At 62.9% G+C, this 57135-nt stretch carries 48 protein-coding genes and 1 pseudogene (2 of these 49 only partly in view); 14 read left to right on the top strand and 35 right to left on the bottom strand.

The window, feature by feature from the left end; translation table 11 throughout:
* Positions 1-615, bottom strand: the 5' portion of a protein-coding gene (locus NTD80_RS21885; protein ID WP_065905660.1) for a LysR family transcriptional regulator. Its footprint begins 324 nt before the window's first position; only the first 615 of its 939 coding nucleotides appear in the window; it begins with the start codon at positions 613-615; its stop codon lies beyond the left edge, outside the window.
* Between the two features lie 109 nt (positions 616-724).
* Between NTD80_RS21885 and NTD80_RS21890 the strand changes: the two genes are divergently transcribed.
* On the top strand, positions 725-2224 hold the full coding sequence (locus NTD80_RS21890; RefSeq protein ID WP_262134993.1) for a CoA-acylating methylmalonate-semialdehyde dehydrogenase: 1500 nt from the start codon (positions 725-727) through the stop codon (positions 2222-2224).
* A gap of 129 nt (positions 2225-2353) precedes the next feature.
* On the opposite strand, the gene NTD80_RS21895 is transcribed toward NTD80_RS21890, so the two are convergent.
* From NTD80_RS21895 to xylA, 4 genes are all read right to left on the bottom strand, one after another.
* The gene (locus NTD80_RS21895) at positions 2354-3490 is read right to left on the bottom strand and encodes a sugar ABC transporter permease (protein ID WP_262134994.1); all 1137 of its coding nucleotides are present in this window, start codon (positions 3488-3490) and stop codon (positions 2354-2356) included.
* Positions 3491-5038, bottom strand: a complete 1548-nt coding sequence (gene xylG / locus NTD80_RS21900) for a D-xylose ABC transporter ATP-binding protein (protein ID WP_262134995.1) — start codon at positions 5036-5038, stop codon at positions 3491-3493.
* 5 nt (positions 5039-5043) lie between these two features.
* Positions 5044-6045, bottom strand: coding sequence for a D-xylose ABC transporter substrate-binding protein (xylF, locus tag NTD80_RS21905; RefSeq protein WP_065905667.1), 1002 nt, complete (start codon positions 6043-6045; stop codon positions 5044-5046).
* A 433-nt stretch (positions 6046-6478) separates the two neighbouring features.
* Positions 6479-7795 (bottom strand): xylose isomerase, encoded by a 1317-nt coding sequence (gene xylA / locus NTD80_RS21910; RefSeq protein WP_120448154.1) that lies wholly within the window; start codon positions 7793-7795, stop codon positions 6479-6481.
* Between the two features lie 139 nt (positions 7796-7934).
* Here xylA and NTD80_RS21915 point away from each other — a divergent pair, with 139 nt between their 5' ends.
* A complete protein-coding gene (locus tag NTD80_RS21915; protein WP_262134996.1) occupies positions 7935-9110 on the top strand; it encodes a XylR family transcriptional regulator in 1176 nt (391 codons plus the stop codon).
* 112 nt (positions 9111-9222) lie between these two features.
* Here the strand turns inward: NTD80_RS21915 and NTD80_RS21920 are convergent, their stop codons facing one another.
* The 7 genes from NTD80_RS21920 to NTD80_RS21950 form a co-directional block, all read right to left on the bottom strand.
* Positions 9223-10500 carry a carbohydrate porin gene (locus tag NTD80_RS21920; RefSeq protein ID WP_213552329.1) on the bottom strand — a complete coding sequence of 426 codons (1278 nt, stop codon included), beginning with the start codon at positions 10498-10500 and terminating at the stop codon, positions 9223-9225.
* 58 nt (positions 10501-10558) lie between these two features.
* Positions 10559-12967, bottom strand: coding sequence for a glucose/quinate/shikimate family membrane-bound PQQ-dependent dehydrogenase (locus NTD80_RS21925; protein ID WP_262134997.1), 2409 nt, complete (start codon positions 12965-12967; stop codon positions 10559-10561).
* A gap of 180 nt (positions 12968-13147) precedes the next feature.
* Positions 13148-13909 (bottom strand): SIR2 family NAD-dependent protein deacylase, encoded by a 762-nt coding sequence (locus NTD80_RS21930; protein ID WP_262134998.1) that lies wholly within the window; start codon positions 13907-13909, stop codon positions 13148-13150.
* Positions 13910-13932: 23 nt separating this feature from the next.
* Positions 13933-14412: a hypothetical protein gene (locus NTD80_RS21935; protein WP_262134999.1), complete on the bottom strand. Its 480-nt coding sequence runs from the start codon at positions 14410-14412 to the stop codon at positions 13933-13935.
* On the bottom strand, positions 14405-14833 hold the full coding sequence (locus NTD80_RS21940; RefSeq protein ID WP_262135000.1) for a DUF1810 domain-containing protein: 429 nt from the start codon (positions 14831-14833) through the stop codon (positions 14405-14407). Before NTD80_RS21940 ends, NTD80_RS21935 begins: the two co-directional genes overlap by 8 nt.
* A gap of 24 nt (positions 14834-14857) precedes the next feature.
* Entirely contained in the window at positions 14858-16312 is a 1455-nt protein-coding gene (locus NTD80_RS21945) for a toxin-antitoxin system YwqK family antitoxin (RefSeq protein WP_262135001.1), read from the bottom strand.
* A gap of 158 nt (positions 16313-16470) precedes the next feature.
* Complete coding sequence (locus tag NTD80_RS21950) at positions 16471-17514, bottom strand: LLM class flavin-dependent oxidoreductase (RefSeq protein WP_262135002.1); 1044 nt, start codon at positions 17512-17514, stop codon at positions 16471-16473.
* A gap of 344 nt (positions 17515-17858) precedes the next feature.
* Between NTD80_RS21950 and NTD80_RS31420 the strand changes: the two are divergent.
* Positions 17859-18791: pseudogene (locus NTD80_RS31420) on the top strand (cache domain-containing protein); the annotation flags it as partial.
* A gap of 129 nt (positions 18792-18920) precedes the next feature.
* A complete protein-coding gene (locus NTD80_RS31425; RefSeq protein ID WP_410017426.1) occupies positions 18921-19649 on the top strand; it encodes a methyl-accepting chemotaxis protein in 729 nt (242 codons plus the stop codon).
* 86 nt (positions 19650-19735) lie between these two features.
* Here NTD80_RS31425 and NTD80_RS21960 read toward each other — a convergent pair whose 3' ends face one another.
* Complete coding sequence (locus NTD80_RS21960; RefSeq protein WP_065905687.1) at positions 19736-20221, bottom strand: flavin reductase family protein; 486 nt, start codon at positions 20219-20221, stop codon at positions 19736-19738.
* Positions 20222-20544: 323 nt separating this feature from the next.
* Between NTD80_RS21960 and NTD80_RS21965 the strand changes: the two genes are divergently transcribed.
* Positions 20545-21951 (top strand): purine-cytosine permease family protein, encoded by a 1407-nt coding sequence (locus NTD80_RS21965; protein WP_262135004.1) that lies wholly within the window; start codon positions 20545-20547, stop codon positions 21949-21951.
* 57 nt (positions 21952-22008) lie between these two features.
* Here NTD80_RS21965 and NTD80_RS21970 read toward each other — a convergent pair whose 3' ends face one another.
* The 7 genes from NTD80_RS21970 to NTD80_RS22000 all read right to left on the bottom strand — a co-directional run bounded on the left by NTD80_RS21970 (position 22009) and on the right by NTD80_RS22000 (position 29704).
* Positions 22009-22578, bottom strand: a complete 570-nt coding sequence (locus tag NTD80_RS21970; protein WP_262135005.1) for a sarcosine oxidase — start codon at positions 22576-22578, stop codon at positions 22009-22011.
* A gap of 3 nt (positions 22579-22581) precedes the next feature.
* A complete protein-coding gene (locus NTD80_RS21975) occupies positions 22582-25479 on the bottom strand; it encodes a 2Fe-2S iron-sulfur cluster-binding protein (RefSeq protein WP_262135006.1) in 2898 nt (965 codons plus the stop codon).
* Entirely contained in the window at positions 25476-25775 is a 300-nt protein-coding gene (locus NTD80_RS21980) for a sarcosine oxidase subunit delta (protein WP_065905694.1), read from the bottom strand. Before NTD80_RS21980 ends, NTD80_RS21975 begins: the two co-directional genes overlap by 4 nt.
* Before the next feature lie 13 nt (positions 25776-25788).
* On the bottom strand, positions 25789-27030 hold the full coding sequence (locus tag NTD80_RS21985) for an FAD-dependent oxidoreductase (protein ID WP_201143988.1): 1242 nt from the start codon (positions 27028-27030) through the stop codon (positions 25789-25791).
* Complete coding sequence (folD, locus tag NTD80_RS21990; RefSeq protein ID WP_120448162.1) at positions 27012-27917, bottom strand: bifunctional methylenetetrahydrofolate dehydrogenase/methenyltetrahydrofolate cyclohydrolase FolD; 906 nt, start codon at positions 27915-27917, stop codon at positions 27012-27014. Before folD (NTD80_RS21990) ends, NTD80_RS21985 begins: the two co-directional genes overlap by 19 nt.
* A complete protein-coding gene (gene purU, locus NTD80_RS21995) occupies positions 27914-28780 on the bottom strand; it encodes a formyltetrahydrofolate deformylase (protein ID WP_106804441.1) in 867 nt (288 codons plus the stop codon). The genes folD (NTD80_RS21990) and purU (NTD80_RS21995) overlap by 4 nt, the downstream gene beginning before the upstream one ends.
* Positions 28781-29104: 324 nt before the next feature.
* The gene (locus NTD80_RS22000) at positions 29105-29704 is read right to left on the bottom strand and encodes a helix-turn-helix domain-containing protein (RefSeq protein WP_053139883.1); all 600 of its coding nucleotides are present in this window, start codon (positions 29702-29704) and stop codon (positions 29105-29107) included.
* 282 nt (positions 29705-29986) lie between these two features.
* On the opposite strand from NTD80_RS22000, the gene glnT reads away from it, so the two are divergent.
* From glnT to NTD80_RS22025, 5 genes are all read left to right on the top strand, one after another.
* Complete coding sequence (glnT, locus tag NTD80_RS22005; protein WP_065905705.1) at positions 29987-31321, top strand: type III glutamate--ammonia ligase; 1335 nt, start codon at positions 29987-29989, stop codon at positions 31319-31321.
* Positions 31322-31456: 135 nt separating this feature from the next.
* Entirely contained in the window at positions 31457-32362 is a 906-nt protein-coding gene (locus NTD80_RS22010; protein WP_106804440.1) for a class II glutamine amidotransferase, read from the top strand.
* An 11-nt stretch (positions 32363-32373) separates the two neighbouring features.
* A complete protein-coding gene (locus tag NTD80_RS22015) occupies positions 32374-33048 on the top strand; it encodes a protein glxC (protein ID WP_262135007.1) in 675 nt (224 codons plus the stop codon).
* 15 nt (positions 33049-33063) lie between these two features.
* Complete coding sequence (locus NTD80_RS22020; RefSeq protein WP_065905711.1) at positions 33064-34386, top strand: FMN-binding glutamate synthase family protein; 1323 nt, start codon at positions 33064-33066, stop codon at positions 34384-34386.
* A 185-nt stretch (positions 34387-34571) separates the two neighbouring features.
* Positions 34572-35897, top strand: a complete 1326-nt coding sequence (locus tag NTD80_RS22025) for an ammonium transporter (RefSeq protein ID WP_106804438.1) — start codon at positions 34572-34574, stop codon at positions 35895-35897.
* An 899-nt stretch (positions 35898-36796) separates the two neighbouring features.
* On the opposite strand, the gene folD (NTD80_RS22030) is transcribed toward NTD80_RS22025, so the two are convergent.
* From folD (NTD80_RS22030) to NTD80_RS22070, 9 genes are all read right to left on the bottom strand, one after another.
* Positions 36797-37711 carry a bifunctional methylenetetrahydrofolate dehydrogenase/methenyltetrahydrofolate cyclohydrolase FolD gene (folD, locus tag NTD80_RS22030; RefSeq protein ID WP_120448164.1) on the bottom strand — a complete coding sequence of 305 codons (915 nt, stop codon included), beginning with the start codon at positions 37709-37711 and terminating at the stop codon, positions 36797-36799.
* Positions 37712-37777: 66 nt separating this feature from the next.
* Complete coding sequence (locus NTD80_RS22035; RefSeq protein WP_262135008.1) at positions 37778-39457, bottom strand: APC family permease; 1680 nt, start codon at positions 39455-39457, stop codon at positions 37778-37780.
* 73 nt (positions 39458-39530) lie between these two features.
* Positions 39531-41840 carry a DUF1989 domain-containing protein gene (locus NTD80_RS22040; RefSeq protein WP_262135072.1) on the bottom strand — a complete coding sequence of 770 codons (2310 nt, stop codon included), beginning with the start codon at positions 41838-41840 and terminating at the stop codon, positions 39531-39533.
* Between the two features lie 14 nt (positions 41841-41854).
* Complete coding sequence (locus NTD80_RS22045) at positions 41855-43222, bottom strand: NAD(P)-binding domain-containing protein (protein WP_065905720.1); 1368 nt, start codon at positions 43220-43222, stop codon at positions 41855-41857.
* A 20-nt stretch (positions 43223-43242) separates the two neighbouring features.
* A complete protein-coding gene (gene purU, locus NTD80_RS22050; RefSeq protein ID WP_065905722.1) occupies positions 43243-44109 on the bottom strand; it encodes a formyltetrahydrofolate deformylase in 867 nt (288 codons plus the stop codon).
* 30 nt (positions 44110-44139) lie between these two features.
* Positions 44140-45270, bottom strand: coding sequence for an aminomethyltransferase family protein (locus NTD80_RS22055; protein ID WP_262135009.1), 1131 nt, complete (start codon positions 45268-45270; stop codon positions 44140-44142).
* 28 nt (positions 45271-45298) lie between these two features.
* The gene (locus NTD80_RS22060) at positions 45299-46315 is read right to left on the bottom strand and encodes a heme-dependent oxidative N-demethylase family protein (protein WP_262135010.1); all 1017 of its coding nucleotides are present in this window, start codon (positions 46313-46315) and stop codon (positions 45299-45301) included.
* Between the two features lie 11 nt (positions 46316-46326).
* Complete coding sequence (locus tag NTD80_RS22065; protein ID WP_262135011.1) at positions 46327-47256, bottom strand: PDR/VanB family oxidoreductase; 930 nt, start codon at positions 47254-47256, stop codon at positions 46327-46329.
* Positions 47253-47699, bottom strand: coding sequence for a dimethylamine monooxygenase subunit DmmA family protein (locus NTD80_RS22070; protein WP_262135012.1), 447 nt, complete (start codon positions 47697-47699; stop codon positions 47253-47255). Before NTD80_RS22070 ends, NTD80_RS22065 begins: the two co-directional genes overlap by 4 nt.
* A 183-nt stretch (positions 47700-47882) precedes the next feature.
* Here NTD80_RS22070 and NTD80_RS22075 point away from each other — a divergent pair, with 183 nt between their 5' ends.
* Genes NTD80_RS22075 through NTD80_RS22085 form a run of 3 tightly spaced genes read left to right on the top strand, consistent with a single transcriptional unit; the run spans position 47883 to position 50364 of the window.
* Positions 47883-48995, top strand: a complete 1113-nt coding sequence (locus NTD80_RS22075) for an ATP-binding protein (protein ID WP_262135013.1) — start codon at positions 47883-47885, stop codon at positions 48993-48995.
* On the top strand, positions 48964-49623 hold the full coding sequence (locus NTD80_RS22080) for a response regulator (protein ID WP_065905732.1): 660 nt from the start codon (positions 48964-48966) through the stop codon (positions 49621-49623). Before NTD80_RS22075 ends, NTD80_RS22080 begins: the two co-directional genes overlap by 32 nt.
* A complete protein-coding gene (locus NTD80_RS22085) occupies positions 49624-50364 on the top strand; it encodes a PAS domain-containing protein (protein ID WP_262135014.1) in 741 nt (246 codons plus the stop codon).
* 125 nt (positions 50365-50489) lie between these two features.
* Here NTD80_RS22085 and NTD80_RS22090 read toward each other — a convergent pair whose 3' ends face one another.
* From NTD80_RS22090 to ribBA, 5 genes are all read right to left on the bottom strand, one after another.
* Entirely contained in the window at positions 50490-51650 is a 1161-nt protein-coding gene (locus tag NTD80_RS22090; protein WP_201143996.1) for an ABC transporter ATP-binding protein, read from the bottom strand.
* 17 nt (positions 51651-51667) lie between these two features.
* A complete protein-coding gene (locus tag NTD80_RS22095; RefSeq protein WP_065905737.1) occupies positions 51668-52477 on the bottom strand; it encodes an ABC transporter permease in 810 nt (269 codons plus the stop codon).
* Positions 52478-52483: 6 nt separating this feature from the next.
* A complete protein-coding gene (locus tag NTD80_RS22100; protein ID WP_262135015.1) occupies positions 52484-53401 on the bottom strand; it encodes an ABC transporter permease in 918 nt (305 codons plus the stop codon).
* The gene (locus NTD80_RS22105) at positions 53398-54423 is read right to left on the bottom strand and encodes an ABC transporter substrate-binding protein (RefSeq protein WP_065905739.1); all 1026 of its coding nucleotides are present in this window, start codon (positions 54421-54423) and stop codon (positions 53398-53400) included. The genes NTD80_RS22100 and NTD80_RS22105 overlap by 4 nt, the downstream gene beginning before the upstream one ends.
* Positions 54424-54650: 227 nt before the next feature.
* The gene (ribBA, locus tag NTD80_RS22110; protein ID WP_262135016.1) at positions 54651-55760 is read right to left on the bottom strand and encodes a bifunctional 3,4-dihydroxy-2-butanone-4-phosphate synthase/GTP cyclohydrolase II; all 1110 of its coding nucleotides are present in this window, start codon (positions 55758-55760) and stop codon (positions 54651-54653) included.
* A gap of 69 nt (positions 55761-55829) precedes the next feature.
* Between ribBA and NTD80_RS22115 the strand changes: the two genes are divergently transcribed.
* Positions 55830-56123, top strand: a complete 294-nt coding sequence (locus NTD80_RS22115; RefSeq protein WP_262135017.1) for a DUF1330 domain-containing protein — start codon at positions 55830-55832, stop codon at positions 56121-56123.
* A gap of 455 nt (positions 56124-56578) precedes the next feature.
* Here NTD80_RS22115 and NTD80_RS22120 read toward each other — a convergent pair whose 3' ends face one another.
* Positions 56579-57135, bottom strand: partial view of an NUDIX hydrolase gene (locus tag NTD80_RS22120; RefSeq protein WP_065905743.1) — the 3' portion only. It continues 7 nt past the right edge of the window; 557 of the gene's 564 nt are visible here — the last part of the coding sequence; the start codon falls outside the window, past its right edge — the gene reads right to left on this strand; the stop codon is at positions 56579-56581.

A 57135-nucleotide genomic window follows, 5' to 3' on the forward strand; every position in this document is an offset into this window, starting at 1 on the left:
GGGCTGGTCGCTGCCGCGTGGGTAGAACAGGCAGTTGTGCGCGCTGAGGTCGCCGGGTTCGCGCGGCTCGCCATGGCGTTGCAGGTAATCGCGACTGGCGACCAGCACCGAGCCGGTGTCGCAGAGCTTCCAGGCCACGTGGGTTTCGGGCACCTGGAAACCGTGGCGCACCGCCAGGTCGTAGCCTTCGGCGGCCAGCGAGCTCAAGGCGTCCGACACATCCAGCTGGAGGCGCACCTGCGGATACCGCTGGAGGAATTCGGACAAGTGCGGCACCAGTTGCTGGCGCGCGAACGCCACCGGGGCGGTGAGGCGCACCAGCCCGCGAATCTCCCCGGCCGAGTCGCGTACCGAGGAAAAACTGCGCGCGATCTGTTCGTAGGCACCGCGCACCTCGCGGGTCAGCGACAACCCGGCATCGGTGAGGCGCACACTGCGCGTGGTGCGCGTCACCAGCCGGGTACCGGTGGCTTTTTCCAGGTCGCTGATGCGCTGGCTGACTGCAGATTTGCTCACCCCCAACCGTGCCGCTGCAGCGGTGTAGGTGCCGTGTTCTTCCAGCACTGACAGCCAGTGGATGTGGGTCCACAGGCCTTCGATCTCGGATTTTTCCATGCGCTTATTGTTCGCTTATAAGGACAATCAGTTCTGGATTCTGCTCTGGTTTGGAACAAACCGAAAGCCTATCGTGTGTCCCAACGCCACCCACCTGGGATCTATTGCCATGACTACAACAATCGAGCACTACATCAACGACCAGCGCGTGAGCCGCGATGACCGGTATCAGGACGTCTACAACCCGGCCACCGGCGAAGTCACCGCTCGCGTCGCCCTGGCCAGCCGCCAGACCGTGTCCGAAGCCGTCGCCGCTGCCCAGGCCGCCTTCGCCGGTTGGGCCGACACCCCGCCAATCCGCCGCGCCCGCGTACTGTTCGAATACCTGCACCTGCTGCGTGAGCGCAAGGACGACCTGGCGCGCATCATCGTCGCCGAACACGGCAAGGTCTTCACCGACGCCCAGGGCGAAGTCGACCGGGGCATCGATATTCTTGAATTCGCCTGCGGCATCCCGAACCTGCTCAAGGGCGAACATTCCGACCAGGTCTCGCGGGGCATGGACAACTGGACCCTGCGCCAGCCGCTGGGCGTGGTGGCCGGCATCACGCCATTCAACTTCCCGGTGATGGTACCGATGTGGATGTACCCGATCGCCATCGCGGCGGGCAACACGTTCATCCTCAAGCCGAGCCCGACCGACCCGAGCGCTTCGTTGTTCATGGCCGAGCTGCTGCATGAAGCCGGCTTGCCGAAGGGCGTATTCAACGTGGTGCAGGGCGACAAGGAATCGGTGGACGCGCTGATCGAACACCCGGACGTCAAGGCTGTGAGCTTTGTCGGATCGACACCGATTGCGCAGTACATCTATGAAACCGGCGCGCGCAACGGCAAGCGCGTGCAAGGCCTGGGCGGTGCGAAAAACCACATGGTGGTGATGCCCGACGCGGACATCGAGAAAACCGTCGACGCGCTGATGGGCGCCGCCTACGGCAGTGCTGGCGAGCGCTGCATGGCGATTTCGGTGGCGGTGCTGGTCGGCGATGTCGGTGACAAAGTCATCGCTGCCCTGACCGAACGCGCCAAGCAACTGCGCATCACCGATGGCCGCGACCTCAAGGCCGAAATGGGCCCGATCGTGTCGCGTGCCGCCCTTGAGCGCATCAGCGGCTACATCGAACAAGGTGTGAAGGCTGGCGCGCAACTGCTGCTCGACGGCCGTGACTATGTACCGACCGAAGCGGGGTTGGAAAACGGCTTCTGGCTCGGCGCGACCCTGTTCGATCACGTGACCAAAGAGATGAGCATCTACCGCGAAGAAATCTTCGGCCCGGTGCTGGCCTGCGTGCGCGTGAGTGACTTCGGCGAGGCGATCAAGCTGGTCAACGACCACGAGTTCGGCAACGGCGTGAGCTGCTTCACCCGCGACGGCAACATAGCCCGCGAGTTCGCGCGGCGCATCGAAGTGGGCATGGTCGGCATCAACGTACCGATCCCGGTGCCGATGGCCTGGCACGGCTTTGGTGGCTGGAAGAAGAGCTTGTTTGGCGACATGCATGCCTATGGCACTGAAGGTGTGCGCTTCTACACCAAGCAGAAGTCGATCATGCAGCGCTGGTCGGAAAGCATCGAGCAGGGCGCGGAGTTTGCGATGCCCGTCTCCAAGTAACGACGGTTAGAACATCGCAGGGCCCCTTGTGGGAGCGGGCTTGCCCGCGATAGCGCAGGGTCAGTCAGGACATTTGTCACTGATAGACCGCTATCGCAGGCAAGCCCGCTCGCACATGTTTGCTTGCGTTCAGCGCCGCCCCGCCCGTGTACTCACATCCACCCACACCGCCAGCACCAGAATGCTGCCTTTCACAATCATCTGCCAGTAACTGTCCACGTCCAGCATCGACATGCCGTTATCCAGGCTGGTAATCACCAACGCCCCGAGCAACGCGCCATACACCGTGCCCGAGCCGCCGCGCATGGAGGTGCCGCCGATAAAGCACGCAGCAATGGCATCCAGTTCGCCCATGCTGCCTGCCGAGGGTGAGCCGGCGGCGAGGCGGGCCGTGTTGACCAGGCCGGCGAAGGCGCACATCACGCCCATGATGCCGAAGATCCACAGTTTGACCGCCTGCACGTTGATGCCCGACAGGCGCGTGGCTTCCATATTGCTGCCCACTGCATACACGCGGCGGCCGAACACGGTCTGGCTGGTGACATAGCTGAACACGCCGAGCAGCACCAGCAGCAACAGCACCGGCACCGGGATGCCGTCGTAGCTGTTGAGGGTGGTGACGAACCCGGCGAGCACCGCGCCGATCAGCACTACCCGCAGCACGTCGCGCACCCGCGAGTGCGCCGCCAGGCCATGCAGTGCGCGGTTGCGCCGTTGTTTCCAGGTGAGGAACAGCGTCAGCGCAAACAGCAACACGCCGAGCCCCACGCCCACCGCGTGCGGCAGGTAACCCTGGCCGATATACACCAGCGACGGCGACACCGGCGCGATGGTGGTGCCGCCGGTGATTCCCAGCAGAATCCCGCGAAACGCCAGCATGCCCCCCAGGCCGACGATAAACGAGGGGATGCGCAGGTAAGCGGTCATGTAGCCGTTGGCCAATCCGATCATCAACCCGCACAGCGCCACCAGGCTGAGGTTGGCCAGCAACGGCACGTGATAGACCACGTCCAGGATCGCCGCGAGCCCGCCCAGTAATCCCAGCAGCGAACCCACCGACAAGTCGATCTCGCCGCTGATGATCACCAGCACCATGCCGCAGGCCAGGATCCCGGTGATCGCCATCTGGCGCAGCAGGTTGGAGAGGTTGCGCGGGGTGAGGAAACCGCCCTCGGTCTGCCAGGTGAAAAACAGCCAGATGAATGCCACGGCGATCACCAGTGCGAGCATTTTGTAGCGGGTAAACAGCTGTTTGACCTGATTCATCTACGCGGTTTTCCGATCGTTATTATTGTGTTGGCTGAGCGCCGCGGCGAGCACCTGTTCCTGGGTGAGCCCCTGGTTGATGAAATCGCCGCGCAACTGGCCGTCGCCGATCACCAGCACGCGGTTGGACACGCCGAGCACTTCGGCCAGCTCCGAGGAGACCATGATGATCGACACTCCTTCGGCCGCCAGCGCGCCCATCAGCTTGTAGATCTCGTACTTGGCGCCCACATCCACACCGCGCGTGGGCTCGTCGAGGATCAGCACCTTGGGCTGGGTCATCAGCATTTTCGCCAGCACGGCTTTTTGCTGATTGCCGCCGGACAGGCTGGTGATCGGCAAAAACGGGCTGGACGTCTTCAGGTGCATGCGTGTGATTTGCTGATCGATGCTGCCCAGTTCGGCCTCGGCGTCGATGCGGGTCATGTGCGCGTAGGTGTCGAGTACGGCCAGGGTGATGTTCTGGCCGACGCCCAGGTCCGGAATGATGCCTTGGCGCTTGCGGTCCTCGGGCACCATGCACAGCCCGGCGCGGATGGATTTGAGCGGCGTGCGGGTGTCGATCAACTGGCCGTCCAGCCACACCTCGCCGCTGTAGCGGCCGGGGTAGGCACCGAACAGTGCCGACACTAGTTCCGTGCGCCCGGCACCGACCAGCCCGGCAATGCCGAGGATTTCCCCGCGCCTGAGGCTGAATGAAATATCGTCGACGCGTTTGCGCCTGGGGTTGTCGACGTCGTAACAGGTGACATTGCGCGCCTCGAAAACCACCTCGCCGATGTCGTGGGGTTGGGTGGGGTAGAGGTTGCTCATTTCCCGCCCGACCATCTGCGTGATGATCTGAGGGATATCCATGTCGGCCATGGCCGTGGTCGCGATGTGCTTGCCGTCGCGGATCACCGAGACGGTGTCGCACACCGCCGCCACTTCATCGAGCTTGTGCGAGATGTACACGCAGGCCACGCCCTTGGCCTTGAGGTCACGGATGATGTCGAGCAGCACCTCGATTTCCGAGCGGGTCAGGGCCGAGGAGGGCTCGTCGAGAATCAGCAGGCGCGCCTGCTTGTTCAGGGCCTTGGCGATTTCCACCAGTTGCTGGTAACCGCCGCCGTACTGCGACACCGGCAGCGCCACGTTCATGTCCGGGACCTTGAGCTCGCGCATCAACTGTTCGGCGCGATGGATCATCGCCGGATAGTTCATGCGCCCGCCAGGCAGCGTCAGTTCGTGGCCCATGAAGATGTTCTCGGCCACCGACAGGTCGGGCACCAGCGTCAGCTCCTGGTGAATGATGACGATGCCGGCGGCCTCGGTTTCACTGATGGACTGGGCCTTGAGCGGCTGTCCGTCCCAGAGAATTTCGCCCTCCCAGGTGCCATACGGATAGACCGCCGACAGCACCTTCATCAAGGTGGATTTGCCGGCGCCGTTCTCACCGCACAGGCCGACACATTCCCCCGGCCGCACCTTGATATCGATGCCGTTGAGCGCGTTGACACCGCCAAAGCTTTTGACGATGCCGTTCATTTGCAGCAGGTAGTCAGCCATGGCGGTCACAGCCCGCCAATCTGCTCTTTGGTATAGAAACCGTCCTTCTCCAGCAGGTCGATATTGGCCTTGGTCAGCGGTGTCGGGGTCAGCAGGATGGTGTCGACCTGCTTGCTGCCGTTGTCGTACTGCGAGCTATAGGACGGCTTCTCATTGCGCGCCAGTTGCACCGACAGCTTGGCGGCTTCGGTGGCGATCAACTTGAGTGGTTTGTACACGGTCATGGTCTGGGTGCCGTCGATCACACGCTTGACGGCGGCGAGGTCGGCGTCCTGGCCGGAGATCGGCACCTTGCCTGCGAGCTTCTGCGCTGCCAGCGCCTGGATCGCACCGCCGGCGGTGGCGTCGTTGGAGGCGACGATGGCGTCGATCTTGTTGTTGTTCCGGGTCAGGGCGTTTTCGACGATGCCCAGGGCTTCGGTAGGGTTCCACTCCTTGACCCACTGCTGGCCGACAATCTTGATATCGCCCTTGTCGATGGCCGGCTGCAGCACTTTCATCTGGCCTTCGCGCAGCACTTTGGCGTTGTTGTCGGTGGGCGCGCCGCCGAGCAGGAAGTAGTTGCCCTTGGGCGCCGCTTGCAGCACACCGTTGGCCTGCATCTCGCCGACTTTTTCGTTATCGAAGGAGATGTAGGCGTCGATATCGGCGTTGAGGATCAGGCGGTCATACGACACCACCTTGATCCCGGCCTTCTTGGCTTCGGCGACGGCGTTGGTGAGCACGGTGGCGTTGAACGGCACGATCACGATCACGTCGACGCCGCGCGAGATCAGGTTTTCGATCTGGGAAATCTGCTTCTGCTCGTTGGCATCGGCGGACTGCACGAAGACCTTGGCATCGAGTTTTTCTGCCGCCGCGACGAAGTAATCTCGATCTCGCGACCAGCGTTCCAGGCGCAGGTCGTCGATGGAGAAACCGATCTTCGGGTGCGCAGGGTCAGCCATCACCGGCAGGGCGAGCAAGGCCAGGGCAGTGGCGAGCAGCGTGCGTTTGAATGCTTTCATGGTGGTGCGTCCTTTTATTGTTGTTGGAAAGACACTGTGCGAAGACTCTAGGCGAACACTGTATTTGTGGCGAGCAGCCTCTTTGTGGCAAGTGGGTTCTTTGGGTTGAGCAGCCTCATTGTGGCTAGCAGGCTTATTGAGGCTAGCAAGCTTATTGTGGCTAGCAGGCTTGTTGTGGCGAGCGGGCTTGCCCCGCGTTGGGCTGCGAAGCAGCCCCTATTGCAAGCGATCGGGTTCAACCTGGCACACCGAGGTGCCGGGTCTTGGGGCCGCTTCGCAGCCCAACGCGGGGCAAGCCCGCTCACCACAAAGAGCCCACTTGCCACAAAGAGGCTGCTCATCACAAAAAGCCCACTTGCCACAAAGACCCCACTTTCCACAATGAGGCTGCTCACCACAAAGAGTCCGCCAGCCAAAGGAAATCCGCTCGCCATCAGGGATAGATAAACCGGTTGACCACCCCCTCCAGCATCTCCTGCCGGCCGCTCACTGCCTGGGGGTTCAGTTCGTGCTCAAAGGCATGCTCGGCCAGCGACGCCAGGCTGAATTCGCCCGCCAGTACGGCTTTGCCCAGCGGCTGCTGCCAACCGGCATAGCGCTGGTCCTTGAACTGCTGCAAGCGGTCGTTCTGCACCATCGCCGCTGCACGCTCCAGTGCCAGGGCGAGCACATCCATCGCCGCGACGTGGCCGTGGAACAGGTCGACGTCGTCCAGGCTCTGCCGGCGCACCTTGGAGTCGAAGTTGTAGCCGCCATTCTTGAAGCCCCCGGCCTTGAGGATTTCATAAGTGGCGAGTGTCATCTCCTCGACGCTGTTGGGGAACTGGTCGGTGTCCCAGCCGTTCTGCGGATCGCCGCGATTGGCGTCGATGCTACCGAAGATGCCCAGCGACACTGCGGTGGCAATCTCATGATGAAAGCTGTGCCCGGCCAGGGTCGCGTGGTTGGCCTCGATGTTGACCTTGATCTCGTGTTCCAGGCCGTATTCATGCAGGAAGCCGAACACTGTGGCGCTGTCGTAATCGTACTGGTGCTTGGTCGGCTCCTGAGGCTTGGGCTCGATCAGCAGGTCGCCCTTGAAGCCGATCTTGTGCTTGTGCTCCACCACCATGCGCATAAAGCGCCCGAGTTGCTCGCGCTCGCGTTTGAGGTCGGTGTTGAGCAGGGTTTCATAGCCCTCGCGGCCACCCCACAGCACATAGTTGGAGCCCTTGAGCCGCAGCGTGGCGTTCATCGCACTGAACACCTGCGCGGCGGCGTAGGCAAACACTTGCGGGTCGGGGTTGCTGGCGGCGCCGGCGGCAAACCGTGGGTTGCTGAAGCAGTTGGCGGTGCCCCACAGCAGGCGGATGCCAGTCTCTTCCTGATGGCGCTCGAGCTGATCGACCATCTGCGCGAAGTGGTTGCGGTACTCCTTCAGCGAGCTGCCTTCCGGCGCCACGTCGGTGTCGTGAAAGCTGTAGTAGTCGATGCCCAGCTTGGAGAAAAACTCAAACGCCGCCTGCGCCTTGCCGATGGCCAGTTCCATCGGGTCTGCGCTGCGCTGCCACGGGCGCTTGAAGGTGCCCACGCCAAACATGTCGGCCCCCGGCCACACGAAGGTGTGCCAATAACAGGCCGCCATGCGCAGGTGCTCGCGCATGGGCTTGCCGAGAATCAGCTTGTTGGCGTCGTAATGGCGAAAGGCGAGGGGAGCATCGCTGTCGGGGCCTTCGAAGCGAACCTTCTCGACACCGGGGAAGTACGTCATGGCGTTTTCCTTATTGTTCTTGGCGGTGTCTGGATACTAGCAACGGCACCTGGCCTGCCGAGTATGAAAATCATCAAGGTGTGGTGCGATTTTGAGTGGCGGGGGCTAGTCTGTAGCGACTGGCCTTCGGACAAAAACAATGAAAACCCTACCGCCCGTGCACCGCATTGCCTTGCTGTTCAACGGCAGCAAGATCTACGACCGGGGCATCATCACCGGCATCGGCAATTACCTGAGCAGCACCCGCGCGTCCTGGGATCTGTTCCTTGAAGAAGACTTCCTGTGCCGCCTCAAGGGCATCGAGCGCTGGCAGGGGGACGGCATCATCGCTGACTTCGACGACCCGTTGATTGGCGAAGCGCTGGCCGATATCAAGCTGCCGGTGGTGGCGGTGGGCGGCTCCTACCAGGATGCGCGTGCTTATCCCACCGGCATTCCTTACGTGGCCACTGACAACCATGCGCTGATGAAACTGGCCTACGAACACCTGATCGAGGCCGGCCTGACCCGGTTTGCCTGTTTCAGCCTGCCCGAGGCGCAGGCCAATCGCTGGGCGCAGGAGCGCGAGAAGGCCTTTCGCTTGCTGCTGCAGCGGGACGGCTTGCACGTCGAGGTCTATCGCGGTTTGGGGACCAGCGCGCCGCTGTGGGACAGCGCAGTGGAGCAGCAGATCGCCTGGCTGCAGAGCCTGCCCAAGCCGATCGGCATCATCGCCGTGACCGACGCCCGCGCGCGGCAATTGCTGCAAGCCTGTTTGACTGCCGGCATCGCGGTGCCGGAGGAAGTGGCATTGATCGGCATCGACAACGACCCGCTGACCCGCACCCTCACGCGGGTGCCGCTCAGCTCAGTGATCCAGGGCACCGAAACCATGGGGCGCACGGCGGCGGCATTGCTGCACCAGATGCTGCACGGCAAGCCCTGCACCGGAACGCAGATCCTGGTGCCACCGGAGGCGATCAATGTGCAGGCCTCCAGCTTGCACCAGCCGTTGGGGAATCCGTATGTGATGCAGGCCCTGCTGTTTATCCGCCAGTACGCGTGCCAGGGCATCAAGACCGCGCAGGTGGCGGCTTATGTGGGGGTGTCGCGCTCGTCACTGGAGTCGCACTTTCGCAAGGAACGCGGCTGCAGCGTGCATGACGAGATCCTGCGCTTCAAACTCGCCGCCGCCGCCAAGTGCCTGGAAAACCAGGCACTGGCGATTGCCGATATTGCCCAGCAATGTGGCTTCAAGTCCGCGCAGTACCTGCATACGGTGTTTCGGCGCGAGTTTGGCTGCACGCCGCGCGAGTATCAGCAGGGCACGGCCTAGGTCATTGTGGGAGCGGGCTTGCCCGCGATAGCGGTGTGTCAGCTTAGATCCTGCTTGGAACTACCACTATCGCAGGCAAACCAGCGCCTGCATTTTTTGACTGTTGAGACGCTTAGAACACGGCCTTGACCTGCAAGCCCAACACCAACGCGTTGTCGATGTCCGAGCCGGAAAACGCTCCCGGTTCGATGATGTATTGCACATCCGGGCGCAGGTTCAGCCAAGGCGTAGCCTGGTAGCCGTAGCTGAGTTCGATCAGTTGTTCGGCATTGTCCAGGTTGGGGTAGCTGTTGCCTGCGTTGAACGCCGCCAGCTCCTGCACGTCACGGCTGCGCGGGTTCGGCACGGCACGGCCATAACCCAGGGCGAGGGTATCGCGCGGGCGCCCTTCGAACGGTTTGTACAACACCACGCCCGCGCCATACCACTTGCTGAACGGCGAGGCCGCTTCGCTGGCGGCGGAGTATTGGCCGAAGGCGTGCAGCACACGGCCGGCGGAGCTGCTGGAGGCCCATACGGCCTGGTCGATCAACAGGTAGTGACCGCCACGCCCGCTGACGTCTTTGTCGCTGCCGATGCGTTTTACATCCGAGCTGTCGTAGTAATAGCCCAGCTTGTATTCACCCGGCAGCGTGCCGGCGTGCTTGTACACCAGCTCGATCGGCACCACGGTGCCGGTGGTGTGCTTGGGGCCCAGGTGCCAGGCGCGGCTGGAGTTGCCGTTGCTGTCCGGGTCCACGTTGAAAGCGGCCACGCGCAGTTGCCAGGACGGCGAGAAGTCATACTTCACCCGTGCGCCCAGGCGCGCATTCGGGTAGTTGGTCCAGCCGCTGCCGCCGGACATGTTCAGCGGGTGCCCGCAGAAACCGGCGTTCATGAAGTTGCACAGAATGCCGCTGTCCAGGCCGCCAAGATCATTGCCCATGGCCATGTAGCCGAGCTTGAGGTTCAGCGCCGGAGTGAACAGCGTGCGTTCGTAGCTCAGCTCGGTCAGACGGGTGTAGAGGCCGCCGTAGTTTTCCTGGATCGGCAGGCGGTTGCCCACCAGGTCCTCGGAGGCGCTGTTGCCGCGCCGGTCATTAATGGTCAGCTGGATGCGGTCGCCATTGTTGAAACCGTACAGCTTGCCCAGGTCGAACTGCACGCCGAGCTTGAGGTTCTGTGAATAACGCGCCGAACGGTGCTGCCCGCCGTGGGCGTTATAGGCGGTTTCGCCGCTGTAGTCGCCGGTAAAACGGATGCCTTGCTCGTCCAGCTCGCGGCGCAGGCCGCCCCAGTCGCCGGTCAGGGTGGTGTCGTCGGCTTGGGCGGGCAGGGCGGCACTGAAGGCCAGGCCCAGCAACAGGCGCCCAAGCAGGCGGTCGGGGAAAAAGTGAGAAGTGGGGGTCATGCGCGGTCTTCCAAAAAGCCGAAAGCGCGGTGCGGGGGGCACCGCGCGAACACAGGGGTTATGGCAGGGCGTAGGCGATCACGTAGTCGCCACGGTCGGTGGACTGGCGTGCGCCGCCGGCGGTGATGACGATGTACTGCTTGCCGGTTTTTGGCGACACGTAGGTCATCGGGCCACCCTGGCTGCCGACGGGCAGGCGGGCTTTCCAGATTTCATCACCGTTGGCGCTGTTGAACGCGCGCAGGTAGAAGTCCTGGGTGCCGGCAATGAAGATCAGGCCGCCCTGGGTCGACAGGGTACCGCCGAGGGTCGGCAGGCCGATCTTGATCGGCAGGTGCATGCGGATGCCCAGCGGACCGGTGTCTTCAACGGTGCCCACCGGCACTTGCCACGCGACCTTCTGGGTCTTCATGTCGATGGCGGTGAGGGTGCCGAACGGCGGTGCCTGGCACGGAATGCCGGCCACCGACAGGAAGCGGTTTTTGTTCACCGCATATGGCGTGCCCTTGAGCGGTACTGCGCCCATGCCGGTGTTCAACGCTTCGCCACCGGACGAGGCTTGCGCCTTGTTCTGCGACGGCACCATCTGGATCCACAGGCCCAGGCGCATGTCGTTGACGAAGATAAAACCGTGCACCGGGTCGGTGGAGATGCTGCCCCAGTTCATGCCACCCAGGGAGCCTGGGAAACTCAGCGATTTGTCGGTGCCTGGCGCGGTGTACAGGCCTTCATAGCGCATGCCCTTGAAGTCGATGCGGCACAACAGCTGGTCGTACGGCGTGGCGCCCCACATGTCCGACTCGGTCAGGGTCTGCGCGCCGATCTGCGGCATGCCCACCGATTTCGGCTGGGTCGGCGAGTAGGGTTCGTTAGGGATGTTGGCGGCCTTGACCGGGACTTCCTTGACGTCGGTCAGCGGCTTGCCGGTGGCGCGGTCGAGCACATAGATCTGCCCGGCCTTGGTGCCGATCACCACCGCTGGAACTGCCTTGTCGCTGCCCGGTGGGGTGAAGTCGATCAGGCTCGGTTGCATCGGCAGGTCGAAGTCCCACAGGTCATTGTGGACCGTCTGGTACACCCACTTTTCAGCACCGGTGGAGGCATCCAGTGCCAGCACCGAGGCGCCGTATTTGTGGTTCAGTTGAGTACGTTCGACGCCGTAGATGTCGGTAGACGAGCTGCCCATCGGCAGGAAGACCGTGTTCATCAGCGGGTCATAAGACATCGGCGCCCAGCTGTTCGGGGTGCTGCGCACATAGGTGCTGCCGTCGGCCGGTGCTTGCTTGTCTTGCGGGTTGCCCGGGTCGAAGGCCCAGCGCATCTGGCCGCTGATCACGTCGAAGCCACGGATCACGCCGCCAGGCATGTCGGTCTGCACGTTGTCGGCGACGCGGCCGCCGACCACCACGGTGGTGCCGGCAATCAACGGCGCGGACGACAGCTGGTAGTAGCTGTCCGGTACATCGCCGAGGCCGGCCTTGAGGTCCACCTGGCCATGGGTGCCGAAGTCTTCGCAGAATTTGCCGGTGTCGGCATCCACGGCGATCAGGCGCGCATCAATGGTGTTGGTCAGCAAGCGGCGCTGGCACTGCGCACCGGCAGGCACGCTGGCGGCAATGATCGGCGAGCTGTTGGGCTGGGTCGGCTGGGCGATCGGCGCGGTCGCGTCGAAGTAGGCCATGCCCCGGCAACGCTGCCAGACCGCCGATTTGGCGTTGACCTCGTTCTTCCACAGCTCTTTGCCGGTGTCGGCGTCGAGGGCGATCAGGTTGTTGTGCGGCGTGCAGATAAACACCTTGTTGCCGATCTGCAAGGGCGTGAGCTGGTCTTCGGCACCGTTGCCGTCGCTGATCGCCACGTCACCGGTGTGGTAGGTCCACGCCACCTTGAGTTTGTCGATATTGTCGCGATTGATCTGGTCCAGCGCGGCGAAGCGGCTGCCACCTTCGGTGTTGCCGTAGTGCGCCCAGTCTTTCTGCGCGTCGGCTGCAGCCACCGGCGTGATGCCCGGGCCAGTACCGTTGGGTGCGACACTCGGATGGGCGACAAACATATTGCCCGCCGCAACCGCCACACCCACCGCCAGCACGGCGGCGACGCCATAGGCACCGCGTGCAGGCCGGCCAGCCAGCAGCGGATAGACCAGCGCCACCACCAGGCCGATGGCCGCAAACATGAACAGCCGCGAGAACAGCGGCCAGAACACCAGCCCGACATCGGCCACTGCCCAGATCGCCGTCCCCACCAGGAACGCTGCGAACAACCACGCGCCAGCGGTCTTGCCTCGGGCGATCAACATTCCGGAAACCGCCATGGCCACGCCGCCGACCAGGAAGTACCAGGAACCGCCGAGGCTCACCAGTTTGGCGCCGCCAACAGCCAGCGCAAGGCCGAGCAGGGCGATGATGACGCCCAAACCCAGCAGGAGGAATCTAGAGGCGCCATGGGCGCGCGATGCTCGTTTCATATCGACAGGACTCGAAGGTGAGAGGGCAAAGACGCGATTTTAGCAAGATAAGTAACTAGTTAGTACATTGGAGTCCTGCAATAGACTATTACAGGTGCTGCGATGATGGGATGCGGTTAAATGCCGCTTCGGGTGCAACGCTGGGGCATCGCACCGCGAAGGGCGTGTCGTCCTAGTGATTTAAGCGCTGGTTAATGCCTTTGCAATCCTGGGGAGCCAGTTGGTTGCGGTGCCAATCAGAGTGTTGCCGGGCGCTGATACGGAGGGTGTGAGATTGATGTGCACGACCCATGCTCCCCGTTCGCCGGCGAAGATTGGCAGGTATACCGCTGGAGCGACGCTTTCGGACGTCCCAACGGACAGGAAAACGTCGCAGTCGAGCGCCGCCACATTGGCGCGGTTTATGTCATCAGCCGACAGTTTCTCACCAAACCAGACAACGTTCGGTCGAACCAGGCCATTACAATGTTGGCAGTGCGGCGGATCCAATGGACCTTCTTCTAGTGACACATTGACAGGTAGGGCATTCAGATAGGGTTTATTGCATGAGTAGCAGCGAGCAGTGGTCAGGTGCCCATGTAGATGAATCGCATCCCTGGAGCCAGCGCGCTCATGCAGATCGTCGACGTTCTGCGTGATTAGTGTTACACGGTGCAGGGATTGTGCGAGCTCAGCCACGGCCAAGTGCGCAGCATTTGGCTTCGCTTTGCTGACCAGCATTCGACGCCAGGAATACCAGCCCCACACCAATGAAGGGTTTCGTTCAAAGGCCTCAGCGCTGGCGAGTTCTCCTTGCTTATAGCGCGACCAGAGCCCGGTCGCGGGGTCGCGGAATGTGGCAATGCCGCTTTCGGCGGAGATACCTGCACCTGTAGAAATGACCACGTGTCGCGCGGTGCGTAGCTTCTCGATCGTTTGATGAAAAAGGGCTTCAGCGTTCATTGTTTCCCCTCAAGAGGTTGAATTCAGTTTCGGACGCACTGATCTCGCAACCAATCGAAGTTGCTCCAGTATTTGCGGTCGCCGCCTGCCTGGGTACGCTTTTTCTCGATGTAGGGCGCAAGCACCTGGTGGCAGTGCAGGATGCTGGGCGCCCAGTTTTCGATGATGACGTGTTTGTTCGTAATCAAATCCACACGCAGCAGTGCTGCTACGACGTCGTAGTTTGCGCAGGCCAACGATGCCTGCTGGATGTGGCGTTCGTCCCAGCTGTCATGATGCAAACTCGATAGCGTCGCACGGACTGTCTCGCGCGCTTCGCGGGCGTCACTGGCTTGCAGGAATTCGACGATCGAGATAATGCTCTGCGCTTCGGAAGCCAGTTGTGTTGCCTTGAGTTGAGACGTCAAGATCACAATCTGACGCCATACAAGGTACACAGAAAAGAACGCAGCCAGCGCCACGATGATCTGTACTGTCAATGTCCATTTTTCGTAATCAGTCATTTCCATTCTCTTGCTGGTTAAGAATCACATGTGTTTTATCATCTACGCCGCTCAGGCTATCCCGCGCTTGCGCATAGAGCGATCCGGCATCAGTGACTGCCGCGAACAGCGTCATGCAGGAGGCGAATTTGAGTGCGTCGACTTCGCCGAGCAGCTCCTCCAAGGGCACTGCTGCATCGAAGACGGCGCGGGTGGCGCGAGCAAGCCTTGACCCCAGTAGCGGGTGTTGCAGGTAGTCGCGTGCCTCAGCAGCGTCCTGCAAGCCGTAGTAGGTGGCTTTTTCGCTGGAGCCCAGGCCGCGAAGTTGCGGAAAGATGAACCACATCCAATGGCCTTCTTTTTTTCCGCGCTTCAACTCGTTAAGGGCAGCATTGAATTGTGAGGCTTGGGCCAGGACAAAGCGTTCCAGTGATTGCTTCATGTCGTACTCCATCAATAATGACGTTTACAGACAGTTCTTCGCGAACTCTTCGAGCATGTCGGCGCGTATAAGCGCCTCAGGATCATCGGCATGTACCGTATCGACCTGGCGTTGTACGCAGCTTTCACGTTCACTGGTGCTGTTGCCGGAGCCTGCAGCCACCGTTGCTTGTGGCGGAGTGGTTACGACCGCCTGGCCTGGCGTGGGGATGTCGACCAGTTGCTCATAGCGGGAGACAAAACCAGCATCGACGTAGGCGCTGTCCTTTTCGAAGGTCTCTTCCTCTCTCACAGGGTTGGCCCATTGCTGAAAGCCGCCGAGCAAGCCCATTTTGCCGGGGTGCTGCCGGCGCAGGTCGGGTGTGAGGGCGACGAGTACCTGGCTTACCTCGCCCGCGTTCCAGATGACGATTGCCTGCAGTACTCCCTCATCACTGAACAGGCGTTCCTGGCCCTGCTTGACCACACGCTGCTGTTGATCGTAGCTGTCGCGCCCGAGCCCCTGGAACTGGCTTTCCTGGCGGTCACCTACCCACACCGTTGCAGTGGCGCTGACTAGCTTGCCCTTGTTCCACTCCAGTTCTCGGATAAGGTGCCCGTTGTCATCCCAGTACTGTTCGGTGCCGTCGTTGGCCAAATCACTGGCCATGTATTGGTTAACGTTTTCCTTGAGTGCCACACGGCTGACGTGATGGATGTGTTTACCGTCATAGCTGTACTGGTCAACTACGCGTGTGCGCAATTTTCCGTGTTCGAACACACTGGATTCCGTCACGTTGCCGTGCGCATCGATACGCCGCTGGGCGCCGTGCTGCAGGCCGTTTTCGTAATTTTCCTCGGCGGAAATATAGAAGCGATTACCGTTCAGACCGTAATCTTTTTGAGGGCCGTGTTGCTTCCCATTGAGGTACGTGCGGTGTTGGGTGCCACGGTTGTCGAAACCACTGCGCTGGCCGTTTTCCCATTCCAACTCAGCGATCAGCGAATCGCCTTCATTGTCCCACGCGCGTTCTACACCATTCTTTTTGCCTGCGGTGTAATGCACTTCGAGGGTGCGCTCACCGTTCTCTGGATTGAACTGCTCGGTAACGCCGTCCTGCGCTCCGTTTTTCCAATGAGCGACCAAGGTTCTCTTGCCGGTCTTGGCATCGAATCTTTCTTCCTTGCCGTCGCGCTTGCCGGCTTTGAACTCGCCCGAGGCCAGTAAGTTGCCGGCGTTGTCAGAGCAATGAATTTCTCCATCGGGCAGCCCATTTTTAATGTCGACAGTACAAGAGCCTACATTGAACAAACCGAGCACGGACATAGGATAATTGAGCACGCGCCCGTTGAACGGATCATCCGCGTGCACTTTGTAAAGCAAACCTTGGATTTCTCGGGTCTGACGAGCATCAATCTCTTCGGAAAAGCAGCCTGTGAGGCTAAGGGATGCCAGGGATATTGCACCCATGGCCAGGCAACTACGGATGTTGAGCGACACCAGAATCTCCTTATTCACGTGACGGCAACTGCCGATCAATGATGCGTGAAAAGGACGCAGTGTAGAGCAAGTGAGGCGAGTGATTCCAATTTGATATCAGTTGATGTCAGGGCAGGCAGGAGACGGCTGCCCTCGCAAAATTCAGTTTCGGGGGTCTATCAGCGAAACGCCGGCACCACCTGCTCGATAAACAGCGCCAGGGACTTCTTCTTCTCGGCATGCGGCAGGCTGTTGTCGCACCAGAAGCTGAACTCATCCACGCCCAGTTCCTGGTAGTAGCGGATGCGCGGGATGATTTCTTCGGCGGTGCCGATCATCGCGGTCTTGTGCAGGCTTTCCAGCTCGAACTCGGGGCGTGCGGCGAATTTCTCTTCCGGGCTCGGCGCCAGGAAGCCATTCACCGGTACTTCCTTGTTGCCGAACCAGGCATCGAAGGTGCGATAGAACTTGGAGATCGCCTTGGCCCCGACTTTCCAGCCGTCCGGATCATCGGCGGAATGCACGTGGGTGTGACGCAGCACCATCAGTTGTGGGCGCGGTACGTCGGGATTGTTGTCGAGGGCGGCCTGGAATTTGTTTTTCAGGTCGAGGACTTCTTCGTCGCCCTTCATCAGCGGCGTGACCATCACGTTGCAGCCGTTGGCCACCGCGAAGTTGTGCGAGTCCGGGTCGCGGGCGGCGATCCACATCGGCGGGTTAGGCTGCTGGATCGGCTTGGGCACGCTGGTGGAGGTGGGGAATTTCCAGATCTCGCCGTCGTGGGCGTAGTCACCTTTCCACAAGGCGCGCACCACCGGCACCATCTCGCGCAAGGCCTGGCCGCCGGAGGAGGCGGGCATGCCGCCGGCCATGCGGTCGAATTCGACCTGGTAGGCGCCACGGGCCAGGCCGACTTCCATGCGGCCGTTGCTGATCACGTCGAGCAACGCGCATTCGCCCGCCACCCGCAACGGGTGCCAGAACGGCGCAATGATGGTGCCGGCGCCCAGGTGAATGGTGGTGGTCTTGGCCGCGAGGTAAGCCAACAGCGGCATCGGGCTCGGCGAGATGGTGTATTCCATGGCGTGGTGTTCGCCAATCCATACGGTGCTGAAACCACCGGCCTCGGCCATCAGGGTCAGTTCGGTCAAGTCTTCGAACAACTGACGGTGGCTGACGCTTTCATCCCAACGTTCCATGTGTACGAACAGGGAAAACTTCATGACGCTTACCTCGGATCTATTGTGATCGGCCTGTCGACTGCGGGCCCTTAAGTACTCTCGCCACCTTGAAGCTTGCCTGTGATAACGGCTGTTCGGCGGATTGATTGTTGGTATACCATAATACGGAATATCCGCAAAACTTTTCTCTCCAACGGTTGCACCCTCACCTCACAAGGAAGGCGAGCTCGATGAACATAAAACAAAAATTAATCCTGGCGTTTGCGGTGATTGCCAGTCTACCGGTGATTCTGGTGGCTGTGCTGATCATCCTCAACGTACGCCATGAGGCCCGCGACAGCTTTGTCGACAGCAGTGGCCGCGAGATCCGCCAGGTCGACAACGCGATGCAGCTGTTCTTCGAAGGCATCAGCCAGAACGTCGCCTACCTGGCTGCGCACCCGCAGTTGCGCAGCCTGCAGGGCGATGTGAAACGCTACCTGGCAAGCGACGCCGCGCACATCGCTCCCGGCGAGCGCGACCAGCAGTTGTTCGCGCTGTTCGAGGGCCTGGCCAAGAGTCATTCGGCCTACACCTACCTGTCGCTCGGCACCGAGGATGGCGGCTATGTGTTCTGGCCCGGCGACCCCAACCTCGCCAACTACGACCCGCGCACGCGGCCCTGGTACAAGACGGCCATGGCGCAACCGGGCAAGACCCTGCGCACCGAAGCCTATTACTGGGCGGCCGACGACGTGGTGCTGGTGAGCACCGTGCAAAGCTTCAACGACCGCCAGGGCAAGGCGAGCGGGGTGGTCAACATCGACGTGTCGCTCAAGCAACTGACCGACCTGGTCAAGCAGATCAAGCTGGGCGAAAGCGGCTACCTGATGCTGATGGAAGCCAACAACACGGTGCTGGTAGACCCGAATGACCCGTCCCACAACTTCAAGAAACTCGGCGAGTTGGGTGACGGCTACCGGCAGTTGAGCGATGCCGGCCAAGGCCTGGTGCAGGTGGAACTGGCGGGCGAGCGCTACATGGCGCTGGTGTGGCCGTCGAAGGCATTGGGCTGGCGCTTTGTCGGGCTGGTGCGCGAAAGCGAAGTGATGGCCGGCGCGGCACGCCTGACCTGGTTGATCGCGGCTATCGCATTGGTGTGTGGCCTGCTGTTTGCTGGGGCGGGCGCCTGGTTTGCCGGGCTGATCGTCAAGCCGATCCGTGGCGTGGCCAGTGGTTTGGAAGGCATTGCGCAGGGCGAGGGTGACCTGACGGCGCGCCTGGCGGTCAATGGTCGCGATGAGACGGCGCAGCTCGCCGGCTGGTTCAACCAGTTCCTGGAAGCCATCCGCACACTGATCCAGCGCATCGGCCAGGCCGCCGCGCAAATCCACAGCAGCTCCGGCAGTGCCACCGAAGTCTCGATAGAGATGGCCGACGTCGCCTCACGCCAGCGCGAAGCGGTGGACATGGTCTCCACGGCGTTTCATGAAATGGTCGCCACCTCCAACGAAGTCGCGCGCTCCTGCAGCCAGGCAGCCGATTCTGCCGACAATGGCCAGCGCCAGGCCCACACCGGGCAACAGCAGATTGACGCGGCGGTGAGCAGTGTCGGGCGCCTGAGCGAAGAGATCGGCCACTCCGCCCAGGCCATGGAGCAGTTGGAAAAAGACAGCAACGACATCCAGTCGATCCTCGGCACCATCCGTTCCATCGCCGAGCAGACCAACCTGCTGGCGTTGAACGCCGCCATCGAAGCCGCCCGGGCCGGCGAGCAGGGACGTGGGTTTGCGGTAGTGGCGGATGAGGTGCGCGCCCTGGCCAAACGCACGGCAGACTCCACTGGCGAAATCGACGGACTGCTTGGCAATCTGGCGCGGCGCACCCATCAGATGGGCAAGCAGATGCATGCCAGCCTTGAGGTGTCCCAGGAAACCGTGGTGTCGATCAACGATGCGCGCGCCAGCTTTGGCTTGATTCGTGAGTCGGTGGACGTCATCCGCGACATGAACACGCAAATCGCTACTGCCGCCGAAGAACAGCACCAGGTGGCCGAAGACATCAACCGGCATATCAGCCAGATTCACGCGGATGCACAGTTGGTGGCGAGCCTGGCCGACTCCACGCGCGGCGATGCGCAGCAATTGACCGCGTTGTCGCAGACCTTGAACCAGTTGGTCAGCCGCTTCCGTACCTGACCGCCGCTATCGCAGGCAAGCCAACGCCCATCGTTGAAATGCATTCAGCTGTGGGCGCTGGCTTGGCTGCGGTGTATCGGCATTAATCAGGCAACCAGGGGCAGGGCGCCCATCTTGCCGTGGCAATACACCAGCGGCCCGGCGTTCTGCTGGGGCACGATCAGGTTTTTCACCGAGCCGACCATGATTGCATGGTCGCCACCTTCATACTCGCGCCACAACTCGCACTCGATCACCGCCGTGGCGTTCGCCAGGATCGGATTGCCCAGTTCGCTGAGCGTCCATTCGATGCCCTGTGCCTTGTCCTTGCCCTTGCGCGCAAAGGCATAGGCTTCGGTTTGTTGCCCACCGGAAAGGACGTGGATCGCAAAGCGCTTGTTCTTGATCAGCACCGGGTACGAATCGGAGCTGTAGTTGGGGCAGAACAGCACCAGCGCCGGGTCCATCGACAACGAACTGAAGGCACTGGCGGTCAGCCCGACGATTTGCCCGTCGTCATCGAGCGTGGTGATCACGGTGACCCCGGACGGAAACGAACCCATCACTTGTTTGTAGATAGCGGCATCGATCATGGGAAGGTCCTCTGGCGGTAGAGCGGGTTTTTATGAATTTGTAGGTCTGATGGTATACCGTAATACACTCGATGCAACAGCTTTTTCAGGCAGCCGATAAACCTCAACCTTTGGTCTTATAACCAGTAAATACGGGGGTAAAAGCGCGAAAACACCGGGGGCCATGTGGCACACTTGCGGATCAGATGCGCGCTGAGACTACGGATCAGTCTTGTGAAAATGTTGGAATACCATAATATGGTGTTCATCTGAGGGGCCGCCACGATGCGCCCCCGGTATGGCGTCAAACAACTATAAGATCAGACAAACGCGAGTCCATTTCCATGCCCCAGATGTCCCGGCAAGATCCCCTGATCGAGAATCACACGGTCGATTACGTTCCTCTCGCAGAGCGCCATGGAAAGGCCCGCGACCTGTTCACCCTATGGTTCAGCACCAACATTGCGCCGCTGCCCATCGTCACCGGTGCCATGGTGGCCCAGGTGTTCCACCTCAACCTGGTGTGGGGGCTGCTGGCGATTGCCCTCGGGCATCTGCTCGGCGGTATCGTGATTGCCCTCGCGTCGGCCCAGGGCCCGCGCATGGGCATCCCGCAGATGGTGCAGAGCCGGGGCCAGTTCGGCCGTTACGGCGCACTGCTGATCGTGTTCTTCGCGGCGCTGATCTATATCGGCTTTTTCATTTCCAACATCGTGCTGGCCGGCAAATCCATCGTCGGCATCGTGCCCGCGGTGCCGGTGCCGGCGAGCATTCTGATCGGCGCGCTCAGCGCTACCGCCATCGGCGTGATCGGCTACCGCTTCATCCACAGCCTCAACCGCATCGGTACCTGGGTAATGGGCAGCGCGCTGCTCGCCGGTTTCATCTACATCTTCGCCCATGACCTGCCAGCGGACTTCCTCACCCGTGGCGGTTTCAACGCCGCCGGCTGGCTGGCCACGGTGTCGCTGGGGGTGATCTGGCAGATCAGCTTCTCGCCCTACACCAGTGACTATTCGCGCTACCTGCCGGCGGATATCGGCATCACTCGGCCGTTTATTGCGACCTACCTGGGCGCCACGCTCGGCACCATCCTGTCGTTCGCATTTGGTTTGGTCGCGGCACTGGCCACGCCCGAAGGCACCGAAGCGATGGTCGCGGTCAAGCAAGCCACTGGCTGGCTCGGACCGATCCTGATGGTGCTGTTCCTGCTCAATATCATCAGCCACAACGCCCTGAATCTGTACGGCGCGGTGCTGTCGATCATCACCTCGATCCAGACCTTTGCCAGCCATTGGACTCCGAGCATCAAGGTGCGCGTGGTGCTGTCCGGCGTGGTCCTGACCGGTTGCTGCGTCGTGGCGCTGGGCGCATCGGCGGACTTCATCTCGCAGTTTATCGGGCTGATCCTGGCGCTGTTGCTGGTGCTCGTGCCGTGGGCGTCGATCAACCTGATCGACTTCTATGTGATCAAGCGCGGGGTGTACGACATTGCCTCGATCTTCCGCGCGGACGGCGGGGTCTACGGGCGCTTCAACCTGCATGCGATCGTGGCTTATTTCATCGGCATCATTGTCCAGCTGCCGTTTGCCAATACATCGCTGTACGTGGGGCCGTGGGCCAATCTGGTGGACGGCGCGGACCTGTCGTGGCTGGTGGGGTTGGTGGTGACGTGCCCGCTGTATTACTGCCTGGCGACACGTCAACATACCCAGAAGGTCAGGGCGGCGCGGTTGGGCTACACCGACTGACCTTTGCTCACACCTCAGGCTCCAGAATGGGGGACCGAGATCGACTTCAAGCCAGCTTCATGCGCTGAGCAGAGTGCCCCCGCCAAACTCGCCCAATGCATCCAGCAATGCACCGACGAAGTATTCCTTCGACGCGCGATCCCAGAGGATATGCAACGCCGGTGCCTCCACACTCCCGGTGTGGATCACAAGCGCATTCACCCGCGCCACTGACGTCTGCGCCACCGCTCCCGGCTGGAAGGCCGGGAAACCGAGATCGACCCCGCAGAGCTTGGCCATCACGTGGGCAATCACCGCGCCGCTGAGCAACACACAGGCGTGGCTGTCCTGGCGCGGCAGCAGGTAGTTGGCGCGGTGGTCCAGCTCCCAGCGGGCCTCTTCATCGGCGATGCGCTGGCCCTGATCCTGCGGGCTACCCAACAACAGGTATTCGGTCTGCGACAGGCGCGCCACCCAACTGCCGTCCGCTTGCGGGGTGGCCTGGTTGGGGGCGGCGGGCAGGGTGAAACCGCGTGCGCTGAGGTACTCGGCGCTTTGCGCGCCGCGAAAGCCGACCCGGGGCAGATCGGTCTGGTCAACCAGGTGGCAGGGCGGCGTGAAGAGTTCGTGGGCTTTCAGACTGGTCATGGCTTAACCCTCCTGGCGTTGGTTGGTGGGGTCGAAAAACGGCAGTGGCACCACCTCGGCCTGGACGACGATGCCGCCTTCGACGCGAATCGGGATGCGCTGCCCCGGTGTGCTCTGCTCGATCCCGGCGTAGGCCAGGCCGATGATGCGGCCCAGCGTTGCAGAGTATTCGCACGAGGTGACGTTGCCGCTGATGTCCGGGCCGTCGAGCACCAGGTGGCCTTCCAGCGGTTGCACGCTGCCCTTGGGCAAGGTGAAACCCACCAGTTTGCGTTTCAGCGGCTGGGCTTCGAGGATGTCCACCGAGCGGCGACCGACGAAAAACGGCTTGTTGCGGCTTACCGCCCAGCCCATGTCGATTTCTGCCGGGTGGGTCATGCCGTCGGTGTCCTGGCTGATGATCACGTGGCCTTTTTCAAGGCGCAGCAGGCGTTGGGTTTCGACGCCGAAGGGGCGAATATCTAACGCCTTGCCGGCCTCCATCAACGCATCCCACAGCGCCAGGCCGTGGCGTGCAGGCACGTGGATTTCATAACCCAGCTCGCCGACAAACCCGACCCGCAGCAACCGCGCCTTGATCCCGGCCACCGTGCCTTGGCGCACGCCCAGGTAGGGGAAGGCCTCGGCACTGAGGTCGAGGTCAGTGCAGACCTGTTCCAGCACCTTGCGCGAATCCGGCCCGGCCACGTTCACCGCACAGATCGCGGCAGTGACGTTCGCCACGTCGACGTCGAGGCGCCATTGCGCGTTCCACTTGAGCATCTGCTGGTAGATGCGGTCGACGCCGCTGGTGGTGGCGGTGACGTAGAAGTGCTGGTCGGCCAGGCGCGCGCACACGCCGTCGTCGATGACCACCCCGTGTTCATTGGTCATCAGCGCATACCGCGAACGGCCCACCGGTTGCTTGAGGAACGCGAAGGTGTACAGGCGGTTGAGCAGTTCGGCGGCATCCGGGCCGCGCACGTCCAGGCCGCCGAGGGTCGACACATCGATCAGTCCGACGTGGTTACGCACGTGCAGGGCTTCGGCCTGCATGCAGGCGTCGCGATCCTGGGCGCGGCCGTAGTAGGCCGGGCGTTGCCAGATACCGGCGGGCATCATCTTCGCCCCGGCCTGCACATGCCGCGCGTGCATCGGTGTCTGCCGGTAAGGGTCGAAGGCGCGCCCGGCGACATGCGCGAGTTTCTCCGCGACGAAAGGGGGCCGTGCGGTGGTCACCCCGGTCTCGCTGATATTGCGCTGGGTCGCCCAGGCCACCAGGCGCGCGGTCGGCAGCGCCGAATGCCGCCCTTGGGATGGGCCCATGCCGACCGTGGAATAGCGCTTCACCAATTGCACATCGCGGTAGCCGATACGCGTGGCGTTGACGATGTCCGCCACTTGCAGGTCTTCGTCGAAGTCGACGAAATCCTTGCCCTTGGGGTGCGGGAAAATCGGCCAGCCGAAGTTGACCTGGGCTTCGCTGTGCAGCGGCAGCGGCGCAATCGTGGTGCCCAGGCCCAGCGCCACAGCGATGTCGGCCGCTGCGTTGGCGGCGTCGGCCAGCACATTCTCGAGCTGATGCCGACCGTGCACCGAGCCCGCCAGCTGGAGGTTGCGGGGCAGGCCGCTGAGGCTGAATTCGGCTCGCTGGTCGTCATAGGCCAGCTTGCCGCCGGCCTGGCACAGCAGTTGATACACCGGCATGTAGCCGGCCGACATGCACAGCAAATCGCAGTCGAACACTTGCCCGCTGGCGCTGACCTGGCCCTGGCCGGTGATCTGGCGCACGTCGACGCCTTTCACGTGGCGCAGGCCTTTCTCATGCAGGGCCTCGAACACGGTGCTGTTGTTCAGCAACGGGATCTTGCGCTGGGCCAGGGCGCCGGACAGGGCTTTGTCGGCCGGGGCGTGGCGCAGGTCGATCACGGCGGCGACTTCCACGCCCTGGTCATGCAGGTCGAGGGCGGCGAGGTAGCCGTCGTCGTTGCCGGTCAGTACCACCGCGCGCTTGCCCGGCTTGACCGCGTAGAGTTTCATCAGGCGTTGCGCGGCGCTGGTCAGCATCACGCCGGGCAGGTCGTTGTTGCGGAAAATCACCGGCTGGTCGAAGGCGCCGCTGCACACCAGGCACTGCTGCGCGCGCACCTTGTACATGCGCTTGCCCTGGATTACCGGCAGGTAGTTGTCGGTAAACCAGGCATTGCACGTGGCCTCGGTGAGCACCTGGATATTCGCGTGCTGCTGCACCGCGCTCACCAGTTCGCGGCGCAGGCTGTCGGCGCGGGTACCGGCGATATCGAAGCGTGCATAGGTCAGTGATCCGCCGAGGATCGGCTGCTGCTCGATCAGCAGCACCTTGGCCCCGGCATTCGCGGCCGTCAGCGCCGCCTGCAAGCCGGCGGGGCCGGCGCCGATGACGGCCAGGTCGGTAAACAGATAGGCCTTGTCGTAGTACTCGGGCTGGAACGTCAGGTCGACTACACCCAGGCCGGCCTTCTTGCGAATGATCGGCTCCCAGACTTTCCACATGCCCTTGGGCTTGTAGAACGAGCGGTAGTAGAACCCCACCGGCATGAACTTGGAGAACTTGCCGAGGTAGGCGTCCTTGTCGTTGTCCAGCGAGCCGTTGACGTTCTGCGCGCTCACCGCCAAGCCGGCAGACAACGCGTGAGCATCGGCCAGCACGTTGGGCTCGCGGGGCAGTTGCACCAGGCTGTTGGCATCCTGGCCCGCCATGGTCAGCGGGCCGCGCGGGCGGTGGTATTTGAACGAACGCGAGAGCAGGAAACGCCCGTTGGCGAGCAGGGCGCTGGCGATGCTGTCGCCCTGCAAGCCTTGGTACGCCTGGCCATCGAAACTGAAATCAAGGGCTTGATCACGCTGGATCAGCAAGCCCATGGGGGCGGGAAGACGGTTCATCCGGCGATCTCCTTGGCAGCGGCGAAATCGACGCGGGTGGTGAACAGTTCCTTGGGGTCGAAGGTGCGCAGGACCTCATCGGTGACCGTGTGGCGCTCGGCGAGGAACCAGTAGCTGGACGGCGTGTGCATCCACCATTCGCGCACCACGCCGGCGAGGTTGTCGGTGTTGAACACGTAGTCGGCCCATTCGGCATCGCTGCAATGGACGGGGTCGGGCATCGGCTTGAACTCGCCGCCGTAGGTGAACTCGCTGATATTGCGCGGCCCGTTGAGCGGGCACGTCATGATTTTCATAGTCCGCTCTCCATCAGTGACTGGCCGCCGTAGCGCCCATCTCGTTGACTTGCTGGAAGGTCGAGAAACGTTCGAGGCCGAACGGCTTGATCAGCGCCGGCACCTGGCCGCCGCTGGCGACCAGCTCGGCCATGGTCTTGCCGCAGATGGGCGTGGCCTTGAAACCCCACGTGCCCCAGCCGGCGTCGAGGTAGTAGTTCTTCACCGGTGACAGGCCCATGATCGGGCTGTAGTCCGGGGTCATGTCGGTGATCCCGGCCCACTGGCGCATCAGTTTGGCGTTGGCCAGGAACGGGAACATTTCGATCGCGTGGGCCAGCAGGCTTTCCTTGAGGTCCAGGGTCGAGCGCGTATTGAACAGCGGATAAGGATCGGAGCCGCCGCCGAACACCACTTCACCGCGGCTGGTCTGCTGCACATAGCAGTGCAGCGCGGAGGAGCTCACCAACGGATCGAGGAACGGCTTGAACGGTTGGGTGACCATGGCTTGCAGCGGGAAGGTCTGGATCGGCGAGCGGATGCCGGCCTTGGCCATCAGCAACGAGCTGTGCCCGGCAATCGCCTGTACCACGCAGCCGCACTTGATAGTGCCGCGATTGGTCTTCACGGCGGTAATCGTGCCGTGGTCGATGACCAGGTCCTGCACCTCGGTGAGTTGATGAATTTCCACCCCGCGCTTGGCCGCCTGCTTGGCGTAGCCCCAGGCCACGGCATCGTGGCGCGCAGTGGCGCCGTCGATATGCCAGAGCCCGGCGATCACCGGCAAGTGCCCGGGGTCGAGATTGAGGCTGGGCACCAGTTCGCGGATCTGCTGGCGGTCGATCATCTCGGTGCGCCCGCCGAAGTGCTTGTTGACCTCGGCACGCTGGCGGAACGAACGCACGGTGGCATCGGTATGCGCCAGGGTCAGCTGGCCGCGTTCGGAGTACATGATGTTGAAGTCGAATTCGTTGGACAGCGACTGGAACATCTTCACCGACTCGGCGTAGAAGCGCACACCCTCGCTGGTCAGGTAGTTGGAGCGAATCACCGCAGTATTGCGCGCGGTATTGCCGCCACCCAGGTAGGCCTTTTCCAGCACCGCGATGTTGCTGATGCCGTGGTACTTGGCCAGATAGTAGGCGGTCGCCAGGCCATGGCCGCCGGCGCCGATGATCACCACGTCATAGCTGGCCTTGAGTTCCTTGGGCGGGGGCAGATCCACCTCCACCGGGTACTCCGAACTCAGCCCGTACTTCAATAGATTGAATGGCATACGGCCTCCGATTGGCTGCGTAGGGCGTGGTGTTGCGCGAGGGCGGCGGCCACGGTGTTTTTCATCAGGAAGGCAATGGTCATCGGGCCGACACCACCGGGTACCGGGGTGATGGCCGCGACGTGGGGCAGGGCGCCGTCGAAGTCGACATCGCCTACCAGGCGGCTGCGGCCCGCGTCGTCGATACGGTTGATACCGACGTCGATCACCACCGCGCCGGGCTTCAGCCAGCTGGCGTCGATCAAGCGTGCGCGGCCCACGGCGGCGATCACGATATCCGCCTGCCGGCACAGCGCCTGGGCGTTGTGGCTGCGCGAATGCAGCACGGTCACCGAGCAGTCCGCCTTGAGCAGCAGCGCAGCCATGGGCTTGCCGACGATGTTCGAACGGCCAATCACCACCGCATGTTTGCCGCGCAGGTCGCCGCAGGTTTGTTCCAGCAAATACAGGCAGCCGCTCGGCGTGCACGGCGTGAGCACCGCGCGGCCCTGGCTGAGGCCGCCGACGTTCTGGCTGTGAAAACCGTCGACGTCCTTGTCCGGCGCGATGGCCTCCAGGGCGCGCAGCTCGTCCATCTGCGCCGGCAACGGCAATTGCAGGAGGATGCCGTGGATGGCCGGGTCGGCGTTCAATTGGCCGATCAGGATCAACAGTTGTTCGGTGCTGGTGTCGCCGGGCAGGCGGTGCTCCACGGAGCGGATGCCAACCTCTTCGGCGCGCAGGATCTTGTTGCGCACATACACCTGGCTGGCGGCGTCGTTGCCGACCAGGATCACCGCCAGGGCGGGCAGGATGTCTTGCTCATGCAGGCGTGCGACGTCCTCGCGGACCTGCAGCAGCACCTGCGCGGCGGCGGCTTTGCCATCGATCAGTTTGTGCGCGTTCACCGGAACACCACCGTTCTGTCCTGGTTGAGAAACACCCGGTGCTCAAGGTGGTACTTGACCGCCTTGGACAGGGCCACGGTCTCGGTGTCGCGACCGATGGCGACCAGGTCGTCGGGCTTGTACACGTGGTCCACGCGTTGCACTTCCTGCTCGATGATCGGGCCCTCATCCAGGTCGCTGGTGACGTAGTGCGCGGTGGCACCTATCAGCTTCACACCGCGTTGGTAGGCCTGGTGATAGGGCTTGGCGCCTTTGAAACCGGGCAGGAACGAATGGTGAATATTGATCGCGCGCCCCGACAGTTGCCGGCACAGGTCGTCGGAGAGGATCTGCATGTAGCGCGCCAACACCACCAGTTCGGTGCGGGTGTCGTCGACCACCTTCATCAGTTCGGCTTCCTGCGCGGCCTTGTTGTCCTTCGACACGGGCAGGTAGATAAAGCGAATGCCCTCGCGCTCGGCCATCGGCCGCAGGTCGAGGTGGTTGGAGACGATGGCGGTGATGGTCATGTCCATCTCGCCCTTGTGGTAGCGGTAGAGCAGGTCGGTGAGGCAGTGGTCGAACTTGCTCACCATCAGCATCACGCGCATCGGCTCGCGGGTGTCGTACAACTCCCACTGCATGTCGAAGGCCTGGGCGACATCGGCGAAGCCTGCGCGAATCTGTTCGAGATCGCCGGCGTGGCCGTCGTTGAAGCGGAACACGGCGCGCATGAAGAAGCGGCCGCTGAAGTCATCATCGAACTGCGCCATCTCCCCGATGTAGCACGCGTTGTCCGCCAGGTAAGTGGTGACGGCAGCGACAATGCCGGACACCGCGGGACAAGTGACCTTGATGATGAAATGGTTTTTTTCGTGTTGCATGACACGTCCTCGGGATGATGGCGGCAGCTCATCGCATAGCGAAAAAATGTCTGAGGACAGCGGGCTCGTTCCGTGAGCGCATTTTCTTGTGAGGAATAAAATATTCCTGAAGTGGCTTTATAGGGGAATGGGGGCGGGGCGTCTAGAGGTTTTGGGAAAGTTTTTTAACTGATAGGAATTTTTACGACGCGTTCCTAGAGTGAAATGCGATGAAATGTAGGCGCTGGCTTGCCGGCGAAGGCATCAACCCACTGCCACTGGCAGACCGAGTTGCCCGCATCGCAGGCAAGCCAGCTCCCATAGAAAACAACCTCGGTGCCTGCGTTATTCCTTGTCGTTGCCGTAGTTCATGATCGACAACAACCGGATCGGCACCTGCACCAACTGCTCCGGCCCGTGCGGAATCTCCCCCTCGAAGGTCAGGCTGTCTCCCGCTTCCATCCGGTAAAGCTGGTTCCCATGCCGGTAAATCAGCTCACCTTCGAGCAAGTGCAAAAACTCCGTCCCCGGATGGGCAAAGGTCGGGAACTCTTCACTGGCGTCATCCATGCTGACCATGTACGCCTCGAAGCTCTTCTTCGGCCCGCGCGTATGGTTGAGCAGGTGATAGGTATGCCCCTTCTCGGTCCCTCGGCGCACCACTTCCATGCCCTGGTCGGCCTTGACCAGCAAAGCGCTGCCATCCTGCTGATCGTATTCGCTGAACAATTTCGACAGCGGCAGCCCGAGCACATCACATAGGCGGCTCAGGGTGTCGAGGCTGGTGGAGACCTGGGCGTTTTCGATCTTGCTCAGCATGCCCTGGCTGATATCGGCGATTTTCGCCACGTCGGACAGCTTCAGGTCCTGGGCCTGGCGCTGGCGTTTGATCTGCAGCCCCAGGTATTGCTCGAGTTTGAGGCGCGGGGCGGTTTCGGTGGACATGATCATCGGCTCCTGCACGGTTTCCGTTCAGTAATATTATTTTCGCACTGGGAAAGTGCAAGATCTGGCTCTTCAAGGCCACCCCGCTGTGCGTATTCCTGCGGGGAAAACAATTTTCCCATATATACAGCACAAAAGCGCTTTCACCGGCAGTTCAATCCGCCGCTCGCGAATCTGGCAAGGGTATTGCATTCCTGTAAGGAAACTAACTTTCTTTTTAGGAATAAAAAGACAGCCTAGGCCCACCCACACGGTTTTGCCTTTCGCGAGGAGTGACACGCAATGTTGCCAGCAGAAACCCAGCGCATCATCGACAAGCACGGGATCAAGTACGTGCTTGCGCAGTTTGTGGATATACACGGTGCGGCCAAGACCAAGTCGGTGCCGATTTGCGGGCTCAAGACCGTGGCCGAAGAGGGTGCGGGCTTTGCCGGGTTTGCCATCAGCGGCATGGGCATGGAGCCCCACGGTCCGGACTTCATGGCGCGCGGTGACCTGTCCACGCTGACGCCGGTGCCGTGGCAACCGGGTTATGGGCGGGTGGTGTGCGTCGGGCATGTCGATGGCAAGCCTCATCCCTACGACAGCCGCTACGTGCTGCAGCAGCAGGTGCAGCGCCTGCAGGACAAGGGCTGGACCCTCAACACCGGCCTGGAACCCGAATTCAACCTGATGCGCCGCGACGAGCAGGGCAAGCTGCAACTGGTCGACCCCAGCGATAACCTCGACAAACCCTGCTACGACTACAAGGGCCTGTCGCGTTCACGCGAGTTCCTCGAGCGCCTGACCGAAGCCTTGCAGGCGGTGGATTTCGAGGTCTATCAAATCGACCACGAAGACGCCAACGGCCAGTTCGAGATCAACTACACCTACAGCGACGCGCTGACCTCGGCCGACCGCTTTACCTTCTTTCGCATGGCCGCCGGCGAGATCGCCAATGACCTGGGCATGATCTGCTCCTTCATGCCCAAGCCCGACCCGAAACGCGCTGGCAACGGCATGCACTTTCACCTGTCGATCAGCAGCGCCGAGAACAAAAACCTGTTCCATGACGCCAGCGATCCGAGCGGCATGGGCCTGTCGAAACTGGCCTATCACTTCGCCGCCGGTTTGCTCGCCCATGGCCCGGCGTTGTGTGCGTTCGCCGCACCTACGGTCAACTCCTACAAGCGCCTGGTCGTGGGCAACTCGTTGTCCGGCGCCACCTGGGCCCCGGCCTTTATCGCCTTTGGCGCCAACAACCGTTCGGCGATGGTGCGCGTGCCGTATGGCCGCCTGGAATTTCGCCTGCCGGATGCCGGCTGCAACCCGTACCTGGTCAGCGCCGCGATCATCGCGGCAGGCCTGGATGGCATCGACCGCCAGTTGGAAATCGACCACGTCTGCAACGAGAACCTCTACAGCCTGAGCCTGGAGCAGATCGCCGAGCGCGGCATCAAGACCCTGCCGCAATCCCTCAAGGAAGCCTGCGACGCGCTGGAAGCCGACCCGCTGTTTGCCGAGGTGCTCGGCCCGCAGATCGTGGGCGAGTTCATCAAGCTCAAGCGCATGGAGTGGGTGGAGTACAGCCGCCATGTGAGCGACTGGGAAGTCGCGCGCTACACCGAATTTTTCTGAGGCAAGGGGCGGCAGCTGTGAGTTGCAAGCTGCAAGTCAAGGCGGTGGTAGGGGCCGCTCCAAGTCATCTGTCTACCCGGCTTGCTTGCAGCTTGAATGCAGCTGGCCACCCAGAACAAAGTGAGGACTGCTCTTATGTGTGGAATCGTAGGTCTGTACCTGAAAAATCCCCGGCTGGAACCCCAGCTCGGCAAGCTGTTTGAACCGATGCTGCAGGCCATGACCGACCGCGGTCCGGACAGCGCGGGCTTCGCCATCTACGGCGATGAGGTCGCCGACGGCTGGGTCAAGTTGACCTTGCAGGCGACCACTGAAGCCTTCGACTGGAAGGCCTTGATGGGCGAACTCGAAGGGCGCCTGGGCTGCTCGCTGGATTGGTTCCAGAACGCCAGCGCGGCGGTATTGAAAATCCACGCCGACGAAGCCCCGGTGCGCCTGGCCCTGGCCGAACTGGCGCCGAGCGTACGCATCATGAGCGCCGGGCAAAGCATCGAAATCCTCAAGGGCATGGGTTTGCCCCAGGAGATTTCCCAGCGCTTCGGCCTGGCGGGCATGCAAGGCAGCCACATCATCGGGCACACGCGCATGGCCACCGAAAGCGCGGTGACCATGGAAGGCAGCCACCCGTTTTCCACCGGCGCCGACCTGTGCCTGGTGCACAACGGCTCGCTGTCGAACCACTTCCGCCTGCGCCAGGAACTCAAGCGTGAAGGCATTCATTTCGAGACCGACAACGACACCGAAGTCGCCGCCGGCTACCTGACCTGGCGCCTGCAACAGGGCGACTCGCTCAAAGAGGCGCTGGACCATTCCCTGCAGGACCTCGACGGCTTCTTCACCTTCGCCATCGGAACGCGCAACGGCTTTGCGGTTATCCGCGATCCGATTGCGTGCAAGCCGGCGATCCTCGCCGAGACCGACGACTACGTGGCCATGGCCTCCGAATACCAGGCGCTATCGAGCCTGCCGGGCATCGAGAACGCGCGGATCTGGGAGCCGGCACCGGCCACTTTGTATATCTGGGAACGCCAGTCAGCTTAAGGAGCGCACACATGAAAACCATCGATCTTTCCACCGCCACTGTGCGTGACCTCAACCAGGCGCTGCACGCGCAAGCGCTCGACCACGAATGGCGCGTGACCCATTCCAACGGCAAGCACAACCTGGCCGTGGGCGTGAACCAGCCAGTGTCCATCGATATCGAGGGCCACGCCGGCTACTACTGCGCGGGCATGAACCAACAGGCCTCGATCACCGTGCACGGCAATGTCGGCGTGGGCTGCGCCGAGAACATGATGTCGGGTTCGGTGCGCGTCAAAGGCAGCGCGTCCCAGGCGGCCGGGGCCACGGCCCATGGCGGCCTGCTGGTGATTGAAGGCGATGCCGGCGCGCGTTGCGGGATCTCCATGAAGGGCATCGACATTGTCGTCGGCGGCAGCATCGGCCATATGAGCTGCTTCATGGGCCAGGCCGGGCGCCTGGTGGTGTGCGGCGATGCCGGCGATGCGCTGGGCGACTCGTTGTACGAGACCCACATCTACGTGAAAGGCACGGTGGAGTCCCTGGGCTCTGACTGCGTCGAAAAAGAGATGCGCAGCGAGCACCTGCAAGAGCTGCAGGAACTGCTCGACCGTGCCGGCTTCGCCCACCAGGCGGCGGATTTCAAGCGCTACGGCTCGGCCCGCCAGCTGTACAACTTCAAAGTCGATAACGCCTCCGCGTACTGATCAGGAGCTACAACCATGAGTGAACAAACCCCTCCGGTACTGCGCGAGTCGGCCACCTTCGACCGCCTGACCATCCAGGAAATCCAGCGTGCGGCCGAAACCGGTATCTACGATATTCGCGGCGGCGGCACCAAGCGCAAGCTGCCGCACTTCGACGACTTGCTGCTGCTCGGCGCCAGCGTGTCGCGTTACCCGCTCGAAGGCTATCGCGAGAAGTGCGGCACCGACGTGATCCTCGGCAACCGCTTCGCCAAGAAGCCGATCCACCTGAAGATCCCGGTGACCATCGCCGGCATGAGCTTCGGGGCGTTGTCGGCGAATGCCAAGGAAGCCCTGGGCCGTGGCGCGACCATCGCGGGCACCAGCACCACCACCGGTGACGGCGGCATGACCCCGGAAGAGCGCGGCCAGTCCCAGCACCTGGTGTACCAGTACCTGCCGTCGCGCTACGGCATGAACCCCGACGATTTGCGCAAGGCCGACGCCATCGAGATCGTCCTCGGCCAGGGCGCCAAGCCCGGCGGTGGCGGGATGCTGCTCGGCATGAAGGTCACCGAGCGCGTGGCCGGCATGCGCACCTTGCCGATCGGTGTGGACCAGCGCAGTGCCTGCCGTCACCCGGACTGGACCGGCCCGGACGACCTGGCGATCAAGATTGCCGAGCTGCGCGAAATCACCGACTGGGAGAAACCGATCTACGTGAAGATCGGCGCGAGCCGGCCTTATTACGACGTGAAGCTGGCCGTCAAGGCGGGCGCGGATGTGATCGTGCTCGACGGCATGCAAGGCGGCACGGCGGCGACCCAGGAAGTGTTTATCGAGCACGTCGGCATTCCAATTCTGTCGGCGATCCCGCAAGCGGTACAGGCTTTGCAAGAGATGGGCATGCACCGCAAGGTCCAGTTGATCGTGTCGGGCGGGATCCGCAACGGGGCCGACGTGGCCAAGGCCATGGCGATGGGCGCGGATGCGGTCGCCATCGGTACGGCGGCGCTGATTGCCCTGGGTGATAACCACCCACGGCTGGATGCGGAACTGAAAAAGATCGGCTCGGCCGCCGGCTACTACGACGACTGGCAGAACGGCCGCGACCCGGCCGGCATTACCACCCAGGACCCGGAACTGTCCAAGCGCCTCGACCCGGTGGAAGGCGGGCGGCGGTTGGCCAACTACCTGCGGGTGATGGTGCTGGAAGCGCAGACCATGGCGCGGGCGTGCGGCAAGTCGCACCTGCACAACCTCGACCCCGAGGACCTGGTGGCGCTGACCGTGGAATCGGCGGCGATGGCCCGGGTGCCGTTGGCAGGAACCAGCTGGGTGCCCGGTTCCGGCTACTGAGCCTGGCGTTATACCTGTGGCGAGGGCGCTTGCTGCCGTTCAGCGCAGCTGCAGCCGGCGTTTTAGGGCTGCGTAAGCGCCCTTGCCACGACAGATCGGCAAATCAAGGAGCCCGCCAAGAGGCTCTCCTAACAACAACTGCTCGCTGCCAGGCATATCCCATTTCTTTCGCAGGAGCTTTGAATATGGTCAATCGTCTTCTCGGCAAGTCCCTCTTCGGGTTATTGGCCGCCAGTGCCTTCGCACCTTTGGCACAGGCCGCCGATGCACCCACCTTGAACACCGGCAGCACCGCCTGGATGGTCACCGCCGCCGTGCTGGTGCTGTTCATGTGCCTGCCGGGGCTCGCGTTGTTCTATGGCGGCCTGGTCCGTGCGAAAAACATGCTCTCGCTGTTCACCCAGTGTTTCGGCATCGCCGGCCTGGTGGGCGTGCTGTGGGTGATCTACGGCTACAGCATGGTGGTCGACACCACCGGCATGGTCGAAGGGCAGGTGACGTTCAACAGTTTTGTCGGCGGTTTGAGCCGTGCGTTCCTGGCCGGCATGACCCCCGAAAGCCTGGTGGGGGATATCCCGGAAGGGGTGTTCGTGACCTTCCAGATGACCTTTGCCATCATCACCCCCGCGCTGATCGCCGGGGCGTTTGCCGAACGCATGAAGTTCTCGGCCGCGCTGTGGTTCATGGCCATCTGGTTCACCCTGGTATATGCCCCGGTGGCGCATATGGTCTGGGGCGGTTCGGGGGCCTTGATGCATAACTGGGGCGTGCTTGATTTTGCCGGCGGCACCGCCGTGCACATCAACGCCGGTGTGGCTGCGCTCGCCGCGTGCCTAATCCTCGGCAAGCGCAAGGGCTACCAGAACACGCCGATGCCTGCGCACAACCTGAGCCTGACCATGGTTGGCGCGGCGATGCTCTGGGTCGGCTGGTTCGGCTTCAACATCGGCTCCGGCGGCGGGCTCAACGGCCTTTCCGGGATTGTCATGCTCAATACCCAACTGGGCGCGTGTGCCGGGATCCTCGGCTGGATGTTCACCGAGTGGTTCAAGGTCGGCAAACCGAGTGCCCTCGGCCTGGCCAGCGGCGCGTTGGCCGGTTTGGTCGGGATCACCCCGGCGTGTGCCTATGTGGGCGTCGGCGGCGCGTTGGCCATCGGCTTGCTGTGCGGGGTGTTCTGCTACCTCAGCGTGACCGTGTTGAAACGCCGCTTCGGCTACGACGACAGCCTCGACGTGTTCGGCCTGCACGGCATCGGCGGCATGATCGGCGCGGTGTTGACCGGCGTGTTCTGCGTACCGTCCATGGGCGGACTGGTCGAAGGCGTGACCATGGGCGGCCAGGTGGTGGCGCAGATCAAAGGGGTCGTGCTGACCACCGTGTACTGCTTCGCGATCAGCTGGATCATCCTCAAAGTCATCAACGCCCTGATCGGCCTGCGTGCCCATGAATCGGTGGAAGACATGGGGCTGGACCTGGCCGAGCATAACGAGCGGGCGTACAACCACTGATCACAACCCAAACCTGCAGGCGCTGGCCGGCGATAGCGGTGGATCAGTCAATGCATAGGGTGACTGACACACCGCCATCGCAGGCAAGCCAGCTCCCACAGGGGTTTTGTGTTGTGGTTCAGATCACTGCCAGCCTGGCCTGCCTAACAAGCGGGCGCCCTCTACAAGCGACCGGACACCTCGAAAAAGTGTGGGAGCTGGCTTGCCTGCGAAAGCGGTGTGCCAGGTGCAGAAAATGCCAGCAATGCCGCCGCCTTCGCAGCCTCGCCGGGGCTCGACAACTCCCACACTTGGGCTGCGTCGCGTCGGATATTGCGATCACCCTGGGGATTGAAATAAGGGCGACTCCGCCAATTTCCTGTGGGAGCTGGCTTGCCTGCGAATGCGCTGGATCAGCCAATGCATAAGGTGACTGACATACCGCCATCGCAGGCAAGCCAGCTCCCACAGGGGGTTTGTGTTGTGGTTCAGATCACTGCCGGTCTGGCCTGCCTAACAAGCGGGCGCCTTCCACAAGCGACCGGACACCTCGAAAAAATGTGGGAGCTGGCTTGCCTGCGAATGCGGTGTGCCAGGCGCAGAAAATGCCAGCAATGCCGCCGCCTTCGCAGCCTCGCCGGGGCTCGACAACTCCCACACTTGGGCTGCGTCGCGCCGGATATTGCGATCATCCTGGGGATTGAAATAAGGGCGACTCCGCCAGCTCCCACAGGGGTTTTGTGTTGTGGTTCAGATCACTGCCGGCCTGGCCTGCCTAACAAGCGGGCGCCTTTCACAATCGACCGGACACCTCGAAAAAATGTGGGAGCTGGCTTGCCTGCGAAAGCGGTGGATCAGCCAAAGCATAACGTGACTGACACACCACCATCGCTGGCAAACCAGCTCCTGCAGGGGGGCGTTCAGGGCACGGCCAGGGCAAGGGGCCGGGCAGTGCGCTGTAGTTGGCTGGCCACCAGGGTGTTTTTCAGCAGGTAGGCAATGGTCATCGGCCCGACACCGCCGGGCACCGGGGTGATTGCGCTGGCCACCGTGCGAGCGCTGGCGTAATCGACGTCGCCGACCAACCGCGTGCCGGTCTCGGTGTTGATGCGGTTGATACCCACGTCAATCACCACCGCGCCTGGCTTCAGCCAGCTAGCGTCGATCAACTGCGGGCGGCCGACGGCGGCGACGACGATGTCGGCCAGGCGGCACAACGCCGGTGCATCGACACTGCGCGAATGCACCACGCTGACCGAGCAGTTGGCCTGCAGCAGCAGGGTCGCCATCGGTTTGCCGACGATGTTCGAACGGCCGATGACCACCGCGTGCATTCCGCTCAAATCACCACAGGTTTCATACAGCAGGCGCATGCAGCCGCTGGGCGTGCAGGGCGTCAGCACCTCGATGCCTTGCACCAGGCCGCCGACGTTTTCGCGGTGGAAGCCGTCCACGTCCTTGATCGGGTCAATCGCGTGAATCACCGCCGCCTCGTCGATATGCCCCGGCAGCGGCAGCTGCACGAGGATGCCATTGACCGACGTATCGGCATTCAACTGCGCCAGCAGGGCCAGCACCTGCGCCTGGGTGGCGTCATCCGGCAGCCGGTATTCAAGCGAGCGAATCCCGACTTCCTTGGCGCGCAGCAGTTTATTGCGCACGTAGACATGGCTGGCCGGGTCATCGCCCACCAGCAGTACCGCCAGGGCAGGGTAGATCTGCTGCGTGGCGAGCACCTGGACCTCTTCGCGAACCTCGTCGAGCACCCGGGCAGAGATGGCCTTGCCGTCGATATCGCGGGCAAGCGTGGGGAGAGAGCTGGTCAAAAGCGTCACCGTTGTCTGGAGAAATAGGGAGGCGCTGAGGGAACAGATCCCTCAGCGATAAGCAGCCCAGTGGGCTCAGGCTACCAGTTGATGGCAGGCATACACCACCAGTGCACCGGCAATCAGCGTGGCATAGGGCAGCCAGCCGGCGCGGCGTTGGCCGTCGCCGACCTGCAGATACAGGTCGCTGAGCATGGCGGCGGGGAAGCGACCTTTGTCCTGCACGTAGTGACGGAAGCAGAACACCGGCAAGATCAGCAGCGCCAGGAGCAAGCCGGTGACCAGCGTGCCCGCGCCCCAGATGTCCGCACCTAGGCCCATGCAGGCCAGGTTGACGAAACTCAACACGCCACCGGCCGCGAGCAGCACGGTGGGCGCTTTGTACGGGCGTACCCAGTCAGGGCGGTCCAGGCGGTGAATCCAGCCGGCATTGAGGTTGAGAAAGTTGAAGATGATGTAGCTGACGTTGGACGCCGCGAGCACAAACACATAGTCCGACATCAACAACAGCAGCAGGTTGAACGACAGGTCGGTCCACATCGCCGCCGTCGGCGCGCCGTGTTCATTGGTGCGCCCCAGGTACTTGGGCAGCCAGCCATCCACCGACGCCTGATACAGCGTGCGTGACGAGCCGGACATCGAGGTCATGATTGCCAGCAGCGTCGCCAGCACCAACATGATCAGCACGATATTGGCGACCACCTTGCCGCCGCCGATGCTGTCGGCCAGCACCTGACCAACGCCCATGCCGCTGTAGATCGCTGGCGACAACAGGCCGCTGTACACCGCCGGTGTAACAATGGCGCCGCTGGCGTCAAGCACCGCCGGGGTCACCAGTTGCCCCAGCCCGAGGCTGCCTTGAAACGCCAGCGGCACCAGGGTGAACACCAGGATGCACAGCAGGCCGGCGTAGAAGATGGCCTTGAACGTGTCGCGCTTGGGGTCCTTGAATTCGCGGGTGTAGCACACCGCTGTTTCGAAGCCGTACGTGGACCAGGCGGCCATGAACAAACCGCCGGCCATCAGCGACCAGCCAGAGATATCCCAGGGTCCATCGATGACTTGCCCGGCCGCATCATGGGCCAGCGGGTACAGCGGCAGGAAGTTGGCCTGGGCCGCATCCCCGGTGAACAACGGCACCACGCCCACCAGCAGCAGTGGAATCAGCGAGGTGACACCGAGCACCAGGGTCAGGCGTGCCGAACGCAGGATGCCGCCGTGTTGCACGGCAAATACCGTGAGCAGGATCAACACGCCGATGCCGAAAGTCGCATTGATGCGCAGCGACAGGCCGCTTTTCACCCAGCCCAGGTCCAGCAAGGTCAGTTGCCAGGTGTTGATCAGCGCATCGGCGGGAAACAGCGCGGTGAGGATGTAACCCGCCGCCAGCCCCGAACCGATGGACAGCACCGGCGACCAGGCCAGCCAGTTGCACCACACCGACACCGGCGCGATCAGCTTGCTGTAGCGCACCCAGGCCACCGCGCCGTACACCGAGGCACCGCCGGATTTGTGCGGGAACAGCCCGGCGATCTCGGCATAGGTAAAGGCCTGGATAAACCCGAACAGGATCGACACGATCCATACGATCCACGCCGGCTTGCCGACCGTCGCAGCAATGGCGCCAATAGAGAACAGCACCAGGGCGGGCACGCCACTGGCGACCCAGAACGCCCCGCGCCAATCGATCTTGCGGTGCAGGCTGCCCACCGAACTGGCGGCCTGCGGTACTGCCTCGAACGTCGTCGCTTCCATCTCTGTATTCCCATGTCTGAATAGCGTTTAAGTGGGGCAGTCAAAATGGGGTGGCACACGCGTATCGGAACGATCAGCTACGCACCCGGCTTTTGTCCGGGTCGTAGAAAATCGCTGCGCTGACCGTGGCGCTGATGCGCTTCTGCAGGCCATCGACTTTGCCAATCTCAAGTGCCGTGCCGGGCTCGGCGCAGCTCACATCCACCCGGCACAGCGCGATATTGCTGGCCAGCAACGGTGAGCGGCAGGCACTGGTTATCACGCCGACCTGGGCCCGGCCGTGGTACACCGGGTCGCCATGGTGGGCCGCCTCGTTGCCGCTCAGGTGCAGGCCGACCAGCTTGTGGGTGGGATGGGCACTGCGCCGTAACAGGGCTTCACGGCCGATAAAATCATCGGTCTTGCTCTTCAATGGCACGCTGAAACCGATGCCAGCCTCGAACGGATCGGTCTGGTCGCTGAACTCGTAGCCGGCGAAAATCAGACCGGCTTCGATGCGCAGCAGGTCCAGGGCTTCCAGGCCCAGCGGCACCAGGCCCAGGGGTTGCCCGAGGTGCCAGATGCGGTCCCAGACCCGCTCGGCGTCTTCGGGTTGGCACCACACTTCATAGCCCAGCTCACCGGTGTAGCCGGTGCGGGAAATCATCAACGGGCAGCCATCGAAGCCGTCCAGCCGACCGACCAGAAAGCGGAACCAGCCGAGGGTTTCCAGACTGGGCTGGGTGGGCGGGGTCCAGACCATCTGCTTGAGCAGCTCGCGGCTGAGCGGGCCTTGCACGGCGAGGTTGTGGATCTGCTCGCTGGCGGACTTGACCCAGACTTTCATGCCGAGTTTCTGTGCCTGCTCGCGCAGCCAGGGGCCGGCGTAGTCTTCGCCGCAGATCCAGCGGAAATTGTCCGGGCCCAGGCGCAGCAGGGTGCCGTCGTCGAGCATGCCGCCGTGCGCGTGGCACATCGCCGAGTACACCACCTGGCCCACCGCCAGGCGCCGCACGTCGCGGGTCAGGCAGTACTGCAGCAAGGCTTCGGCGTCGGGGCCGATGATCTCGAATTTGCGCAGGGCGGTCAGGTCCATCACCGCCACGCGCTCGCGACACCCCAGGTATTCCTCGGTGGCGCCATAGCCGTCGTAGCGCAGCGGCAGCCACCAGTTGCGGTAGTCGGTGAAGCTGCCGGTGAGGGCGCTGGTGCGTGAGTGGAACGCAGACTCACGGGTGAGAATCGGGTCGGCATCCGCCGTGGTTCGAGTGCTCATGGCGATGGAAAAACGCTCCTTCTCGCGGTAGATGCGGACATGGATATCGGTCGGGTTCCAGCCATTGGCCGGGTCAATGTCATCCGGGCACGAGGTGCTGCCACACACCAGGTCGGTCATGGCCTTCAGCAGCACGTAGTCGCCGGGGCGCGACCAGGGCTCATCCAGGGTCATCTGCTGGTGCGCATCAATACCGGTGTTGAAGAAGAAATTGATCGCCGGCCAACCCTTGCGCGCTTGCACGCCATGGGGGGCGAGGACCTGACTGAGGTTGTCGCTGCAGTTGTCGTGCCCGAAATACCCGTGGCTCTCGTAATAACGCGCCGCGCAGGCCAGGGCGAACGAGTCGTGGCGCCCGACGGTGTCGCGCACCACCTCGAGCATCGGCTGCATCTGGCGGTCGAAAAACTTCGAGAACAACCCCGGTGCCGGGTAGGCGCTGCCGTTCAGCGTGCGGGTCACGGTCTGGTCGAGGTCCAGTTCGATACCGCGATCCAGGGCGCGGCGGTCGAGCGCGACGAAGTCCGAACACTGGCGTCCCGCGACGTCCAGCACCTGGACGTACTGCCCCTTGGCGACGGTGTAGGCATGGGCCGTGCCGGCGCGCAGGGTGAACTCGTCCAGCACCTCGCCCAACGGCTCAGGCAGGGCAGGCACCCAGAGCGGCGACGGGTTGGCGCGGGTGACCAGCAGGCGCAGCTCACTGGGCCGGTATTGCCGGTCGACAGCGGTCGGGCCGGCAGGGGCGGCGACGATCACCAGCAGCGCGTCCTGCGCGACAAAATGGCGACTGTGGCCGGGCGGGCTGTCGTCGTCCCACAACGACGCGGCGCGCGGCAACTGCTGCGCCTCTATGCCGCGCCGATCGAGCACCTGGCCGATACGCGCGGGCACGCTGCAGGCGATAGACGCGTGCAATCCCCAACTGGCCAGGGCGCTGCGGCCGCCGGCGTCGAGGGCCAGCAGTGTGCAGGCCTGGCGGCCTTCGACGTCGATGACTTGCAGGCCGTCGCCGGGCTGCAAGTCGACCAGCGTCACACCGCCGGCGGCCACGCGGTAGCGTTCCAGGTTCGGCGCGCGGGCAAACAAGCCGGGTTCTCGCGGGCGCGAAATACGCGGTGCATTCATCATCGGCTGCACCTTCAACCGACCGACTTGATGGCGGTCGCGGGCTCGCCGAGGTACGCCGCCATCGAGTCGTCCAATGCCTGCAGCCAGGGGGTGTGGTGCGGCGGTGACTGGGTGCCGGTCATCAATGAGCGATAGGACTTGTCGCGATAGCCCATGATGTTTTCCGCCTTGTCGTGCTTCCAGTGCAGAAAGGTTTCGTTGACGGCGGCGATGTCGAAATTCGGGTAGTCGGTGGCGTCCACCAGGTGCTGGATGTAGGCGCCCTGGTACTCGAACATCTGCTGGTTGGTTTCCAGCACCTGTTCGCGCGCCTGCCATTGCCGGCTGTCGGCGAGCATCTCGGCGTGGCTGGGCAGCGGAATGCGCCCCAGGATCACATCGCGCGCGTACCAGGCCTGGGCATCGAACATGTTGAAGGAGTACCACTGGTCCTGCATGCCGAGGTAGATCAGCCGCGGATTGGCTTCCCAGAACACGCCTTTGTAGAGGTTCATCGGCCACAGGCGGTTGTCGGTTTTCAGGCTCAGCTCATCGGGCAGGAACGGGAAGTGATGCTTGTAGCCGGTGCACAGGATGACGGCGTCGATGTGCTTGCTGCTGCCGTCGACGAAATACGCACGGTTGTTTTCCAGGCGCTTGAGCAGCGGTTTTTCTTCCCAGTTGTCCGGCCAGGCGTAGCCCATGGGCGCGGTGCGGTAGCAACTGGTGATGCTGCGCGCGCCGTATTTGTAGCATTGCGAGCCGATGTCCTCGGCCGAATAACTGCTGCCGACAATCAGCAGGTCCTTATCCTTGAACTCCAGCGCCTCGCGAAAATCATGCGCATGCAGGATGCGCCCGGCGAACTGCTCGAAGCCGTCGAAGTACGGCACCTTGGGCGTGGAGAAGTGGCCGCAGGCGTTGATCACGTAGTCGAATGCTTCGCTGGTCAACGTGTCGCTGGTGTAGTCGTGGGCCTGCAAGGTGAAGCGCTGGGTCTGTTCGTCGAAGGTGACCTGGCGCACCACGTTGTTGAAGCGGATGTAGTCGCGCACGCCGGCCTTTTCCACGCGGCCCTTGATGTAGTCCCACAGCACTTCGCGCGGTGGGTAGGAACCGATCGGCCGGCCGAAATGCTCCTCGAAGGTGTAGTCGGCAAACTCCAGGCATTCCTTGGGGCCGTTGGACCACAGGTAGCGGTACATGCTCCCGTGCACCGGCTCGCCGTTTTCATCCAGGCCGGTGCGCCAGGTGTAGTTCCACATACCGCCCCAGTCCTGCTGTTTTTCGAAGCACACCAGTTCGGGGATGTCTGCCCCTTTGTCGCGGGCCGACTGGAAGGCGCGAAGTTGCGCCAGGCCACACGGGCCGGCGCCGATGATTGCAACACGTAGAGTCATGAGCGTGCCTCCTGAGGGGTTCAGCGAAAGATCACTGTCTTGTCCTGGTTGATGAACACCCGGTGTTCCAGGTGGTATTTCAGGGCTTTGGAAAGGGCCACGGTCTCGGTGTCGCGGCCGATGGCGACCAGCGAGTCGGGCAGGTGGGTGTGGTCGACGCGCTGGATTTCCTGCTCGATGATCGGGCCCTCATCCAGGTCGCTGGTGACGTAGTGGGCGGTGGCGCCGATCAGCTTCACCCCGCGGTCATAGGCCTGGTGATACGGCTTGGCGCCCTTGAAACCGGGCAGGAACGAGTGATGAATGTTGATCGCGCGGCCAGACAACTGCTGGCACAGGCCGTCGGAGAGGATCTGCATGTAGCGCGCGAGCACCACCAGGTCGGTCTGGGTGTCGTCGACGATGCGCATCAACTCGGCCTCCTGGCTGGCCTTGGTGTCCTTGGTGATGGGCAGGTAGATGAAGCGGATGCCCTCGCGCTCGGCCATCGCGCGCAGGTCGAGGTGGTTGGAGACTACGGCGGTGATGTGCATGTCCATCTCGCCCTTGCGGTGGCGGTACAGCAGGTCGGTGAGGCAATGGTCGAACTTGCTGACCATCAGCAGCACGCGGGTGGGCCGTTGCGAGCTGAACAATTGCCACTGCATGTCGAAGCCGCCGGCGAGGTCGCCGAGGCCTTCGCGCAAGGCGCCGATGTCACCGTCGACCCCGGTGTTGAAACGGAACACCGCACGCATGAAAAACTGCCCGGTGAACTCGTCGTCAAACTGGGCCAGTTCGCTGATGTAGCACTGCTGGCGAGACAGGCAGGCGCTGATCGCGGCGACAATCCCGGACGCCGCCGGGCAGGTGATCTTGAGGATGTAATGTTCGCGGGAGGCGTCCATCGAAAGCTCCTGAATACAGTGAAGGAAGGTTCAGCCCTTGGCCGTGCGCTTGGTTTTTTCCGGGTCGTCGAAGGGCAGGGCGTGGGTGGTGGCGCTGGCCTCCAGGCTGCCGCGTACCTGCAAGGCAATGCCGGGGAGGGAGCACGCGACGCTCATGCGCGCGATGGCCATCGAGCGTTTGCTCAGGCGCGAATACATGCCGCAGGTGATCACGCCGACCTGCTGGTTGCCCTGCCACACGGTGTCGCCGGCTTCGGCTGCGCGCACGCCTTCGAGCAGCACTCCCGTGATCTTGAAGCGCTCCTGGCCGCGCAGGCGCAGGTGTTCCTCGGCGCCACGGAACGTGTGCTTGCCGGGCGAAACCGTGAAGTCCAGGCCCATTTCCCACAGGGTGTCGCCGGCCTTCTGGTCGGCGAAGGGGTACATCTGCGAGTTGTCGTAGGGGAAAAACATCAGCGAGCTTTCCACCCGCAGCCAGTCCAGCGCGGTGAAGGCGCACGGGATAATTCCCAGGCTCGCGCCCTGTTCGAGGATGCTGTCCCACAGGAACGAGGCGTCGGCGGCCTTGCAGAAAATCTCGTAGCCGCGCTCGCCGGTGTAGCCGGTGCGGGAGATCATCACCGGGCGGTCGAACAGGCGTGTCTGCAGGTGGTGGAAGTACGCCAGTTGGCGGATCCCCGGCACGTGCTCGGCGAGGAAATCCACCGCCAGCGGGCCTTGCAGCGACAGGTCGTGCAGGTCGTCATCGAACAGCACCGCGACCTGCCGGCCCTGGGCTGAACGCACAAGCATTTCATGCCCGGTGCCGGCGCCGTGCACGACCATGAACGCGTTGGGACCGGTGCGGTAGACGATGCAGTCATCGACGAATTTACCGTCCTCGTCGAGCATCGAGGCATACACCGATTTGCCGGGGTAGAGCTTGGCAATGTCACGGGTGGTCGCCCACTGCAACAGGCTCTCGGCGTGCGGCCCCACGTAGTGGACTTTTTTCAGGCCCGACACGTCCATCAGGCCGGCACGGGTGCGGATCGCCTGGTGGTGGTCGGCCAGCTCGGTGCTGTAGGTCCAGGCGGTGCCCATGCCGTTCCAGTCTTCGAGTCGAGAGCCGAGGGCGCGGTGCCGCTCGGCCAATGCAGAAATGCGCCAGGAGTGGGTCATGTGAAGGTCCTTGTCGGGAAAATGAGGGTCAGGCGTGTGGGTCGAACTGGCTCAGCCACTCGACCAGCGTGCTTCGGTAGCGGGTCATGCCCTTGTAGTCGGCGATGGGGTCGGGCAGGTCGCGCAGCACGCGGTGCAGGCGGCAGCCCCAGCCCGGTTGCGTGACCAATTCGTCGAGGCTGATCAGGTAGGTGCGAATGCTGAACATCACCGCGTGGCTGCGAGGCAGGCGCGCCATGACTTGCAGCTCGACCCGCAGGTGCACCTGCTGCCCGACGTTTTGCGCGGTGATCCGCCCACGATCGGCGCCCCATTCGTGGAATGTCTCCGGGGAGGAATCCAGGCGCGGGTTGATCGTCAGGGTCCAGTTCAAGCGCCGCACCGGCTGGCCGACCTGCAGGTTGAGCAGGTATTTCAACGCGCGTTCGAACACGCCCATCTGGTGGGCCATCGGCACCGGCGCATGCCATTGCTTGAAACTCATGCCGGCGTCGAAGGCCAGCGACCAGTCGGCCGGGCTGGTGATCAGGCCGGCGTCCATGTACAGGTCGCCGTCACGCTGGTCGAGCAAGGCGAAGTCGCCCTGCACCTGGCGGCCGATGTACTCCAGCGGTGCGCAGGGCAGGCTGGTGGCGTCGCCGAAGATAAAGTGCTGGTCGATGTCCAGCAGGTGATTGCGCCACTGCCAGTGCTCGCCGTTTTGCGTCAGGTTGAACGACTGCGGGTAGTCGGCAGCCAGGTGTTGCATGATCATTTGCAGGGCATCCCAGGCGGCCACTTGCATGTGCGGCATCACCAGGTAGCGGCGCGGGTCCTTGTCCAGTACCAGCGCGCGTTCGGCCATTTCCGAGCGGTAGTGTTCGTCGATGTCGAAGGCGTGCTCGTAGATGGAGCCTGGGTCACGTGAAGTCGCCGGTTCGATGTTCACCGAGTACAGGTAGCTGTCCTCGACAAACGGAAAGGGAAAACGCCGGATCGCCGCCGGGCTGTTGCGAAAGCTGAAGTCATCGCGATAGCTCAGCACAGGGCTCGATTGCAGGGGCATGGCACTCACTCCTATAGGTCCAGCGAAACGCAGGGGCCGTTGCCGCGCGAGACGCACGGCATCAGAAATTCGGCCTGCTCGGCCGGGCTGAGGAAGCTGTCGCGGTGTTCGATGGCGCCGCCTTGGTGGCGCGTGATGCACTGGCCGCAGACCCCGCCACGGCACAGGTTGGGCACCTGCAGGCCAGCGTGTTCCAGGGCTTCGAGCAGGCTTTGCTCGGCCTCGACACGCAGGCGTTGGCCGCTGCGCAGCAGGTGCAGGTCGAACGGTTGGCCCGGTTGTGTACCTTTGAAGGCTTCCGAGTGAACGCGCCTGGGCGGCCATCCGAGGCGCGTGGCGTGGTGCTCAACCGCATCGAGCAGCGCCTGCGGGCCACAGGTGTAGACATGGCTGCCCAGCGGCCGGTCGGCAAGGATCCGGCCCAGGTCGGGGCGGCTGGCATAGGCATGCAGGCGCGGACCGAGGCGCTGTTGCAGTTCATCCAGATACGCGTCGCTGAGGCCCGGCCGGAACAGGTAATGCAGTTCGAAAGCGGCCTGCTGCTGTTCCAGCGCGGCGATGTAGGCCATGAACGGCGTGATGCCGATACCGGCGGCAATCAGGATATGCAGGCGCGCAGTGCCATGCGGCGCGAACAGATTGGCCGGTGGTGAAATCTGCAAGGTGTCACCGACCTGCACCTGCCGATGCAGGTAGCGCGAACCGCCGCGCGAGGCATCTTGCAGGCGTACGGCGATGCGGTAGTGCTGGGTGTGCGCCGGGTCGCTGGTAAGTGAATAGGCGTTGCGCACCTTGCCCTCGGCGAGCGGCAGGTGCACCTGCACGTGGCTGCCGGGCGAGAAGCCGGGCAGGGCGCCGTCGCAGGCGCTGAGGGTCAGCTCGCGCACTACCGGCGTGAGCATCCTGGCCGCGCTGACCTGAACCGTGAGGGCCGCGCTCATGGCTGGAACCCCGCATAGGGCTGGTCGGGATTGATACACACGCCAAGGTACGCGCCCAGGCGCCGGGAAAAATGCGTGCGCACCTCCAGCTCGACGTGGCAGCCGATGCAGTTCAATACAGCTTGCGGCCCAGCCGCCTGGGTCAGGCCGCAATGCGCGCAATACACCTGGCGCAGGCCGGGCGTCGTGCAGGTCATGCTGATCTCGTCGTCTTCCAGCCCGGCGGCGCGTGCCTCGGCGTGAATACGCCAGGCAAACGCTTCATCGCCCAGCAGGTAGAGGCGGCAACCCACCGTCGCGCTGGCGAGTGTCTGTTGCAGGCGCCGGGCGAAATCCGGCTGGTCGCCGTTGAGCAGCAGCGGCTGGTCCAGTTCTGCGATGACCGGCGGGCAGGCGGTTGCCGATTGCATCACCACGATGGGGCGGCTGAGGGTGTGCGTCATGCGGGCTCCTCCAAGGTGTGTTTTGTTTCCTGTTGGGAGAGATACTTTCCTAAGGGGAAAATCTTCTCAATCTGGAAAAAGGGCTATGCCTTTGGAGATAAGCCTTGCGGCACCGCCGTTGGGGGCATGGAAGTTGCTGGGCTTTGCCTCACGCAGGGCAACCGGATGGGGAGTGATCGACGCGTGCAAATACGACCGAAGGCATGGCCGCTCTGGTTGGGGCCTGTGCGCCCCGAACAGGCGCGCAGCGTGCGCAGGCTGCTGGCCGGCTTGCCCCTGCACGCTGACGGTGCCTTGTCGGGTTTGCTGGACCGTTTCGACGCACTGCTGCCCCCGGCGAAGCTCAACCTGATACTGGGGGGCGAAGAATTGAGCCCGACGCGACGCGGCTTGATCGACGGCTGCCAGGACGTAGCTACCTGCCCCTGGCGCAACGCCTGCGTGACGGAAGCGGCCCAGGCCTGCGGGCCGTGTCGGCAACATGGCGTGCACCGCCTGGTGTGTGGCTTGCCCGAGGGCCAGAAGGGCACGTTGCTGCTCGACACTCCGAGGCGCGCCGGGGCCAGTTGGCGCCAATTGCTTGAAGAGGCGGCGCAGGCAGTCGGCGTGACCGTGCGCCTGCGCAGCCAGCAACGCGAGCAACAGCGCAAACAGGCGACCTCGCGCCACGGCGCACTGGCCCGTGAGCTGCATGATTCGGTGGCGCAGCAACTCGGCTACCTGTCGTTCCAGGCCCATGGGCTGCAAGCGCAATTTGGCGAGCCGGCGCTGCAGGACCTGTGCGCCGGCCTCAGCCAACTGCAACGCCAGGTGCGCGAACTGATCACCAGCGCGCGCCTGACCATGGACGGGCGCTCGCTGCGCCAGGCGCTGGCCGACTCGGTGGCGGAGTTTTCACGGCGCTGCATCATCGTCTTCGAACTGGACAATCGCCTGGCCGACGATGCCCTCGGCGCGGAAACCGAATTGCAGATCTTGCAGATCATCCGCGAGGCGTTGGCCAACGCGGTGCGCCATTCCCACGCGCGCCACGTGCGCATCGAGCTGCGCCAGACCCAGGACGGCGAAGCCTCGGTGTCGGTGGAAGACGATGGCATCGGCCTGAGCCAGGCGTGCGCCGAGCACAACCATTTCGGCCTGGCGATTATCCGCGAGCGCGCCGCCAGCATCGGCGCGCGCCTGAGCATTGAAGCGATCCGCCCGCACGGCGTGCGCGTGCATCTTGGCCTGCGCCGCCACCACGACCAGCCACAGGGGAGTCTCGATGGACTGCACGACCTTACTACTGATCGATGATCACCCATTGTTTCGCAAGGGCCTGGCGCAGTTGTTCGACGCCAGTGGCGACTTCGAGGTGGTGGGGCAGGCGGCCAGCGGCCGAGAAGGCATCAACCTCGCTGTGAGCCTGACCCCGCAACAGGTCTTGCTCGATCTGCACATGCCTGGCCTCAGTGGCCTGCAGGTGCTTGATGAGCTGCGCCAGTTGCGCCTGGATTGCCAGGTGGTGGTGCTGACCGCCTCGATGGACCGCGCCGAACTGTTGAGCGCCTTGCGCCTCGGCGCCAGCGGGTATGTGCTCAAGGAAACCGAGCCCGACGCGTTGCTGGCGTATATGCGCAACTGCCACAAGGGCGCGATTGTGCTCGACTCGACCCTGATCGCCTTGCTTGCCGACCAGGCCGAGCCGGCGCCGCACAGCGAGGCCCCGGGCAACGACCACCTCACCGAGCGCGAAGGCCAGACCCTGGCGCTGATTGCCGCCGGCATGAGCAACAAGCAAATCGGCCGCGAGCTGGGAATCAGCGACGGCACGGTCAAGATCTATGTGCGCAGCCTGTTGCAGAAGCTCGGCCTGCATTCGCGGCTGGAGCTGGCGGCCTGGGTGCACAGCGGCAGTTTGCTCAAGCACGAGGAGCGCCATTAGATGAGGGACAGCCCCGACGCCTTTGCGCTCCCGCCGATGGACCTGATGGACTGTTTTCCCGCGGCCTTGCTGCACCTGCGCGACAACGGCCACATCGCCCACTTCAACCTGGCCTGGGCCGAGCTGATGGGCGCGCCGGGCGCGGAGCGCAACCTGATCGACTACGTGCACCAGGAAGACCGCCCGCTATGGCGCCAGGCCTTGAACGAACTGCGCCGGCGCCCCGACACCTGCTTCAACCAGCGCCTGCGCTTTGTGCACCCCAGTGGCGAACTGCGCTGGTTCGAGATCAGCCTCAAGCGCGGCCCGCAAGGCTTCTACCTGGTGGCCGGCGATATCACCGCGCACAAGCGCCGCGAAATCGCCCTGCAGGCGAGTCAGCGCAGCAGCGTGAGCCTGCTCGACAGCATGCCGGGGCTGATCTATCGCGGCCGCAACAACCGCGACTGGACCATGGAATTCGTGAGTGCCGGTTGCCTGCAACTCACCGGCTATCCCGCCGAGCGTCTGGTGGACAACCATGAGTTCACCTACAACAGCCTGATCCTCGCGCAGGATGCCGACTACGTGTGGCGCGAGGTGCAATACGCGTTGTCGCGGCATGAACCATTCGAGCTCAGTTACCAGATTCGCTGCGCCGATCAGTCGATCAAGCACGTGTGGGAAAAGGGCGTGGGGATTTATGCCGATACCCGTGAGGTACTGGGGATCGAGGGGGCGATTTTCGAGCGCAAGCGTTGAGTGCGGACGCCATTCAAAATGTGGGAGCGGGCTTGCTCGCGAATGCGCCGGATCAGTCGCTGCAGATGTTGACTGTTCCATCCCATTCGCGAGCAAGCCCGCTCCCACATTTTTTCGGCGTGTCCCTAGTGACTCAATGAGCCGGCCGCCTTGTTCAAGTCACTCTCAGCCCACTCGGTGTATACGCACGCATCCGCCGTGGCCCAGCGCACGCGCACCGGGTCGCCGGCTTTCAGCGGCATGCCCGCGGCGGACAACGCCTTGACCGTCATCGAAGTACCGCCGAGGGTTTTTACCGTGCAGGTCTGGCTTTCGCCGAGGAACAACACTTCGCCGACCATTGCCGAGACTTCATTCCAACCCGCTGCCAGAGGCTGCTCGGCGGCTTGCTCGACACTGAGGGCGAGGGCTTTTTCCGGGCGCACCATCAACAGCACCTCCTGCTCGGTGTGCAGGCCGCTGGTCAGGCGGATCGACAGCGATTGGCCTTCGAACATCGCCGCCGCATTGCCCTGGGCCTTGAGCTTGAGGAAGTTGGAGTTGCCGAGGAACGAGGCGACAAACGCGTTCGGCGGGTTCTGGTAGAGGTCAAAGCCGCTGCCGAGGCCGACGATCTTGCCGTGGCTGAAAATCGCGATGCGCTGTGACAGGCGCATGGCTTCTTCCTGGTCGTGGGTCACGTAGACGATGGTGATGCCCAGGCGCCGGTGCAACTGGCGCAGCTCATCCTGCAGGTCTTCACGCAGTTTCTTGTCGAGGGCGCCGAGGGGTTCGTCCATCAGCAGGATGCGTGGCTCGTACACCAGCGCGCGGGCGATGGCGACGCGTTGCTGCTGGCCGCCGGACAGTTGCGAAGGGCGGCGATGCGCGAACTGTTCGAGTTGCACCAGCTTGAGCATGGCGTCGACGCGTTTCTCGCGTTCGGCGCTGGCCAGTTTGCGGATCGCCAGGGGGAAGGCGATGTTGTCGCGCACCGACAAATGCGGGAACAGCGAGTAGCGCTGGAACACCATGCCGATATCGCGCTTGTGCGGCGGCACGTTGACCAGCGACTGGCCGCTGACCAGGATCTCGCCGCTGCTCGGCGTTTCGAAGCCGGCGAGCATCGACAGGGTGGTACTTTTGCCCGAGCCGCTGGAGCCGAGGAAAGTGAGGAATTCGCCGTCCTGGATGTCCAGCGAGATGTTGTCCACGGCGGCGAATTCGCCGTAGTACTTGTTCAGGTTGCGCAGGCTGACCAGGGGTTGGCCAGGGTTCTGGGCGGGGTCTTTGATCACTGCACTCATGTCTTAATCCTCGGCGCTCAAGCGCGGGTTTCAGTGCGTCGACGAGCGACGGCGGCAATCACCATGACCAGCACCGACAAGCCGATCAGCAACGTCGAGGCGACGGCGATCACAGGCGTCAGGTCCTGGCGCAGGGTGGTCCACATTTTCACGGGAAGGGTTTGCAGGGTCGGGCTGGCCATCATCACGCTGAGCACCACTTCATCCCACGAGACGAGAAACGCGAACAGCGCGCCGGCCACCATGCCCGGGCGGATCGCCGGGAAGGTCACCTTGAACACCGCCTGCAGGCGCGAGGCACCGCAGATCACCGCTGCGTCTTCGATCGACTGGTCGAACAGTTTCAGCGAGTTGATGATCGAGATGATGGTAAACGGCAGCGCGACAATCACATGGCTGACCACAAAGGCGAACATCGTGCCGGTGTAGCCGAGCTTGAGAAACAGCGCGTACACCGCCACGGCAATGATCACCAGCGGCACGATCATCGGCAGGGTGAACAGGCCGTAGAGCAACTCACGGCCAGGAAAGCGCCCGCGCACCAACGCGAATGCGGTGGGCAAGCCCAGCGCCACGGCAAACACCGTGGTCAGCACCGCCACCTTGAGGCTGGCCATCGCCGCGTTCATCCAGTCGGCGTTGGAGAAGAACTGCGCGTACCATTTCAGCGTCCAGCCCGGCGGCGGGAATACCAGCCATTGGGACGAACCGAACGACAGCAGCACGATGAATACAATCGGCAGCAGCAAAAACACGCCGATCACGCCGGTGGTGGTGTAGAGGCCCAGGCGCATCCTGCGGCTCATGGCATTGGGAGTCAGCAGCATGACGGCTTACCTCGCATTGCTGGCGCCAACCGGGGATTCCGGCTGAAGCTTCAGGTAGAAGTAGAACAGCACCAGCGTGATGAAGATCAGCAACGCTGCGCCGGCACTGGCCAGGCCCCAATTAAGGAACGATTGCACCTGCTGGATGATGAATTCGGGCAGCATCATGTTCTGCGCACCGCCGAGCAGCGCCGGGGTGACGTAGTAACCGAGGGACATCACGAACACCATCAGGCCACCGGAGAACAACCCCGGCCGGCACAGCGGCAGGAACACCCGGAAGAAGTTGGTCCACGGGCTGGCACCGCAGATCGAGCCGGCCTGCAGGATCATCGGGTCGATGGCCTGCATGGTCGCCTGCAACGGCAGCACGATGAACGGAATCATGATGTAGCTCATGCCGATCACCACGCCGGTGAGGTTGTGCACCATCTCCAGCGGCGCATCGCTGATGCCCATGGCCATCAGCGCCTTGTTGATCACTCCCGAAGCCTGCAGCAGGACCAGCCAGGAATAGGTGCGGGCGAGGAGGCTGGTCCACATCGACAGCAGCACGATATTCAGGATCCACCGCCCCCAGCCACGGGGCACCAGGGTGATCACCCAGGCCAGCGGGAAGCCCAGCAGCAGGCTGAACAGCGTCACCAGGCCGGCCACCGAGAAGGTATTGAGCAGCACCCGCGCATACGCCGAGTTGGCGAACAGCTGTTCATAGTTGCCCAGGCCCGGCACCGGCTCCAGCACGCCGCGCAGCAGCAGGCCGATCAACGGTGCGAGAAAGAACAGGCCGAGGAACAGCAGGGCCGGGAGCAGATTGCTCGCCCCCCGCCAGCGCTGCGCCAGGGACGGCGCCGAAGCCTTGCCGGACACCGGGCCGGCAGCGCCGAGGGCGCTCCCGGTCGGCGTGGTTGCCGTCATTTTCATTTGACTAGCCATTCATTCCACCGTGTCGCAATGGCCGGGCCGTTCTTGGCCCAGTAGGCGAAATCGAGGGTGATCTGGTCCTTGGCGTACGCCGTCGGCAGGTTGGGCGCGAGGACTGAATCCAGGCGCTGCACGCTGTCGATGTTCACCGGAGCATAGGCGGTCAGGTTGGAAAAATCCGCCTGGCCCTTGGCGCTGCTGGCACTGGCCAGGAACTTCATCGCAGCGGCTTTGTTTTTCGTGCCTTTAGGCACGACGAGGATGTCGGCCATCACCAGGTTCTGCTTCCAGCTTACGCCCACGGGCGCGCCGTCTTCCTGCAGTGCGTGAATGCGCCCGTTCCAGAACTGGCCCATGCTGACTTCGCCGGAGGCCAGCAGCTGTTGCGACTGCGCGCCGCCGCCCCACCAGACGATGTCTTTCTTGATGGTGTCGAGTTTCTTGAAGGCGCGGTCCAGGTCCAGCGGGTAGAGCTTGTCGGCGGGTACGCCGTCGGCCAGCAGCGCCAGTTCGAGCACGCCGGGGCTTGGCCATTTGTAGAGGGCGCGTTTGCCGGGGTAGGTCTTGGTGTCGAACAGCGCGGTCCAGTCCTGCGGCTTGCCAGCGCCGAGCTTGCCTTCGTTGTAGCCGAGCACAAAGGAGAAGAAGAACGAGCCGACGCCATGGTCGGAGACAAAGCGCGGGTCAATCTTGTCGCGCTGGATGACCGAGAAGTCGAGGGGTTCGAGCAACCCTTCGGCGGCGGCGCGCAAGGCGAAGTCGGCCTCGACGTCCACCACGTCCCACTGCACGTTGCCGCTTTCGACCATGGCCTTGAGTTTGCCGTAGTCGGTAGGGCCGTCCTGGACCACGGTGATGCCGCTGGCCTTGCTGAAAGGATCGGCCCATGCCTGCTTCTGCGCATCCTGGGTACTTCCGCCCCAGCTCACGAAATTGACGCTTTCGGCCGCCAAGGCCGCGTGAGTGGCCGTGGCCAGCAAGCCCGCGAACAGCACTGCGGTTGCACGTTTGTTCAACACCATTTTCACGCCCTCATTTGTTTTGTTATTGAGCGGGCTTGGTAATGCCCGCCTATCGGGAGCAGTAGGTTTATCGAGGCCCCTATTCGAGGCCCCAAAAGGCGACCGTGCCAAGGGCTGTTATTGGTGCTATCCCTGGCGGGCGCACTTGGCGAAAGCGTTCGGTCTATGGAATATCATATTATGGTATTCCAAACTTTGTGCAAGCATTTTGCCTTACCGGTTATCCATCATTCGGTGAAGGGAATGCTCTCGACCACCTCCAGGTCGTAGCCGGTCAGCCCGGCGTATTTGAGGGGCGGTCCGAGGTGACGCAGCTTGCCGACGCCCAGGTCCTGCAATATCTGCGCCCCGGTGCCGACTTCCGAATAAATCCGCGACTGCGAGCGGCTGAACTGGCGCGGCGTCTGGGTCAATTGCGGCACGCGCTCCAGCAGCGCCTGGGACGACTCATGGTTGGCCAGCACCACCACTACGCCACTGCCTTCTGCCGCGACGCGTTGCAGGGCGGCCCACAGCGTCCAGTTGGACGGACCGCTGTACTCGGCGCCGACCAGGTCGCGCAGCGGGTCGATCACATGCACGCGCACCAGCGCGGGTTCATCGCGGCGCAGCTGGCCCATCACCATGGCCATGTGCACGCCGCCGTCGATGCGGTCTTCAAAGGTGATCAGGCGGAACGTGCCGTGCACCGTGGGCAGGTCGCGTTCGCCAATGCGCACCACCGTGCGTTCGGTGCTCAGGCGGTAGTGGATCAGGTCGGCGATGGTGCCGATCTTGATCCCGTGCTTGCGCGCGAAAATCTCCAGGTCCGGGCGGCGGGCCATGCTGCCGTCGTCGTTCATCACTTCGACGATCACCGAGGCCGGGGTGTGCCCGGCCAGGCGCGCCAGGTCGCAACCGGCCTCGGTGTGGCCGGCGCGGGTCAGCACACCGCCGTCCTTGGCGCGCAATGGGAAGATGTGCCCCGGTTGCACGATATCGGCGGGCCCGGCGTTGCTTTCCACGGCTGCCGCCACCGTGCGCGCGCGGTCGGCGGCGGAGATCCCGGTGGTCACACCGGTGGCGGCTTCGATGGACACGGTAAACGCGGTGCTGAACACGCTGCCGTTGCTCGGCACCATCTGTTCCAGGCCGAGGCGCTGGCAGTGTTCGTCGGTCAGCGTCAGGCAGATCAGGCCACGGGCTTCGCGGGCCATGAAACTGATAGTCTCGGCGGTGCAGCAGGCCGCAGGCAGCAACAGGTCGCCTTCGTTTTCCCGGTCTTCGTCGTCCACCAGCAGCACCATTTTGCCCTGGCGGTAGTCTTCGATGATGTCTGCGATGCTGTTGAAGGCCATGTAGAGTGCTCGATTTGTTGGTTGTATGTATTATGGTATACCACAAAAATCAAACAAGAGGATGTCGCGATGAAGGCCTACTGGATTGCCCATGTGGATGTGTCCGATGCAGAGCAGTACACGCAATACACCCAACGCGCGCCGGCGGCGTTTGCGAAGTTTGGCGGGCGGTTCCTGGCCAGGGGCGGGCGCAGCACCGCGCTTGAAGGCGGGCCGGCGCGCCAGCGTAACGTGGTGATCGAGTTTGAGAGTTATGAGCAGGCGGTGGCGTGTTATGAGTCTGTGGAGTACCAGGAGGCGAAGGGGCACCGGGAGGGGGCTGGGGTCGCACAGATTATTATTGTGGAAGGCCTGGCGCCCTAGCTGTATCAGCCAAACCGGGTCCGAATGTGAGAGCTGGCTTGCCTGCGATACAGGTGCCTTGGTACATCCGGTGACCCCGGTGGATGCCATCGCAGGCAAGCCAGCTCCCACACTGGGACTCGGTTCGGTCTGGAGGTCAGCGGATGAAATAGACCCTGCCGTGGTAGAGGCTCTAAACCTCGGCCTGGCGAACTAGATCTATCGGACATAAACCGATTCAACTGTGGGAGCGGGCTTGCTCGCGAAGGCGGAGTGTCAGTTGATGCATTCGGTGCCTGACACACTGCGTTCGCGAGCAAGCCCGCTCCCACATTTTTGAACCGTGTCTGGGCTTGGAGATCAGCGGATGAAATGGGCGTTGCCGTGGTAGACGCCCTACATCCCGCCTGGCGAACCAGGTCTAACAGCCATACCGGGTCCGAATGTGGGAGCTGGGACTCGGTTTGGTCTGGAGATCAGCGGATGAAGTGGATCTTGCCGCTGTCGTCATTGCCGATGTAGATGCCATACACCCCGGCCTGGCGTTCTTCGATGTAACGCTCGAGGATCTGCCGGATGGCCGGGTAGTAGATGCTGTCCCAGGGGATGTCCTCGGGCGCGAAGAACTTGTAGTCGAGGGTCTCCGGCCCGAACTGGCCGGTGATCTCCAGCGCGATGGCGCGGAAGATGATGTACACCTCGCTGATCTTCGGCACGCTGAAGATCGAGTAGGGCGAGAGGATCTCCGCACGTACGCCGCTTTCTTCCCAGACTTCACGCAGCGCGGCCTGTTCGGTGGTCTCGCCACCTTCCATGAAACCGGCGGGCAGCGTCCAGGTGCCGGGGCGCGGCGGGATTGCGCGTTGGCACAGCAGGTATTTGCCGTCCTGCTCGATGATGCAGCCGGCGATGATCTTGGGATTGATGTAGTGGATATAGCCGCAGCCACGGCACATCAGGCGCTCATGCGTATCGCCCGGTGGCCGCTGGTGACCGAGGTCACTGCCGCCACATTTCGGGCAAAAGCTTGGGC

The organism is Pseudomonas sp. 13B_2.1_Bac1 (assembly GCF_025466155.1).
GTDB classification, from domain to species: domain Bacteria; phylum Pseudomonadota; class Gammaproteobacteria; order Pseudomonadales; family Pseudomonadaceae; genus Aquipseudomonas; species Aquipseudomonas aylmerensis.

What these genes read in the sequence shown, in the direction of transcription:
- NTD80_RS21890 (WP_262134993.1), top strand. Translation starts at nt 725, where the DNA reads ATGACTACAACAATCGAGCACTACATCAACGACCAGCGCGTGAGCCGC.
- NTD80_RS21895 (WP_262134994.1), bottom strand. Translation starts at nt 3,490, where the DNA reads ATGAATCAGGTCAAACAGCTGTTTACCCGCTACAAAATGCTCGCACTG.
- xylG (WP_262134995.1), bottom strand. Translation starts at nt 5,038, where the DNA reads ATGGCTGACTACCTGCTGCAAATGAACGGCATCGTCAAAAGCTTTGGC.
- xylF (WP_065905667.1), bottom strand. Translation starts at nt 6,045, where the DNA reads ATGAAAGCATTCAAACGCACGCTGCTCGCCACTGCCCTGGCCTTGCTC.
- xylA (WP_120448154.1), bottom strand. Translation starts at nt 7,795, where the DNA reads ATGACGTACTTCCCCGGTGTCGAGAAGGTTCGCTTCGAAGGCCCCGAC.
- NTD80_RS21915 (WP_262134996.1), top strand. Translation starts at nt 7,935, where the DNA reads ATGAAAACCCTACCGCCCGTGCACCGCATTGCCTTGCTGTTCAACGGC.
- NTD80_RS21920 (WP_213552329.1), bottom strand. Translation starts at nt 10,500, where the DNA reads ATGACCCCCACTTCTCACTTTTTCCCCGACCGCCTGCTTGGGCGCCTG.
- NTD80_RS21925 (WP_262134997.1), bottom strand. Translation starts at nt 12,967, where the DNA reads ATGAAACGAGCATCGCGCGCCCATGGCGCCTCTAGATTCCTCCTGCTG.
- NTD80_RS21930 (WP_262134998.1), bottom strand. Translation starts at nt 13,909, where the DNA reads ATGAACGCTGAAGCCCTTTTTCATCAAACGATCGAGAAGCTACGCACC.
- NTD80_RS21935 (WP_262134999.1), bottom strand. Translation starts at nt 14,412, where the DNA reads ATGACTGATTACGAAAAATGGACATTGACAGTACAGATCATCGTGGCG.
- NTD80_RS21940 (WP_262135000.1), bottom strand. Translation starts at nt 14,833, where the DNA reads ATGAAGCAATCACTGGAACGCTTTGTCCTGGCCCAAGCCTCACAATTC.
- NTD80_RS21950 (WP_262135002.1), bottom strand. Translation starts at nt 17,514, where the DNA reads ATGAAGTTTTCCCTGTTCGTACACATGGAACGTTGGGATGAAAGCGTC.
- NTD80_RS31425 (WP_410017426.1), top strand. Translation starts at nt 18,921, where the DNA reads ATGGTCTCCACGGCGTTTCATGAAATGGTCGCCACCTCCAACGAAGTC.
- NTD80_RS21960 (WP_065905687.1), bottom strand. Translation starts at nt 20,221, where the DNA reads ATGATCGATGCCGCTATCTACAAACAAGTGATGGGTTCGTTTCCGTCC.
- NTD80_RS21965 (WP_262135004.1), top strand. Translation starts at nt 20,545, where the DNA reads ATGCCCCAGATGTCCCGGCAAGATCCCCTGATCGAGAATCACACGGTC.
- NTD80_RS21970 (WP_262135005.1), bottom strand. Translation starts at nt 22,578, where the DNA reads ATGACCAGTCTGAAAGCCCACGAACTCTTCACGCCGCCCTGCCACCTG.
- NTD80_RS21975 (WP_262135006.1), bottom strand. Translation starts at nt 25,479, where the DNA reads ATGAACCGTCTTCCCGCCCCCATGGGCTTGCTGATCCAGCGTGATCAA.
- NTD80_RS21980 (WP_065905694.1), bottom strand. Translation starts at nt 25,775, where the DNA reads ATGAAAATCATGACGTGCCCGCTCAACGGGCCGCGCAATATCAGCGAG.
- NTD80_RS21985 (WP_201143988.1), bottom strand. Translation starts at nt 27,030, where the DNA reads ATGCCATTCAATCTATTGAAGTACGGGCTGAGTTCGGAGTACCCGGTG.
- purU (WP_106804441.1), bottom strand. Translation starts at nt 28,780, where the DNA reads ATGCAACACGAAAAAAACCATTTCATCATCAAGGTCACTTGTCCCGCG.
- NTD80_RS22000 (WP_053139883.1), bottom strand. Translation starts at nt 29,704, where the DNA reads ATGTCCACCGAAACCGCCCCGCGCCTCAAACTCGAGCAATACCTGGGG.
- glnT (WP_065905705.1), top strand. Translation starts at nt 29,987, where the DNA reads ATGTTGCCAGCAGAAACCCAGCGCATCATCGACAAGCACGGGATCAAG.
- NTD80_RS22010 (WP_106804440.1), top strand. Translation starts at nt 31,457, where the DNA reads ATGTGTGGAATCGTAGGTCTGTACCTGAAAAATCCCCGGCTGGAACCC.
- NTD80_RS22015 (WP_262135007.1), top strand. Translation starts at nt 32,374, where the DNA reads ATGAAAACCATCGATCTTTCCACCGCCACTGTGCGTGACCTCAACCAG.
- NTD80_RS22020 (WP_065905711.1), top strand. Translation starts at nt 33,064, where the DNA reads ATGAGTGAACAAACCCCTCCGGTACTGCGCGAGTCGGCCACCTTCGAC.
- NTD80_RS22025 (WP_106804438.1), top strand. Translation starts at nt 34,572, where the DNA reads ATGGTCAATCGTCTTCTCGGCAAGTCCCTCTTCGGGTTATTGGCCGCC.
- NTD80_RS22035 (WP_262135008.1), bottom strand. Translation starts at nt 39,457, where the DNA reads ATGGAAGCGACGACGTTCGAGGCAGTACCGCAGGCCGCCAGTTCGGTG.
- NTD80_RS22040 (WP_262135072.1), bottom strand. Translation starts at nt 41,840, where the DNA reads ATGAATGCACCGCGTATTTCGCGCCCGCGAGAACCCGGCTTGTTTGCC.
- NTD80_RS22045 (WP_065905720.1), bottom strand. Translation starts at nt 43,222, where the DNA reads ATGACTCTACGTGTTGCAATCATCGGCGCCGGCCCGTGTGGCCTGGCG.
- purU (WP_065905722.1), bottom strand. Translation starts at nt 44,109, where the DNA reads ATGGACGCCTCCCGCGAACATTACATCCTCAAGATCACCTGCCCGGCG.
- NTD80_RS22055 (WP_262135009.1), bottom strand. Translation starts at nt 45,270, where the DNA reads ATGACCCACTCCTGGCGCATTTCTGCATTGGCCGAGCGGCACCGCGCC.
- NTD80_RS22060 (WP_262135010.1), bottom strand. Translation starts at nt 46,315, where the DNA reads ATGCCCCTGCAATCGAGCCCTGTGCTGAGCTATCGCGATGACTTCAGC.
- NTD80_RS22065 (WP_262135011.1), bottom strand. Translation starts at nt 47,256, where the DNA reads ATGAGCGCGGCCCTCACGGTTCAGGTCAGCGCGGCCAGGATGCTCACG.
- NTD80_RS22070 (WP_262135012.1), bottom strand. Translation starts at nt 47,699, where the DNA reads ATGACGCACACCCTCAGCCGCCCCATCGTGGTGATGCAATCGGCAACC.
- NTD80_RS22080 (WP_065905732.1), top strand. Translation starts at nt 48,964, where the DNA reads ATGGACTGCACGACCTTACTACTGATCGATGATCACCCATTGTTTCGC.
- NTD80_RS22085 (WP_262135014.1), top strand. Translation starts at nt 49,624, where the DNA reads ATGAGGGACAGCCCCGACGCCTTTGCGCTCCCGCCGATGGACCTGATG.
- NTD80_RS22090 (WP_201143996.1), bottom strand. Translation starts at nt 51,650, where the DNA reads ATGAGTGCAGTGATCAAAGACCCCGCCCAGAACCCTGGCCAACCCCTG.
- NTD80_RS22095 (WP_065905737.1), bottom strand. Translation starts at nt 52,477, where the DNA reads ATGCTGCTGACTCCCAATGCCATGAGCCGCAGGATGCGCCTGGGCCTC.
- NTD80_RS22100 (WP_262135015.1), bottom strand. Translation starts at nt 53,401, where the DNA reads ATGAAAATGACGGCAACCACGCCGACCGGGAGCGCCCTCGGCGCTGCC.
- NTD80_RS22105 (WP_065905739.1), bottom strand. Translation starts at nt 54,423, where the DNA reads ATGGTGTTGAACAAACGTGCAACCGCAGTGCTGTTCGCGGGCTTGCTG.
- ribBA (WP_262135016.1), bottom strand. Translation starts at nt 55,760, where the DNA reads ATGGCCTTCAACAGCATCGCAGACATCATCGAAGACTACCGCCAGGGC.
- NTD80_RS22115 (WP_262135017.1), top strand. Translation starts at nt 55,830, where the DNA reads ATGAAGGCCTACTGGATTGCCCATGTGGATGTGTCCGATGCAGAGCAG.